Source organism: Citrobacter freundii complex sp. CFNIH4 (assembly GCF_002934505.1).
Lineage (GTDB): Bacteria > Pseudomonadota > Gammaproteobacteria > Enterobacterales > Enterobacteriaceae > Citrobacter > Citrobacter freundii.
This window is the reverse complement of the sequence record NZ_CP026231.1, coordinates 4,004,849-4,062,519: the sequence shown is the minus strand read 5'-3', so window position 1 is coordinate 4,062,519 and position 57,671 is coordinate 4,004,849. Positions and strand designations below refer to the sequence as shown.

Genomic DNA, 57,671 nt, shown 5'->3' with positions numbered 1-57,671 from the left:
TCTCGACATCGAACGTAAAGTGACGACCCTGTCCCGTAGCGGTGAACTGCCGGTTGATAACTTTGGCGTACCGCTGGCCGGTAGCCTGATTCCGTGGATCGACAAACAGCTCGATAACGGTCAGAGCCGTGAAGAGTGGAAGGGACAGGCGGAAACCAACAAAATTCTCAACACGTCTTCCGAGATCCCGGTTGATGGTCTGTGCGTGCGCGTCGGCGCGCTGCGCTGCCACAGCCAGGCGTTCACCATCAAACTGAAAAAAGATGTGTCTATTCCGACCGTGGAAGAACTGCTGGCGGCGCACAACCCGTGGGCGAAAGTAGTACCAAACGATCGTGAAATCACCATGCGTGAGTTAACCCCGGCGGCCGTTACCGGCACGTTGACCACGCCAGTAGGTCGTCTGCGTAAGCTGAATATGGGACCGGAGTTCCTGTCAGCCTTTACCGTAGGTGACCAGCTGCTTTGGGGTGCTGCGGAGCCATTGCGCCGCATGTTACGTCAACTGGCGTAATGGTTTGTTAATGATCAAAGGGTGCTGAGTCACCCTTTTTTTTGCGTAATACAGGAGTAAGCGCAGATGTTTCATTTTTTACCAGGAGTAAGATAAAGCATTGGCTATTCTTTAAGGGTGACTTAGTACCGGAGGTATTAAGTTGTTGCCTGAAGGTGGGACGACGCAGAGAGGATGCACAATTGTGCTGCGCCGTTCAGGTCAAAAAAAGTGTCGCTACCTGATGTCGAAAATCAGTTGGAAGGGGTGACACCATAAAACAGGATGACAACCATGTCCGTTCGTATCGATAGAGACGTGATTAATGCGCTAATTGCAGGCCATTTTGCGGATCCTTTTTCCGTACTCGGTATGCACCAAACTGACGCTGGACTTGAAGTCCGCGCCCTATTACCTGACGCCACCGAAGTGTGGGTGATCGAACCCAAAACCGGACGCAAAGTCGGCAAGCTGGATTGCCTCGACTCTCGTGGTTTTTTCTGTGCAGTACTTCCCCGCCGTAAAAATTTCTTTCGCTATCAGTTGGCCGTTGTCTGGCACGGACAGCAGAATCTGATTGATGATCCTTATCGTTTTGGCCCGCTGATCCAGGATATGGATGCCTGGCTGTTATCTGAAGGTACGCACCTGCGACCTTACGAAACGCTGGGTGCGCATGCGGATACAATGGATGGTGTAACCGGCACGCGCTTCTCTGTCTGGGCACCTAACGCTCAACGCGTGTCAGTGGTTGGGCAGTTCAACTACTGGGATGGCCGTCGCCACCCGATGCGCCTGCGCAAAGAAAGCGGTATCTGGGAGCTGTTTATCCCCGGCGCGCAGCATGGCCAGCTGTATAAATATGAGATGATCGATGCCAACGGTAAGCTGCGAATCAAAGCGGACCCTTACGCCTTCGAAGCGCAAATGCGCCCGGAAACCGCGTCGCTTATCTGTGGTCTGCCGGAAAAAGTGGTGCAAAGCGAGGAGCGTAAAAAAGCCAACCAGTTTGATGCGCCAATATCTATCTATGAAGTGCACCTGGGTTCATGGCGTCGTCATACCGATAACAACTTCTGGCTGAGCTACCGCGAGCTGGCGGATCAACTGGTGCCTTACGCCAAGTGGATGGGCTTTACCCACCTTGAACTGTTGCCGATTAACGAGCATCCGTTCGACGGTAGCTGGGGTTACCAACCTACCGGCATGTATGCGCCGACCCGTCGATTTGGTACGCGCGATGACTTCCGCTATTTTGTGAATGCCGCGCATCAGGCGGGGCTGAACGTCATTCTTGACTGGGTGCCGGGCCATTTCCCGTCGGACGATTTTGGTCTGGCAGAGTTTGATGGCACTAATCTGTATGAGCACAGCGACCCGCGAGAAGGGTATCACCAGGACTGGAACACGCTGATCTACAACTATGGCCGCCGTGAAGTCAGCAACTATCTGGTGGGCAACGCCCTGTACTGGATTGAGCGCTTTGGTATCGACGCGCTGCGCGTGGATGCCGTGGCATCGATGATTTATCGCGACTACAGCCGTAAAGAAGGGGAATGGGTCCCGAACGAATTTGGTGGTCGTGAAAACCTCGAAGCCATTGAGTTTTTACGCAATACCAACCGTATTCTTGGCGAACAGGTGCCTGGTGCGGTGAGCATGGCGGAAGAGTCCACTGATTTTGCTGGCGTTTCAAGACCGCAGGACATGGGCGGTTTAGGGTTCTGGTATAAGTGGAACCTCGGCTGGATGCACGACACGCTGGACTACATGAAACTGGATCCGGTTTATCGCCAACATCACCACGATAAGCTGACCTTCGGCATGCTGTACAACTACACCGAGAACTTTGTCCTGCCGTTGTCGCACGATGAAGTGGTGCACGGCAAGAAATCGATTCTCGACCGCATGCCGGGCGATGCGTGGCAGAAATTTGCCAACCTGCGCGCCTACTACGGCTGGATGTGGGCCTTCCCCGGTAAGAAACTGCTGTTTATGGGCAACGAGTTTGCGCAGGGACGTGAATGGAACCATGACGCCAGCCTCGACTGGCACCTGCTGGAAGGCGGTGATAACTGGCATCACGGCGTACAGCGTCTGGTGCGCGATCTGAACCTCACCTATCGTCATCACAAAGCGCTGCACGAGCTCGACTTTGACGCCTATGGCTTTGAGTGGCTGGTGGTGGATGACAAAGAACGTTCGGTGCTGGCTTTCGTGCGTCGTGACAAGGTCGGCAATGAAATCATCGTGGTCAGTAACTTTACGCCTGTGCCCCGCCACGGCTATCGCTTCGGTATCAATCAGCCGGGGAAATGGCGTGAGATCCTCAATACCGATTCGATGCATTACCACGGCAGCAATACTGGCAACGGCGGTGCGGTGCACAGTGATGAAATCGCCAGTCATGGTCGTCAGCATTCACTGAGCCTCACGTTGCCGCCGTTGGCAACGATCTGGCTGGTTCGGGAGGGGGAATGACGCAACTGGCAACCGGCAACGCCACCCCCCATGGTGCAACGTATGACGGCCATGGCGTTAATTTTACTCTCTTCTCAGCCCACGCTGAACGCGTTGAATTATGCGTATTTGACGAGGACGGTTGCGAACTCCGCTACGACCTGCCGGGGCGTAGCGGCGATGTCTGGCACGGCTATCTGGCCAACGCCCGGCCCGGTCTGCGCTATGGCTATCGCGTCCATGGCCCATGGCAACCGCAGCAGGGCCACCGGTTTAACCCAGCCAAGCTGCTGCTCGACCCTTGCGCCCGTCGGGTCGAGGGCGAGTTAAAAGATAACCCGCTGCTGCACGGCGGGCTAAATGAACCGGATCACCATGATAATGTCACCATCGCGCTGAAGGGGGTGGTGGTGTCCGACCATTATGACTGGGAGGATGATGCCCCGCCGCGCACGCCGTGGGGCAATACCGTGATTTACGAAGCGCATGTCAAAGGGTTGACGTATTTGCATCCTGACCTGCCGGAAGAGATTCGCGGAACCTACAAAGCGCTGGGTCATCCGGTAATGATCGACTATTTCAAGCGTCTCGGCATTACCGCGCTGGAGCTGCTGCCGGTGGCGCATTTTGCCAGCGAACCACGACTTCAGCGGCTGGGCCTGTCGAACTACTGGGGCTACAACCCGGTGGCCATGTTCGCGCTGCATCCGGCCTATGCCTGTTCGCCGGAGAGTGCGCTTGATGAGTTTCGCGACGCGGTAAAAGCGCTGCACAAAGCGGGGATTGAGGTCATTCTCGATATCGTTTTGAACCACAGCGCCGAGCTGGATCTCGAAGGGCCTGTCTTCTCGCTGCGCGGAATTGATAACCGTAGCTATTATTGGATCAGGGACGATGGTGATTACTACAACTGGACCGGTTGTGGGAACACCCTCAATTTAAGCCATCCCGGCGTTGTGGAATACTCATGTGAATGCCTGCGCTATTGGGTTGAAACCTGCCATGTAGATGGTTTTCGTTTTGATTTGGCTTCCGTCATGGGGCGTACACCTGCGTTTCGTCAGGATGCGCCGCTGTTTACCGCGATCCAAAACTGTCCGCTGCTCTCACGCGTGAAGCTGATTGCGGAACCGTGGGATATTGGTGAAGGCGGGTATCAGGTGGGGAATTTCCCCCCTCCGTTTGCCGAGTGGAATGACCATTTCCGCGATGCGACGCGACGCTTTTGGCTCCAGCGTAATCTCTCGTTGGGCGAGTTTGCCGGGCGTTTTGCCGCATCCAGCGATGTGTTTAAACGCCAGGGCCGCAAACCCAGCGCCACGGTCAATCTGGTGACCGCGCACGACGGTTTTACGCTACGCGACTGTGTGTGCTTCACAAATAAGCACAATGAAGCGAATGGTGAGGAAAATCGCGACGGCACTAGCAATAACTACAGCGACAATCATGGTAAAGAAGGATTAGGCGGCACGCTGGACCTGATTGAGCGGCGGCGCGACAGCATTCATGCGCTGTTAACTACGCTGTTGCTCTCCCAGGGGACGCCGATGTTGCTGGCGGGCGATGAGCATGGTCATAGCCAGCACGGCAACAATAACGCTTACTGTCAGGATAACGCCTTAACGTGGCTGGACTGGCAACAGGCAAACAGTGGGCTAACCACATTTACCGCCGCGCTGATTCATCTGCGCCGGCAAATCCCAGCATTAACAGGGGATTGTTGGTGGGAAGAGGGCGATGGCAATGTTCGTTGGCTGAATAAGTACGCACAACCCTTAAGTGCGGATGAGTGGCAAAACGGCCCGAGGCAGATGCAAATCCAGCTTTCAGACCGTTTTCTGATTGCAATAAACGCCACGCTTGAGGTGACAGATATCGTTTTACCTGAAGGGGAATGGCATGCCATTCCCCCATTTGCCGGAGAGGATAATCCGGTGCTTACGGCTGTCTGGCAGGGACCTGCGCACGGACTGTGTGTGTTCCAGAGAAGATAAAAAAGGAGTTAGTCATGGTGAGTTTAGAGAAGAACGATCGTGTAATGTTGGCGCGCCAGCTGCCATTAAAATCTGTTGCCCTGATCCTGGCCGGTGGCCGCGGTACCCGCTTAAAAGATTTGACCAACAAACGTGCCAAACCTGCTGTGCACTTTGGCGGTAAGTTCCGCATTATCGATTTTGCCTTATCCAACTGTATTAACTCCGGGATCCGCCGTATTGGCGTGATCACTCAGTACCAGTCCCACACGCTGGTGCAGCATATTCAGCGCGGCTGGTCGTTCTTTAGCGAAGAGATGAATGAGTTTGTCGATTTGCTGCCTGCCCAGCAGAGAATGCAGGGTGAAAACTGGTATCGCGGAACGGCGGATGCGGTGACCCAAAACCTGGACATCATTCGACGCTATAAAGCGGAATACGTGGTGATCCTCGCGGGCGATCATATTTATAAGCAGGACTACTCACGCATGCTGATCGACCACGTCGAGAAGGGCGCGCGTTGCACCGTGGCCTGTATGCCAGTGCCTATTGAAGAGGCCAGCGCGTTTGGCGTGATGGACGTGGACGACACCGATAAAATTATCGAGTTCGTTGAAAAACCCGCCAACCCGCCAGCCATGCCAGGCGACCCGACCAAATCTCTTGCCAGTATGGGGATCTACATTTTCAACGCCGATTATCTGTATGAACTGCTGGCGGAAGATGATCTCGATGAAAAATCCAGTCACGATTTTGGCAAAGACATTATCCCGAAAATCACCGAAGCTGGCATGGCGTATGCACATCCATTCCCGTTGTCCTGCGTGCAGTCTGACCCGGAATCCGAACCGTACTGGCGCGATGTGGGGACGCTGGAAGCCTACTGGAAGGCGAACCTTGATCTGGCTTCGGTGACGCCTGAACTGGATATGTACGACCAGGACTGGCCAATCCGAACGCACATGGAATCGCTGCCACCGGCGAAATTTGTGCAGGACCGTTCCGGTAGCCACGGAATGACGCTGAACTCGCTGGTTTCTGGCGGATGCATAATTTCAGGTTCGGTGGTGGTGCAGTCCGTTCTGTTCCCGCGAGTGCGGGTGAATTCATTCTGTAACATTGATTCGGCAGTGTTGTTACCTGAAGTGTGGGTGGGACGTTCGTGCCGCTTACGTCGTTGCATTATCGACCGCGCCTGCGTTATTCCTGAAGGCATGGTGATAGGTGAAAACGCGGAAGAAGATGCGCGTCGTTTCTACCGTTCAGAGGAAGGCATTGTGCTGGTCACGCGTGAAATGCTGCGCAAACTGCAGATCAAACAGGAGCGATAATGCAGGTTTTACACGTTTGTTCAGAGATGTTCCCCCTGTTAAAAACCGGGGGACTGGCGGATGTTATTGGGGCGTTACCTGCCGCGCAAATTGCGGACGGCGTGGATGCCCGCGTGTTGCTCCCGGCGTTTCCAGATATTCGTCGCGGCATTCCCGATGCACAGGTCGTGACGCGTCGCGATACCTTCGCTGGACGTATCACGCTGCTTTTCGGGCATTTCAACGGCGTGGGTATTTACCTGATTGACGCGCCGCATCTTTACGACCGTCCCGGTAGCCCGTATCACGACACCAACCTGTTCGCTTATACCGATAACGTCCTGCGTTTTGCGTTGCTTGGCTGGGCCGGATGTGAAATGGCCTGCGGCCTTGACCCATTCTGGCGCCCGGATGTGGTGCATGCGCACGACTGGCATGCCGGTCTGGCCCCGGCGTATCTGGCGGCGCGCGGCCATCCGGCGAAATCGGTGTTCACCGTACACAACCTGGCTTATCAAGGCATGTTTTATGCAAAGCATATGGATGACATCCAATTGCCATGGTCGTTCTTTAATGTGCACGGGCTGGAGTTTAACGGCCAGATTTCGTTCCTGAAGGCAGGGTTGTACTACGCAGACCACATTACGGCAGTGAGTCCAACTTACGCGCGGGAGATTACCGAGCCGCAGTTTGCCTATGGTATGGAAGGTCTGTTGCAGCAGCGTCATCGGGAAGGACGGCTTTCCGGCGTGCTGAACGGCGTGGATGAAAAAATCTGGAGCCCGGAAACCGACCTGCTGCTGGCGTCGCGCTATACGCGTGACACGCTGGAAGAAAAGGCGGAGAACAAACGTCAGCTGCAGATCGCGATGGGACTTAAGGTTAACGACAAAGTGCCGCTGTTTGCTGTCGTGAGCCGTCTGACCAGTCAGAAAGGGTTGGATCTGGTGCTGGAGGCTCTGCCGGGTCTGTTAGAGCAGGGGGGGCAACTGGCGTTACTTGGCGCGGGCGATCCAGTGTTGCAGGAAGGTTTCCTCGCCGCAGCGGCGGAACATCCGGGGCAAGTGGGCGTGCAGATTGGCTATCACGAAGCCTTCTCGCACCGCATCATGGGTGGGGCCGATGTGATATTGGTTCCCAGTCGTTTTGAGCCATGTGGCTTAACGCAGTTGTATGGACTGAAGTATGGCACGCTGCCGCTGGTGCGGCGCACCGGTGGGCTGGCTGATACGGTCTCTGACAGTTCGCTGGAAAACCTGGCGGACGGTATCGCCAGTGGGTTTGTATTTGAAGATAGTAATGCCTGGTCGCTGCTACGTGCGATCCGGCGTGCTTTCGTATTGTGGTCCCGGCCTTCGCTGTGGCGGTTTGTACAACGTCAGGCCATGACCATGGATTTTAGCTGGCAAGTCGCGGCGAAGTCATACCGTGAGCTTTACTATCGCTTGAAATAGATATCCAGGAATCACCTATATGAATGCTCCATTTACTTATGCATCGCCCACACTCAGCGTAGAGGCACTTAAGCATTCTATCGCCTACAAGCTGATGTTCACGATTGGTAAGGACCCGGTCATTGCCAATAAACATGAGTGGCTGAACGCCACGTTGTTCGCGGTGCGCGATCGTCTCGTGGAGCGCTGGCTGCGTTCTAACCGTGCGCAATTATCCCAGGAAACTCGTCAGGTCTATTACCTGTCAATGGAGTTTCTGATTGGCCGCACGCTTTCCAATGCACTGTTATCGTTGGGTATTTATGACGATGTCAAAAATGCGCTGGAAGGTATGGGGTTGGATCTGGAAGATCTGATCGATGAAGAAAACGACCCGGGTCTTGGCAACGGTGGCCTCGGGCGCCTGGCGGCCTGCTTCCTGGACTCGCTGGCAACGCTGGGACTGCCGGGACGCGGCTATGGTATTCGTTATGACTACGGCATGTTCAAGCAAAACATTGTTGATGGCCGACAGAAAGAGTCGCCGGACTACTGGCTGGAATACGGTAACCCATGGGAGTTCAAACGCCACAATACGCGCTACAAAGTGCGCTTTGGCGGGCGTATACAGCAGGAAGGCAAGAAAACGCGCTGGATAGAAACCGAAGAGATCCTCGCGGTTGCCTACGACCAGATTATCCCCGGTTACGACACCGATGCCACCAACACGCTGCGCCTGTGGAATGCCCAGGCCAGTAGCGAGATCAACCTCGGTAAATTTAACCAGGGCGACTACTTTGCGGCGGTGGAAGATAAAAACCACTCCGAGAACGTCTCCCGCGTGCTTTACCCGGATGACTCCACCTATTCAGGACGCGAGCTGCGCTTGCGCCAGGAGTATTTCCTGGTCTCCTCCACGGTGCAGGACATTCTGAATCGGCATTATCAACTGCACAAAACCTACGATAATCTGGCGGATAAAATCGCCATTCACCTCAACGACACCCACCCGGTGCTGTCGATCCCTGAGCTGATGCGTCTGTTGATTGATGAGCACAAGTTCAGTTGGGATGATGCGTTTGAAGTGTGCTGTCAGGTTTTCTCGTATACCAACCACACTTTGATGAGCGAAGCGCTGGAGACCTGGCCGGTGGATATGCTGGGCAAAATTCTGCCGCGCCATCTGCAAATCATTTTTGAGATTAACGACTACTTCCTGAAAACGCTGCAGGAGCAGTATCCGAACGATACCGGTCTGCTGGGGCGGACGTCGATTATCGATGAATCTAACGGCCGCCGGGTGCGTATGGCATGGCTGGCGGTCGTGGTGAGCCACAAGGTTAACGGTGTGTCTGAACTGCACTCCAACCTGATGGTGCAGTCGCTGTTTGCTGACTTTGCGAAGATTTTCCCGACTCGCTTCTGCAACGTGACCAATGGTGTGACGCCGCGTCGCTGGCTGGCGCTGGCTAACCCGCCGCTCTCTGAGGTGCTGGATGAGAATATTGGCCGCACCTGGCGTACCGATCTCAGCCAGTTGAGCGAGCTTGAACAGCACTGCGATTTCCCGTTGGTGAACCAGGCGGTACGCCGAGCGAAGCTGGAGAACAAAAAACGTCTGGCCACGCTCATTGCCCAGCAGCTTAACGTGGTAGTGAATCCGAAATCGCTGTTTGACGTACAGATCAAGCGTATTCACGAATACAAACGTCAGCTGATGAACGTGCTGCATGTGATCACCCGCTACAACCGCATTAAGGCCGATCCTGACGCCGAGTGGGTGCCGCGTGTGAATATCTTCGCCGGTAAAGCGGCTTCGGCCTATTACATGGCGAAGCACATCATTCATCTGATCAACGATGTCGCGAAAGTGATCAATAACGATCCGCAAATTGGCGACAAACTGAAAGTGGTGTTTATCCCCAATTACAGCGTCAGCCTGGCGCAGGTGATAATTCCTGCTGCCGACCTGTCTGAGCAGATCTCACTGGCCGGGACCGAAGCCTCCGGGACCAGTAATATGAAATTTGCGCTGAATGGCGCGTTGACCATTGGTACGCTGGATGGTGCCAACGTCGAGATGCTGGAACATGTGGGCGCAGAAAATATCTTTATCTTTGGTAATACGGCGGAAGAGGTTGAGGCTTTGCGTAGTCAGGGCTATAAGCCGCGTGAATATTACGAGAAAGACGAGGAACTGCACCAGGTGCTGACGCAGATCGGCAGTGGCGTATTCAGCCCAGAGGAGCCGGGACGCTATCGCGACCTGGTGGACTCATTGATCAACTTTGGCGACCACTATCAGGTGCTGGCGGATTATCGTAGTTACGTTGATTGTCAGGATAAGGTTGATGAACTGTATCGTCATCCGGAAGAGTGGACTACTAAGTCGATGATTAATATCGCCAACATGGGCTACTTCTCGTCGGACAGGACGATCAAAGAGTACGCCGAAAACATCTGGCATATTGATTCGGTGCGGTTGTAAAACACGAGGCCGGGGGCGCTGCGCTTGCCCGGCCTACGTTTATGCACCTTTGTAGGCCGGATAAGGCGTCGCCGCCATCCGGCATTTTTATCAGGACGCCAGCGACAGCTGGTGCTTCTCAATGTATTCAGCCAGCCACTTGGTCATGCGCGACTGCTGCTCAGCGTTCAGCCACATACCTTCTTTCGTGCGACGCCACAACGCATCTTCCGCACGACGAACCCATTCGTGATCGACCAGGTATTTCAGCTCGGCCTCATAAAACTCATGGCCAAAGTCTTCACCTAACTCGGCAAGCGAGGTGGCTTCGCCGATGACCCATTCGGTGTTGCTGCCGTAGGTGCGAGAATAATGGCGCGCCAGCGACTCGGTCAGGAACGGGTAGCGACGGCGCAGTTTGGCCGCGTAGTCTTCGCGATCGCCGCCAATGTCACCGCCTGGCAGAATGCACTCTTTGGTCCACGCCGGGCCGATGCCCTGATAGTACGATGCCAGTTTTTCCATCGCGTGCTCAGCCAGCTTACGATAGGTCGTCAGCTTACCGCCAAAGACCGACAGCAGCGGCGCTTTGCCGTTTTCGTCGTGGATATCCAGCGTGTAATCACGGGTGATTGCCTGCGGTGAGTCAGACTCGTCATCGCATAGCGGACGCACGCCCGAGTAAGTCCAGACGATATCATCACGGCCCAGCTGCTTCTTAAAGTGCGCGTTGTAAACCTTCAGCAGGTAATTGATCTCGCTTTCATCAATTTTCACCGCTTTCGGATCGCCTTTGTATTCAACGTCTGTCGTCCCGATGATCGAGAATTCGTCCATCCATGGGATAACAAACACAATGCGTTTATCTTCGTTTTGCAGAATATAAGCTTGCTTCTGGGTATGGACGCGCGGCACCACGATGTGGCTGCCTTTAATCAGACGAATACCGTACGGCGATGGCAGGTGCATACCGTCGTCGAAGAACTCTTTCACCCACGGACCGGTGGCGTTGACTAGGCCACGCGCCTGCCAGGTGTGTTTTTTGCCGGTATCGATATCTTCAGCTTCAACAATCCACAAACCGTTTTCACGGCGAGCAGAGGTGGCGCGAGTGCGGGTTAATACTTCTCCGCCTTTGCGTACGACCATTTGGGCGTTTGCCAAAACCAGTCGTGCATCGTCTACCCAGCAGTCAGAATATTCGAAACCGCGCACAATCTCAGGTTTCATTACAGAATCTGCGCCAAAACGCAAACCGGTAGAACTTGGCAAACTGGTGCGTTTGCCCAGATGATCGTACATAAACAAACCAATCCGGATCATCCACGCCGGACGCAGGTGCGGGCGGTGGGGCAGACGAAAGCGCATAGGGAAGGCGATGTGTGGTGCCATTTTCAACAGCACTTCACGTTCGGCCAGCGCTTCGCTCACCAGACGAAATTCGTAGTGTTCCAGGTAGCGCAGGCCACCGTGGATGAGTTTGGAGCTAGCGGAAGAGGTGGCGCAGGCTAAATCCTGCGCTTCCAGCATCAGCACGGATAAACCGCGTCCAGCGGCATCTGCCGCGATACCGGCACCGTTGATGCCTCCACCTATCACAATCAGATCTTTGGTTTCCATGCTGGCCTCTCGCACTTTCGTTATAGCTCATTAATGTTCGTTATCGAGCATAATAGCAAAGATTCGCGCCATTGGTAACATCGGATAAACAATTTACAGTGATACATATAACATTATGGCGTTTAACTGCCGTCGGGACGTACACTAAGCAGTAACATGTCCGAAAAGCGTCACCTGCCATAAAAAGAAGAGAGAGCAATGGATCAGTTTGAATGTATTAATGTCGAAGAAGCGCATCAGAAGCTGCATCAGGGGGCGGCGGTGTTAGTGGATATTCGCGACCCGCAAAGCTATGCAATGGGCCATGCCCCACAGGCATTTCATTTGACGAACGACACGCTGGGATCATTTATGCGCGAGCATGATTTCGACACCGCCGTGTTGGTGATGTGTTATCACGGCAACAGCAGTAAAGGCGCGGCGCAATATCTTCTGCAGCAGGGCTATGACGCGGTTTACAGCGTTGACGGCGGCTTCGATGCCTGGCATCGACATTTTCCGGCAGAAGTGGCATACGGTTTGTAAGGCTATACCCAAATTAATTCGAGTTGCATCGCGACGGCGACGCAGCGAATCTCCGGGAGCGTACGAACAGTACGTGACCGGAGTGAGCGAGGAAAGCCAACAAAGATGCAGCTCGAAGTAAGAAGGGTATATATACTGTCCTCTTTTGTGTGGATGAAGCGACAGCAACCATGTTGATGATTACCTCTTTTGCTAACCCCCGCGTGGCGCAGGCATTTGTTGATTATATGGCGACACAGGGCGTTATCCTGACGATTCAACAACATCAGCAAACGGATGTCTGGCTGGCGGATGAGTCCCAGGCTCAGCGCGTGCACGCTGAACTGGTGCGGTTTCTGGAGAATCCGGGCGATCCGCGCTACCTCGCAGCAAGCTGGCAGTCGGGTCAGACCGACAGCGGTCTGCGCTACCAACGTTATCCGTTCCTGGCCACATTGCGCGAACGCGCAGGTCCGGTAACCTGGTTGGTGATGGCCGCGTGTGTGTTGGTGTTTATCGCGATGAACGTGCTGGGCGACCAGGCTGTGATGCTCTGGCTGGCATGGCCGTTTGACCCTTCACTGAAATTTGAATTCTGGCGTTATTTCACCCACGCTTTTATGCACTTCTCGCTGATGCATATTCTGTTCAACCTGCTGTGGTGGTGGTATCTCGGCGGTGCGGTTGAAAAGCGTCTGGGCAGTGGAAAACTGATTGTTATTACCGTGATCAGCGCCCTGTTGAGCGGCTATGTTCAGCAGAAATTTAGCGGCCCGTGGTTTGGTGGATTGTCTGGCGTGGTGTATGCGCTGATGGGCTACGTGTGGTTGCGCGGCGAGCGCGATCCGCAGAGCGGTATTTTCCTGCAGCGTGGTTTGATTATCTTTGCCTTGATCTGGATTGTTGCCGGCTGGTTTGATCTATTCGGCATGTCGATGGCGAATGGTGCTCATATCGCCGGGTTGGCCGTGGGTTTGGCAATGGCGTTTGCCGATACTATAAATGTACGAAAACGAACTTGATTCAAGTTTTGTGGTGCCGGAAGGCGGTGTGCGTTTGGACCAATTTGTAGGCCGGATAAGCGTCAGCGCATCCGGCAAAATTTCAGGGAACAATAATGAAGCAAACACAACGACATGACGCGATCATCGAGCTGGTAAAAAAACAGGGATACGTCAGTACTGAAGAGCTGGTGGAGCATTTCTCCGTCAGCCCGCAGACGATTCGCCGCGATCTTAACGATCTGGCCGATCAGAACATGATTTTGCGCCATCACGGCGGCGCGGCGTTGCCATCCAGCTCCGTTAACACCCCGTGGCATGACCGTAAAGCAACGCAGACGGCGGAAAAAGAGCGCATTGCTCGCAAAGTTGCCACGCAGATCCCGAACGGTTCTACGCTGTTTATTGATATCGGAACCACGCCGGAAGCGGTGGCTCACGCGCTGCTCAATCACAGCAATTTACGCATTGTGACCAACAACCTCAATGTGGCGAATACGCTGATGGCGAAAGAGGATTTCCGCATAATCCTCGCCGGTGGCGAACTGCGTAGCCGCGACGGCGGTATTATGGGCGAAGCGACCCTCGACTTTATTTCTCAGTTCCGTCTGGACTTCGGCATCTTAGGCATCAGCGGTATCGACAGCGATGGTTCGCTGCTGGAATTTGATTATCACGAAGTTCGCACCAAACGCGCGATCATTGAGAATTCACGTCATGTGATGCTAGTGGTGGACCACTCGAAGTTTGGGCGTAACGCGATGGTGAATATGGGCAGCATCAGCATGGTGGATGCGGTGTATACCGACACGCTGCCGCCTGCTGGTGTGATGCAGGTGATTGCTGACCATCATATTCAGTTAGAGCTGTGCTAAGGTAATTCCAGGCCTGATAAGCGTCGCGTATCAGGCATTAACTAAACGCCGTATCCCATCATTTTCAGCAGCTTCTGCGCATGTTGCACCGCATCCTGGCGGTGTGCGACGCCGAGCTTTTGGTACAAATTGCGGATGTGCGTCTTGATGGTCGTTGCCGCGACGGCCAGCTCTGCGGCGATCTGCTCGTTGCTGTAGCCCGAATAAATTAGTCCCAGAACCTGCCATTCGCGCTGGGTCAGCGGGCTGGTGCGGATAAGCTCCGGTACTTCCGGGTGAGTCAGCAGACGCTCAACGAACCCTTCATCAAAGTGGGCGAATTTATGGCGATGATGCTGGTTAATTTCACGCAAAATGCGCTGGGCGCGGTGCTGATCGAGTTCCGGTAAGGTATTGAGCTGAATCAGCTGACGCAGTTGTTGCGCCATGGCCTCGCCTTCGATAACAAAGTGGCTGATAAACCCGGTGCGGTTCGCCAGCTGTAGGGCTTCGAGTAACACACGCTGGGCGTCATTTTTGCGCCCTGCCTGCCAGTAGAGCTGATTAAGCAGCAGCAGGTTACGGTTCAGATCGCTCATCAGGCGCAGATTGCGTGCATTTTCATTCAACTCTTCCAGCACAATTTCAGCCGGTTCAAACTCACCCAACAGGATTTGCGCGCGAGCGATGTTGCGCCACTGGCTTTGCAGGAAGTGGTTATTGGCGAATTCTGGTTTCGGCGTGTGGCGCAGCCAGTTGGCGGCAGAGTTTTTGTCGCTCACCATTTGCCAGTAAATCACCCGCACCTTATCGGCGTTGGAGATCCAGTCGCTGTGATAGTGACCGTTGCCCAGCAGGTTTTCCAGACGGTTGAGCAGGCTGCGAGCGTTATCAAGATCGCCCCGCGCAAGTGAACACTGAACCAGCAGCGCCAGACACTGTAGCTGCTGCTGCGGCTGGAAAGTGGAAAGCAGTTCAATACCGCTACGGGCAGAGGCTTCTGATTCATCCAGACGCGCCCATGCCCACAGTAGCTGCGCACGAATGCGCACCAGGAACTCGTGCATTGGCAGCTGTTCCAGGTGCTGCTCTTTGATCAACTGGAACGCTTTTTCCTGAGTCTCCCAGGCGGCCTGTAAAAAGCCTTGGGCAAACAAAATTTCGCTTTGCTGGATAAGGCTCCACAGTGCGTAATGCCAGACGTCATGATGACGTGCCATTTGCTCGGTTTGCTGCATTAACGCCAGAGAGCGTGTGAGATCGCCCTTACAGTGCAGGACTTCGCCGTGCACCGAGGTGGCGACGATACGACTATAGAACCAGGCGATGGGTAATTCATCCAGCGCCAGTTTTGCCAGGCGTTCGGCTTCGTCAGGGTTGCCATCGTTAATCGCTACCTGCGCCCGTAAAGCGTTGAATTCGGCGTGCAGCGTTGGCTCCATGTCGCCTTTTATTTCCTGCTCTGCGCGCGCCAGCAGGGTGTTAACCTCTCCGTAGCGGTGCTGGCTCTGCATCAGCCAGGCCTGTAGCAGAACCAGACGCGGATTTTCCAGCAGGCTTTCCCACGGCAGGGCTTTCAGCGACTCTTCCAGTAACGTCAGCTCGCTGTGGTTAAACAGTCCCCACGCATGATTAAGCAGGATATCGCGCAGCATATGGGCGTCACCGGCCGCCAGCGCGTGGTGGATAGCTTCGCTGGGGAAGCCTTGCGCCATCCAGCTTTCGGCGGCGGCGCGGTGTATTTCGGGCAGTTCGTTCGCCAACTCCCATTGGCAGCGCTGGCGTAAAAAGCTGCCAAACAGCGGGTGATAGCTGAACCACTCGCCAACGTCATCCATCCGCTGCAGGAATAACCCCTGGCGCTCAATTTCTTCCAGTCGCATCTGGCCATTTTCTTCCCCGGTAACGCGGACGATCAGCGCATCGTTCATGGAACGCAGAATGGCGCTTTTCAGCAGGAAGTGACGGGTGCCGAGGTCGACGCTGTCCAGCACTTCATCAACCAGATAATCGGACAAATGGCTGGCGTTGATCCCGGCGAGGCGTCGTGCCGACTGGTGAGCAGAGTTATTGTTCTGGCGGGCGGAAAGGGCGATCAGCTGTAACGCTGTGGCCCAGCCAGCAACGTCATCGCACATCCGGCTGCTTTCTGCCGCTTCAATGGGAGAGGACAAACGTCGGTCGAAAAATTGTTTGGCTTCCTGATGGTTAAAGGCCAGCTGTTGGCTGCCTATTTCCAGCAGTTGATCGCGTACCCGCAGGTTGGCAATACCCAACTGCGGCAGGTTGCGCGACAGTACGACCAGCGTGAGGTTTTCAGGCTGGTGACGCAGGAAGAAACGCATCGCTTCGTGAATAGCCGGATTGGAGATCAGATGATAATCATCCACCACCAGGTAGAGCGGACGGTGCCACTCGGCCAGTTCGATAAATAGCTGGGCAAACAGTGACGTCAGACTGGCGTACTGGCGCTTTTGCACCATCGCTTCGCTGGTGGTGCAATGTCCACCCGTTGCCTGTTGGATGGCGGCGATCAGATAGCTGGCAAAGCGCTCTTGTTGATTATCGCCTTCATCCAGAGAGTACCAGCCTAAGTCGTTCTTCCCCGCCGCCCATTGCGAAACCAGCGTTGTTTTTCCATAACCAGCAGGACTTGTTATCAGGGCAAGCCTGAAATTGTTCACGCCGGAAAGTTTAGCCAACAGGCGCTCACGAACCACCGTATGGTCGAGTCGAACCGGACGACTTAATTTAGACGGAATCAACATAAGTTAGTCACTTCACTGTGTGAAAATAGGGAAGAATGATTTTTTTGCGCTTCGTAATTAATAGATATAAGGTCGGCCAGATTGGTGTTTTATGCAAGCTAAGCGGACTTTTTGTGTGTCTGATTTTGCACTATGTCACAAATCTATACATCTATTGCAATAATTGTTTTAAAGAGTCGCAACAGGCGTGGCGACTGGATCCGTTGTAATTTTTAATGTGTCGAAAAATCCCTCTGTTTTTATATAGTTACTCAGGCGACTAATCAAAATCGACGAATTTTGTGGCCGACTTAAAATTTTTATGTGAATTATCTTACCCGGCATAGATATTTCAGGTTAGAAACTATTTCTCTATTTACATTTTGTTTCTCATCGTCACTCCATTATTTGAGATTGTGGATTAATCCTTTGTTATTAATGCGTCATCCAAAGGGCGTTATGCACGGTTTGCGCGAATTTACGGGTGATTACGCCCCCTTTAAGTGGCGGAGATCACACTTTTATGCTCATCCCCGCTCCTCCTCCCTCCCTAATCCGTGCCAGGATGAGGAATGTCAACAACGAGCCAGGCAAACTAGCGATAACGTTGTTTTATTACCTAAGGATCTGGAACCCCTATGTCACAGCCTACTTTCAACAAAGATCAATTTCAGGCTGCCCTGACGCGTCAGTGGCAGCGCTTCGGTTTACTGTCGGCTCAAGAAATGACGTCGCGCCAGTGGTGGCAGGCGGTGAGTGGGGCGTTGGCTGAGTTACTCAGCGCCCAGCCTGCGGCGAAACCGGCAAAAAATCAGCGTCACGTTAACTACATCTCGATGGAGTTTTTGATTGGCCGTCTGACCGGCAATAACTTACTCAACCTCGGCTGGTATCAGGAGGTGAGCGATGAGCTGAAAGCACATGACGTCAACCTGACCGACCTGCTGGAAGAAGAGACCGATCCGGCGTTGGGTAACGGTGGATTGGGACGCCTGGCAGCCTGCTTCCTCGATTCGATGGCGACTGTCGGCCAGTCGGCGACGGGCTATGGCCTCAACTACCAGTACGGCCTGTTCCGTCAGTCCTTTGCCGATGGGCAACAGATGGAAGCCCCGGATGACTGGCATCGTGGCAGCTACCCGTGGTTCCGTCACAACGAGGCGCTGGATGTGCAGGTTGGGATTGGCGGCAAGGTCAGCAAAGAAGGCCACTGGGAGCCAGGTTTTACCATCACCGGTCAGGCCTGGGATCTGCCAGTTCTCGGCTACCGTAACGGCGTAGCGCAACCGCTGCGTCTGTGGCAGGCCAGCCACGCGCATCCGTTTAACCTGACCAAATTTAACGACGGTGATTTCCTGCGCGCAGAGCAGCAGGGCATCGACGCCGAAAAACTGACGAAAGTGCTGTACCCGAACGATAACCACACCGCGGGTAAAAAGCTGCGCCTGATGCAGCAGTACTTCCAGTGTGCCTGTTCTGTAGCTGACATTCTGCGCCGCCATCATCTGGCAGGGCGTAAACTGCATGAGCTGGCTGATTTTGAAGTTATTCAGCTCAACGATACTCACCCGACCATTGCCATTCCTGAGCTGCTGCGCGTGCTGATTGATGAGCACCAGGTGAGCTGGGACGATGCGTGGGCCATTACCAGCAAAACCTTTGCTTACACCAACCACACCCTTATGCCAGAGGCGCTGGAGTGCTGGGACGAGAAGCTGGTGAAAGCGCTACTGCCGCGCCATATGCAAATCATCAAAGAGATTAACGAGCGCTTTAAGGCGTTGGTCGATAAAACCTGGCCGGGTGATGCTGAAGTCTGGGCGAAGCTGGCGGTGGTGCACAACAAACAGGTGCGCATGGCTAACATGTGCGTGGTCAGCGGCTTTGCGGTTAACGGTGTGGCGGCGCTGCACTCCGATCTGGTGGTGAAAGATCTGTTCCCTGAATATCACCAGCTCTGGCCGAACAAATTCCATAACGTCACCAATGGGATTACCCCACGTCGCTGGATTAAGCAGTGCAACCCGGCGCTTGCCGCACTGCTGGATAAAACGCTGAAAAAAGAGTGGGCCAACGACCTCGACCAGTTGATTAACCTGGAAAAATACGCCGACGACGCGAAGTTCCGTCAGCAGTATCGCGACATCAAGCTGGCGAACAAAGAGCGTCTGGTGAAGTTTATTAAAGCGCGTACCGGTATTGAAATAACGACTAACGCTATCTTTGATATTCAGATTAAACGTCTGCATGAGTACAAGCGTCAGCACCTCAACCTGCTGCATATTCTGGCGTTGTACAAAGAAATCCGTGACAACCCGCAGGCAGATCGCGTGCCGCGCGTATTCCTGTTTGGCGCAAAAGCGGCTCCGGGTTACTACCTGGCGAAAAATATCATCTTCGCCATCAACCAGGTTGCACAAACCATCAATAACGACCCGCAAGTGGGTGACAAGCTGAAGGTCGTCTTCCTGCCGGATTATTGTGTCTCGGCGGCGGAAATGCTGATCCCGGCGGCGGATATCTCTGAGCAAATTTCAACCGCAGGGAAAGAGGCTTCCGGCACCGGTAACATGAAGCTGGCGCTGAACGGTGCGTTAACCGTTGGTACGCTGGATGGCGCAAACGTCGAAATCGCCGAGAAGGTGGGTGACGAGAATATCTTTATCTTTGGTCATACCGTGGAAGAGGTGAAGGTGCTCAAAGCCAAAGGCTACGACCCAGTGAAATGGCGTAAAAAAGACAAAGTGCTGGATGCTGTCCTGAAAGAGCTGGAAAGCGGGAAATACAGCGACGGCGACAAGCATGCCTTTGACCAGATGCTGCACAGTATCGACAAGCAGGGCGGCGACCCGTATCTGGTGATGGCGGACTTCGCGGCCTACGTTGAAGCTCAGAAGCAGGTTGACGTGTTGTATCGTGACCAGGAAGCCTGGACCCGGGCGGCGATTCTGAATACCGCACGTTGCGGCATGTTCAGCTCGGATCGCTCCATCCGCGATTATCAGGCTCGTATCTGGCAGGCGAAACGTTAAGGAATCGCGATGGAAAGCAAACGTCTGGATAATGCCGCGCTGGCGGCGGGGATCAGCCCCAATTACATTAATGCCCACGGTAAACCGCAGTCTATTGGTGCCGAAACCAAACGGCGTTTGCTTGACGCCATGCATCGCACCACCGCTGCCACTCAGGTGGCGGTAACTCCGGTGCCGAATGTCATGGTCTACACCGCTGGCAAGAAAATGCCGCTGGCGGTTGAGGGAAGCGGAGAGTTTAACTGGCTGCTGACCACCGAAGAGGGCGTGCAGCACAAAGGGCATGCCGTCGGCGGTAAATCTTTCACTCTTCCGGCGAAGCTGCCGGAGGGGTATCACACGTTGACCCTGACCCAGGGCGAGCTGCGTACCCATTGTCGTATCATCGTGGCGCCAAAGCGCTGCTATGAACCGCAGGCGCTGTTAGCCGGGCAGAAGCTGTGGGGCGCATGCGTTCAGCTCTACACCCTGCGATCAGAAAAGAATTGGGGGATTGGCGACTTTGGCGATCTCCGCGCCATGCTGGTCGATGTGGCGCAACGCGGCGGCGCGTTTATCGGGCTTAATCCTATTCACGCGCTGTATCCGGCTAACCCGGAGAGCGCCAGCCCGTACAGCCCGTCTTCACGCCGCTGGTTGAACGTGATTTATATTGATGTGAACGCCGTAGACGATTTCCGCCTGAGTAAAGAGGCGCAGGCGTGGTGGCAGAAACCCGCGACTCAGCAAACTCTGCAACGTGCGCGCGATGCCGAGTGGGTTGATTATTCTGCCGTTACTGCACTGAAGATGACGGCGCTACGTATGGCGTGGAAAAGCTTCTCCGCACGTGATGATGAGCAGATGGCGGCATTTCGCCAGTTTGTGTCTCAGGAAGGGGACAGCCTCTACTGGCAGGCAGCCTTTGATGCGCTGCATGCGCATCAGGTGAAAGAGGACGCATTGCGCTGGGGATGGCCGGTGTGGCCGGAAGCTTTCCAGTCAGTGGACTCGCCAGAGGTAAAACGCTTCTGCGAAGAACATCGTGACGATGTGGATTTCTACCTGTGGTTACAGTGGCTGGCGTATACCCAGTTTGCTGACTGCTGGAAAACCAGCCAGAGTTTTGCGATGCCGATTGGACTGTATCGCGATCTGGCGGTTGGCGTGGCCGAAGGTGGGGCGGAAACCTGGTGCGACCGCGAGCTGTATTGCCTGAAAGCCTCGGTTGGTGCGCCGCCGGATATTCTCGGTCCGCTCGGACAAAACTGGGGGCTGCCGCCGATGGATCCGCACATCATTACGGCACGCGCCTACGAACCGTTTATCGAACTGCTGCGCGCCAATATGCAGAACTGCGGTGCGCTGCGTATCGACCATGTTATGTCGATGCTGCGTCTGTGGTGGATCCCCTACGGTGAAACTGCCGATCACGGCGCTTACGTGCACTATCCGGTCGATGACCTGCTTTCAATTCTGGCGCTGGAGAGTAAACGTCATCACTGCATGGTAATTGGTGAGGATCTGGGTACTGTGCCGGTGGAGATCGTCAGCAAGCTGCGCGACAGCGGCGTGTACTCCTACAAAGTGCTTTATTTCGAGAATGACCATGAGAAAAACTTCCGTACGCCGAAAGCGTACCCGGAACAATCAATGGCAGTCGCGGCGACGCATGACCTTCCTACGCTTAAAGGTTATTGGGATAGCGGCGATTTGACGCTGGGTAAAGCACTGGGCCTGTATCCGGATGAAGTCGTGCTGCGCGGGTTGTATCAGGACCGAGAACTGGCGAAACAGGGGCTGCTGGACGCGCTGCACAAATACGGCTGCCTGCCAAAACGTGCCGGTCACAAGGCATCCCTGATGTCGATGACGCCGATTCTTAATCGCGGCATGCAACGCTACATCGCTGACAGCAACAGTGCGCTGCTGGGCCTACAACCGGAAGACTGGCTGGATATGGCTGAACCGGTCAACATTCCGGGGACCAGCGACCAGTACAAAAACTGGCGGCGTAAGCTCACCGCCACGCTGGAGCAGATGTTCGCCGATGAGAGAGTGAATAAGCTGATTAAGGATTTGGATAAGCGGCGAAAAGCGGCGGCGAAGAAGAAGTAGTGTTATTTTGCCGGATGGCGACGCAGAGTGCGTCTTATCCGGCCTACGATGACAGCGGTAGGCCGGGTAAGCGAAGCGCCACCCGGCACCGTTTTATCAGACCACCATACCCAGCAGCAGACACCCTACCAGACCGCAGACAGAGATAATGGTTTCCAGCATTGACCATGACTTGATGGTTTCACCGATGGTCAGGTTGAAGTACTCCTTGAACAGCCAGAAGCCTGGATCGTTCACGTGGGAGAAGATGACGGAACCGGAACCAACCGCAATAACCATCAGCTCAGGGCTTACGCCGGTTGTTGCAATCAGCGGCGCCACTATCCCACCAGCGGTGATCGCTGCAACGGTTGCGGAACCCAATGCGATACGCAGTACTGCAGCGATAGACCATGCCATCAGCAGCGGAGACACGTTAGAGCCGTGCATCATTGAGGCGATGTATTTGTCCACGCCGCTATCAACCAGAACCTGTTTGAAGGCTCCGCCACCACCGATGATCAACAGCATCATCGCGATGATTTTGATTGAAGACACCAGCGTGTCGTTAATCTGATCCATCGAACGTCCGCGGTTCAGACCAAACGTGAACATCGCAATCAGCACTGCAATCAGCGTTGCCATGACCGGGTCACCGAGGAATTCTGCAACTGTCAGGAAAGCATGACCTTTCGGCAGAATCATCTCCGCCACGGCGCGCATTGCCATCAGAATAACCGGGACCAGAGAGGTCCAGACGCTGACGCCAAAGCCTGGCATCTCTTCTTCAGTGAAGGTTTTTGCGCTGTACAGACCTTCCGGGATTGGCTTATCAATGCCTTTCAGGAAACGTGCGTATACCGGACCGGCGAGAATAACGGTCGGGATTGCCAGAATCGTACCAAACAGCAGGGTTTTACCCATATCTGCGTGGAAAATGGTGGCAATAGCGGTTGGACCCGGGTGCGGTGGCAGGAAGCCGTGCGTTACGGACAGTGCCGCAGCCATTGGCACGCCAACGTACAGCAGCGGGATATTGGCAGCAGCGGCAATGGTGAACACCAGCGGCAGCATCAGTACGAAACCAACTTCGTAGAACAGGGCAAAACCAACGGTGAAGCCGGTTAATACCACCGCCCATTGAATATGTTTTTTGCCGAATTTAGCAATCAGGGTGGTTGCGATGCGCTGTGCGCCGCCGCAGTCCGCCAGCATTTTGCCCAGCATGGCGCCAAAACCCATAATCAGGGCGAGGCTGCCAAGGGTTCCGCCGACGCCGGCTTTAATTGAACCGATGACTTTATCCAGTGGCATCCCTTGCATCAATCCGACAGCAAGCGCCACCAGGACGAGAGCGATGAAACCGTTCATTTTGAAACGGATCATCAGGAGGAGTAACAAGATTACACCGATAGCAACGATGACTAATGGCATGATTTACCTGGCCTTAACTTTGTTATGGGTAACGTCAGTGTTTAGATGACAAATTCCGATTGTCCCGACCGGGAACAGAGTATTCTCAGCACCAATGCTGGTTGCCTGCAAAACTAATCAGTTTAGCTGGCTATTATGTGTGTGTTAGGTGCTGATACGAATGATACGGGTAACATGTGGCGCTTGAAAATCACCTGGGCAGGCAAAATTTAAATTATGAGAGGCTGGTCAAATTATGCAGGGGATTATTACAGGGTACGTGCAGAGAAATGTAAGGGCGTAGGCCGGATAAAGCGTTTACGCTGCCATCCAGCATCGATGCCCGGTGGCGACGCGGATGCGTCTTACCGGGCCTACAAGTCTGGTCGTTAGTAGTAAGAGTGCTCGCCGCGCTGGTGTTCGGTTAAATCGCGAACGCCTTTCAGTTCAGGGAATTCAGCCAGCAGCTGTTTCTCAATACCTTCTTTCAGCGTCACATCGACCATTGAACAGCCGTTACAGCCGCCGCCAAACTGCAGAATGGCGTAGCCTTCATCGGTGATTTCCATCAGAGATACGCGACCACCGTGACCAGCCAACTGTGGGTTGATCTGCGATTGCAGCATGTACTCCACGCGTTCCATCAGCGGCGCATCATCGGCAACTTTACGCATTTTGGCGTTTGGTGCTTTCAGGGTCAGCTGGGAGCCTAACTGGTCGGTAACGAAATCGATTTCTGCATCTTCCAGATACGGTGCGCTCAGTTCATCAACATATGCGGTCAGCAGGTCAAATTTAATGGCGGTGTCGGTTGCTTCCACGGCGTCCGGCGGACAATAAGAAACGCCGCATTCAGCGTTAGGCGTGCCGGGATTAATCACAAATACGCGGATTTGTGTCCCTTCTTCCTGATTTGCCAGCAGTTTGGCAAAGTGCGCTTGTGCAGCATCGGAAATATGGATCATAGTAATGGCCTAATAGTTGACTATTTTACTTGGTTATAATACGCCCATCATCGAGGCTCTACAAGGTTCGACACAGGCACCATACCTGGACAGTCGCCGCGCCGTTGCGTAAAAGCAGCTGCGCGATTTCCGCGACGGTACTTCCGGTAGTGACGACATCATCCACAATAACCATATGGAGTCCCTGCACCGGCAATTCAAGGCGAAAGGCATTTTTCAGGTTACGTTTACGTAATCGGGCGCTGAGATGGTGCTGTGTGGCGGTTGCCCGAACCCGCGAGACGGTCTGGCTGTCCCAGTCGCAACCCAGCCAGCGTGCAAGCGGACGGCACAGTAAATCGCTCTGATTAAACCCTCTGCGCCAGTGTCGACGTTGCCAGAGCGGGACGCTGACCAGCCTGTCCGGCAGAGGAAGGGCGCTGACGCGCCGGGCCTGTAGTACCTCCAGCAACAGCAAACGCGAAAGAGCGGAGGCTGTTTCGCTGCGTCGCGAAAACTTGAGCTGGTGGATAAGCCCGCTCAACGGCGGAACATAGTCGCTGACGGTGACCAGCCGCTGCCATGGCGGCGGTTTTTGCAGGCAGCGCCCACAGGGAATGACGGTATGAGCGGCAGGGAGTCCACATTGGGGGCATAGGCTGGCATGTTGGCGCGTTGCCCGCGTACAGACTGAGCAGATCCCCCAATGCCCTAACGTCAGGGGCATTCGGCATAGCCAGCACAATCCCGGTACTGTTAGCATAGATGCATCCTTTCAGGCTAAAAGAGAACAATAACTGATGAATGACATCTGGTGGCAGACCCAGGGTTCGGGAAATTGCCATCTTGTGCTGCTGCACGGATGGGGACTGAATGCGCAAGTGTGGCATTGCATAAGCGAGGAACTGAGTTCGCATTTTACGCTGCATCTTGTCGACTTACCGGGATTTGGTCGTAGCCAGGGTTTCGGTGCAATGTCGCTGGAAGAGATGGCTGAGCGGGTATTGAAACAGGCACCGGAGAAAGCTATCTGGCTCGGCTGGAGTCTGGGCGGGCTGGTCGCGAGTCAGGTAGCCCTAACGCATCCTGAGCGTGTTCAGGCGCTGGTGACCGTCGCGTCTTCCCCTTGCTTTAGCGCGCGGGATGAGTGGCCGGGTATCAAGCCAGAGGTGCTGGCAGGCTTCCAGCAGCAGCTGAGCGAAGATTTCCAGCGTACAGTGGAGCGTTTTCTGGCATTGCAAACGATGGGTACGGAAACCGCGCGTCAGGATGCGCGAGCGTTGAAGAAAACGGTGCTGGCTTTACCCATGCCGGACGTCGAAGTGCTTAATGGCGGGCTGGAGATCCTGAAAACGGTCGATCTGCGAGAACCGCTGTGCACGGTGGAAATGCCTTTCCTGCGGCTATACGGCTATCTTGATGGCCTGGTGCCGCGCAAAGTCGTCCCGATGCTGGATGCCCTGTGGCCGCAGAGTGAGTCGTTGGTGTTTGCTAAGGCGGCGCATGCGCCGTTTATCTCGCATCCGGCGGAGTTCTGCTCAGCGCTGGTGGCGTTAAAACACCAGCTATAGCCCCTGTTGATTTGCCCGGTAGCGTCGCGCTTGCCGGGCATGAAATTAATGGGGTTGTGCTGGCAGGTCTTCAGCGCTAAGCCCGGTAATTCTGAGTATTGTTAATCTGTCGATACCATCCGCTAGCATGGTCGTCGCGATGCGCAAAGCTTCCTCTCGTTTGCCCGTTTGTAACCCCTCTTGTAATCCTTTCCGATGGCCTTCCTGAAGGCCATTAAGATGCCCTTCCTGTCGTAATCTTTCGGCGATAGTCATCAACTTGTCCTTATGTTGGGGTAAACGTTCGGCGATTTCATGAATAAACTCGCCAAAATGCACGGTGTCTCCGGCTTGCATCAGGTAATTAAACAAGGCTTTCAACTGGCTGTCATTAGCGTGTCCTTTAACAAGCAGGATGGCCAGTTTTTCTACCAGCCCCATCAAATCGCGTTTACGGATATGTTTTTGGATGAGTTCCAACAGCGCCATCCGGCGATGCTGCATAATCTCGTCATCGGGCACAACGGTGATATCGATCAGTGGAAACGCGGTGCTATAAAGCTGTCTGGCGGACTCCGGGTCATCAAACTCGTCCAGCCAACAAAGTGAATAGGGGTAGGGGCTTGTTGCACCATGATAAAAAAGTAGGGGGATTACCAGAGGCAGTTTCTTATGTCCCGCATCCAGATGACGCTGCATTACCGCAATGGCATAGCGCATTAGCCGAAATGCCATGTGAGCATCGGCGCTGCTTTGATGTTCAATAATGGTGTAAATGTAACCATCACCTTCGCGGGTAGCTGGCTGGAGGATAGATCTTTTTTGCTGAAATAATGAAATCTATGTGGAATCCATTACGCAAAAAAGCCGGATATCTGCATAAACGAATTATCCGGCCTGGACGTTTGCATCATTTGTAGGCCGGATAAGCGTAGCGCCATCCGGCAAATAGCATCTGATTAGCGTAAAGCCCACCATTCGCGCAGGCAGGCTTTACCTTCCGGGCAACTTTTGCAGCTTCCGGAAAGACACCCGTCGGCATCTTCCTGAATCCGCACCGCTTTGCCCATCTTTTCTAACTGATTCAGCATGGCGTCAATCATGGGCTGCGGGGTATGCAGCGTGTGGCTAATTTGTGTTGCCTCCATACGCCCCCGCAAAGCCAATAAATCACGAACCTGAATAAGTGATGCCATTGTCGATAACCTTAGTGGCAATCGCCAGTCGTGCTGGAACAGCAGGAACTCGCCGTTCTGTTGGTTGCCAGCAGTGCGAGGTCCACGCGGCTGCGAGCTCGACGCAGCAGGCCCAGCAACACGATGTTAAACAGGATGACCGCTAAAATGCACACCAGGCTGTAGGTCGGGTGCTCTTTGTAGCTGACCGTCTGATAAAACAGCGTCGACAGAGAGTAGGCGATATTCAGGCCCCACAGAATCGAGAAACTCATCCAGCCACGGCTGGATTCACGTGCGATAGCGCCCATCACTGAAATGCACGGCACATACAGCAGAACAAAGATCAGGTAGCTGTACGCGGCGGCGGCGCTGCCAAATTTCTCGCCCATCACGCCCATTGCGCCCGTCGCCATTTCGCCGTCGCCCTTGCTGGCTTCGATAGGGTTAGCCAGTACGCTCAGGCTAAAGGTGTCTTTCAGGCTTTGCCAGGTTTCATCCACTGCGCCGATCAGCTCGTCACCGAGGTGGAAATCTGCCGGGTTGAACTCTTCTTCCTGAATGTTTTCCGCGGTATAGAGCGTGTTCAGCGTACCCACCACCACTTCTTTCGCCATCGCGCCGGTGAACAAACCTACGGTTGCCTGCCAGTTATCTTCGTGAACGCCAATCGGTTTAAACACAGGAGTAATAACACGGCTAACGGAGGCCAGAGCAGAGTCGTTGATGTTATCGACGATTTTCCCGCTCAGCGAGAAACTGTTAAACGCGCTGAGGAAAATGCTGACGATGATGATGACTTTACCTGCACGCAGAACGAAGCCTTTCAGGCGTTGCCAGGTCTGAATAATCAGACTCTTGATGTGCGGCACGTGATATACCGGCAGCTCCATCACGAACGGCGTTGCTTCACCACGCATGATGGTGTGTTTGAGCATCAGGCCCGTCAACACAGCCATCACGATACCCAGTACGTACAGCGAGAAGACCGCCAGTGCGCCGTTCTGACCAAAGAACGCCGCGGCAAAGACGGCGAAAATCGCCAGACGTGCGCCGCAGGACATAAACGGCGCCATCATGATGGTCATCAGACGCTCACGCGGGGCGTCCAGCGTACGTGCGCCCATCACGGACGGTACGTTACAGCCAAAGCCGACGATCAGCGGGACGAACGATTTGCCCGGCAGTCCCAGCGCCTGCATCAGACGGTCCATCACAAACGCGGCGCGCGCCATGTAGCCGGAGTCTTCAAGGAAGGAGAGGAACAGATACATCATGCCGATTTGCGGTACCAGCGGCAGCACGGTGTTAATCCCGCCGCCAAGGCCCTGGGCCAGGAAGATAGTGAGCCAGTCCGGGAAGTGCAGCGTGTAGCCAATCCACTGAATACCATGGATAAAGAGTGCTACGGAGCCGACGTCAAACAATGGTTGCAGCGCGCCGCCGATGTTAATGGCGAGCAGGAACATCAGGTACATCACGAACAGGAAAATCGGCAGCCCGAGGAAGCGGTTGAGAACGATTTTATCTACCGCGGTGGTGAAACGGCTCGGTTCTGCCGTCAGAGTATTGCTGACGGTATCGCAGATAGCGGCAATGCACTGATAGCGCGCATCGGCGATGTGCAGCGCCGGATCGTCCATAGTCTCGCTCAGGCGTGCGATGGAAGCATCGAGATTTTGCGCGGCATCACCCGCATAGGCGCGGCTGTAGATATCGCCTTCCAGCATCTGCAGGCCCAGCCAGCGGCGCTGTTTGAGCGGCATATCTTTGGCCATCGCGTCGGCGAGGGAATCCGCTTCCTGCAGCAACGGCTGGGCATAATGGACCAGCTCGACAGTGTCGTTTTCTTTGTAGCGATCGATCGCCAGCTTCAGCGCTTCAATGCCGCGGGCGCGGGTGGAAACCAGCGGAACCACCGGGCAGCCAAGACGTGCTGAGAGGGCGTCGATATCAATACGGATTTGCTGCTTTTCAGCGATATCCAGCATATTCAACGCGACGATGCAGGGGATGCCCAACTCAAGCAGTTGCAACGTCAGGTAGAGGTTGCGTTCAAGGTTTGAAGCATCGACCACGTTGATCAACAGATCCGCGTCGCCGCTTAAAATATAGTGGCAGGCAATCTGCTCATCGAGAGAGGTCTGGGATGAGATTGTCGTCAGAGAATAGGTGCCGGGTAAATCCACCAGCGTGACCTGATGGTCCGTTGTGGCGAAATGACCTTCTTTACGCTCAACGGTAACGCCAGCCCAGTTGCCTACACGCTGGCGCGCGCCGGTGAGCTGGTTGAATAAAGTTGTCTTGCCGGAATTAGGATTACCAATTAAACCAATGGTTAGTTTTTTCATTTTTATAGACTCACTGTATTAACAGGAAACCGCTTCCACTTCTAATAACGCCAAATCCTTTTTACGCAATACCAGACTTACGCGACGCGTTTCGATATGGATAGGATCGCCGAGCGGGGCGACGCGTACCACGTTGAAGGAGGAGCCGGGCAGCATGCCAAGTGACAACAGTTTCTGACGATAAGCCGGGCTGATTTCACGGGCAAAGCCGGTAATTTTCCACGCACTGTCAGGAGTGAATTGCATAGGGACCTACTTATATCTCGCTAACTGGATGATTACCTCATGGGGCGACAGGGCGGCATGAGACCAGATGATTAGCCAACGTAAGGAAAGAGTAAATAATCAACAAAACAATGATAATGAGAATGGTTTCTATCATCAATAGAATAAATGTGACGGAATGTACAATTGGATAATAATTTGAGCCAATTTTGATATTCCTCAATATTTATTCTGGTAGGGAAAGAATGGTTCGCAGAGGTAATTATTGAGAATCTTAATGTTTAATTAAGGTTTCATCTGTTAATAAAGTGATAAATATATTGTGGTGAAAAGCGGGGGATATATTAAATATGCCGGATAAGGTATTGATTCCGTCATCCGGCACACGGTTTAAACTTAGCGCTTTTTACCCATTGCCGCCGCCAGCGCATCCATCATCGCGCTGTTGCCCGCAGGCTGGGCGTCACGGCCACGCGGTTTCGCCGCTTTTGGCGCTGGGCGATTGCCCTGAGTGCGATCGTTATTCCCGCCGCCGCGACGCGCATTGGTTTCACCCGGCTGCTCGTCCAGACGCATGGTCAGCGCGATACGCTTACGTTGCAGGTCCACTTCCAGCACTTTCACCTTCACAATGTCGCCCGCTTTCACCACGGTGTGTGGATCGTCGACGAACTTATTCGACAGTGAAGAGATATGCACCAGACCATCCTGATGAACGCCGATATCAACAAACGCGCCGAAATTGGTGACGTTGGTGACCGCCCCTTCCAGGATCATTCCCGGCAGCAGATCGTTCATGGTTTCGACACCATCGGCAAACTGCGCGGTTTTAAATTCAGGACGCGGATCGCGGCCCGGCTTCTCCAGCTCTTTGATGATGTCGGTGACGGTCGGCACCCCGAAGCGTTCGTCAGTAAAATCGGCGGCTTTCAGATTGCGCAGTTCGTTGCTGTTGCCCATCAGGTCACGCAGCGATTGCTCGGTAGCGGCCAGAATGCGTTCCACAATCGGATAGGCTTCCGGGTGAACGGTGGAGGCATCCAGTGGGTTATCGCCATGGTTGATGCGCAGGAAGCCTGCGCACTGTTCAAAAGCTTTTGGCCCCAGACGGCTGACTTTCAGCAGTTGCTGACGGTTCTGGAACTGACCGTTCTCATCGCGCCAGGCGACGATGTTTTGCGCCATCATGCGTGTCAGGCCGGCCACGCGGGTCAACAGCGGAACGGAAGCGGTATTGAGATCGACGCCGACGGCGTTCACACAGTCTTCCACCACCGCGTCCAGCTTACGCGCCAGTTGTGTCTGGCTAACGTCGTGTTGATACTGGCCCACACCGATGGATTTCGGATCGATTTTCACCAGCTCAGCCAGCGGATCCTGCAGACGACGGGCGATAGACACTGCGCCACGCAATGAAACGTCGAGATCCGGGAACTCCTGCGCCGCCAGCTCGGAAGCCGAGTAAACCGATGCCCCGGCTTCGCTGACGATCACTTTCTGCGCGGTGACTTTCGGGAACTGTTTCTGCACGTCGAGGAAGAAGCGCTCGGTTTCGCGCGACGCTGTACCGTTACCAATCGCCACCAGTTCAACGTTGTATTTTTCACACAGCGCCGCAACGGCAACGGCGGCTTTGGCGGCCTGACCGGTGTGTGGATAAATGGTGTCGGTCGCGACCAGCTTACCGGTACCGTCAACAACCGCCACCTTCACGCCGGTACGCAGGCCGGGATCGAGGCCCATGGTGGCGCGCAGGCCGGCCGGAGCCGCCATCAGCAGGTCATGCAGGTTACGGGCAAAGACGTTGATTGCTTCATCTTCCGCGCGTTCGCGCACGGTGCCCATCAGTTCGGTTTCGAGGTGCATCAGCACCTTAATTCGCCATGTCCAGCTGACCACGCCTTTGCGCCAGCTGTCGGCAGGTGCGTTATTCAGGCGCAGTCCCAGGTGGTTCTGGATAATCTGTTCGCCGTGACTCTCTTTTGGCGGCTCATCGAATTGCGGATCGGCATTCAGCGAAAGCTGCAGCACGCCCTCGTTACGGCCACGGAACATGGCCAGCGCACGGTGGGATGGCACGGTAGAGATCGGTTCGTGGTGATCGAAGTAGTCGCGGAATTTCGCGCCTTCCTCTTCTTTACCGCTTACCACGGTGGAAACCAAATGCGCGTTCTTCCACAGGTAGTCACGCACTTTCGCCAGCAGCGCGGCATCTTCAGCGAAGCGTTCCATCAGGATGTAACGTGCGCCGTCGAGGGCCGCTTTGGTATCCGCCACGCCGTTGTCGGCGTTGAGATATTTAGCGGCTTCTGTTTCCGGGTCGTGAGACGGCTCGTTCCACAGCAGGTCTGCCAGCGGCTCAAGGCCTGCTTCAATGGCGATCTGTCCACGGGTACGGCGTTTAGGTTTGTACGGCAGATAGAGATCTTCGAGTTCGGTCTTACTTAACGTGCCGTTGATCGCTTTCGCCAGGTCGTCGGTCAGTTTGCCTTGCTCGCCGATAGATTTCAGGATTGCCTGACGGCGGTCTTCCAGTTCACGCAGATATCCCAGACGGGTTTCCAGATTACGCAGTTGCGTATCGTCCAGACCGCCGGTGATTTCCTTACGATATCGTGCGATAAACGGCACGGTGTTCCCTTCGTCAAGCAGGCGAACGGCAGCTTCTACCTGTTCAGCACGAGCCTGAATTTCACCTGCGATAATGCGGCAGAAAGAATCATTCATCATGGATAGCTTCGTCTATAGGATAAAAAATCAGGGGATAGTTATACGGATTGACTGACAAAAATGCCAGCCATCTGCCGGGGCTTCGGATTGTTCCGGTCTCACTTAACGTATTCAATCTCGTTCACGTACCAGCTGGCTTCGCCACCAGGGGTGTTTACTACTGCGAGATCGCCGACTTCTTTTTTCAGCAGCGCTCGCGCCATTGGTGAGTCGATAGAGATGTAATCTTTACGACCGAAGATCTCATCGTAGCCAACAATACGGAATTTGCGGATGTCGCCATCGTCATTTTCAATCTCAACCCATGCGCCAAAGAAGACTTTGCCCTCCTGCTGCGGGGAGTAATCGACGATTTTCAGATTCTCCATGCACTTGGTCAAATATCGGACGCGGCGGTCGATCTCACGCAGGCGCTTTTTATTATACTGGTAGTCGGCATTTTCGCTGCGGTCACCCAGACTCGCGGCCCAGGTTACTTTTTTGGTGACTTCCGGGCGCTCTTCACGCCAGAGATAATTCAGCTCTTGTTTGAGTTTTTCATACCCTTCACGGGTTATCAGGGGCGTTTTCATCTTATTGTTTTACCTTCGACTCTGTGATGATGCGCACAATTAGTATTACGTGAGCATATCAACAGAATAAATAATGTATTGCGAGAAACATTGTATACTTAAGCTGCTGTTTAATATGCTTTGTAACAATTTAGCCTGGAATTCATACCAGAATTCGCTGGTGACTCACGTTAGCTTTCTTAAGAATATACACTTAATTGTTGCGAACCTTTGGGAGTAATAACAATGCAAGAGAACTATAAGATTCTGGTGGTCGATGACGACATGCGCTTACGTGCGCTTCTGGAGCGTTATCTGACCGAGCAGGGCTTCCAGGTTCGAAGCGTCGCAAACGCTGAGCAGATGGATCGTCTGCTGACCCGTGAGTCTTTCCACCTGATGGTGCTGGATTTAATGCTGCCGGGAGAAGATGGCCTGTCTATTTGCCGTCGCCTGCGCAGCCAAAGCAACCCGATGCCGATCATTATGGTTACGGCGAAGGGCGAAGAAGTGGACCGTATCGTTGGACTGGAAATCGGCGCTGACGATTACATCCCGAAACCGTTTAACCCGCGTGAGCTGCTGGCACGTATTCGCGCAGTCCTGCGCCGTCAGGCGAATGAACTGCCGGGCGCGCCTTCTCAGGAAGAAGCGGTCATTGCGTTTGGTAAGTTCAAACTGAACCTCGGTACGCGTGAAATGTTCCGTGAAGATGAGCCTATGCCGCTCACCAGCGGTGAGTTTGCGGTGCTGAAAGCACTGGTTAGCCATCCGCGTGAGCCGCTGTCCCGCGACAAGTTGATGAACCTCGCCCGTGGTCGTGAATATTCTGCGATGGAACGTTCTATCGACGTCCAGATTTCCCGTCTGCGTCGCATGGTGGAAGAAGATCCGGCGCATCCACGCTACATTCAGACCGTATGGGGTCTGGGCTACGTCTTTGTTCCGGACGGTTCTAAAGCATGAGGCGAATGCGCTTCTCGCCACGAAGTTCGTTTGCCCGCACGTTATTGCTCATCGTCACCTTGCTGTTTGCCAGCCTGGTGACGACTTACCTGGTAGTGCTGAACTTCGCGATTCTGCCGAGCCTCCAGCAGTTTAATAAGGTCCTGGCCTACGAAGTTCGTATGCTGATGACCGATAAACTACAGCTGGAGGACGGTACGCAACTGGTGGTGCCGCCCGCATTCCGTCGGGAAATTTATCGTGAGCTGGGTATTTCCCTCTATTCCAACGAGGCCGCTGAAGAAGCCGGACTGCGTTGGGCGCAACACTATGAATTCTTAAGTCATCAGATGGCGCAGCAGTTGGGTGGCCCAACGGAAGTCCGCGTTGAGGTAAACAAAAGCTCGCCGGTTGTGTGGCTGAAAACCTGGCTGTCGCCCAACATCTGGGTACGTGTGCCGCTTACGGAAATTCATCAAGGCGATTTCTCACCGCTGTTCCGCTATACGCTGGCGATTATGCTGCTGGCTATCGGTGGCGCGTGGCTGTTTATCCGTATCCAGAACCGACCGTTGGTGGATCTTGAACATGCGGCGCTGCAGGTGGGGAAAGGTATCATTCCACCGCCGTTGCGGGAGTATGGCGCTTCAGAGGTGCGCTCCGTAACCCGAGCCTTTAACCATATGGCCGCAGGTGTGAAGCAGTTGGCCGATGACCGTACGCTGTTAATGGCGGGCGTGAGCCACGATTTACGTACTCCGCTGACGCGTATTCGTCTGGCAACGGAAATGATGGGCGAAGAGGACGGTTATCTTGCGGAGTCCATCAATAAGGACATCGAAGAGTGTAACGCCATCATCGAGCAGTTCATCGATTACCTGCGTACCGGTCAGGAGATGCCGATGGAGATGGCGGATCTGAACTCGGTGCTGGGTGAAGTGGTTGCGGCAGAAAGCGGATACGAACGTGAAATCGAAACTGCGCTGCAGCCTGGCGCCATTCAGGTGAAAATGCACCCGCTGTCGATCAAGCGTGCGGTTGCCAATATGGTGGTTAACGCCGCCCGTTACGGCAACGGCTGGATTAAGGTCAGTAGCGGTACGGAGACGCATCGCGCCTGGTTCCAGGTAGAAGATGATGGTCCGGGCATCAAGCCGGAGCAGCGTAAGCACCTGTTCCAGCCATTTGTCCGCGGCGACAGCGCGCGCAGTACCAGCGGCACGGGGCTGGGTCTGGCGATTGTGCAACGTATTATCGATAACCATAACGGCATGCTGGAGATTGGTACCAGTGAACGTGGTGGGTTGTCGATTCGTGCATGGCTTCCGGTTCCTTTCACTCGCGCGCAGGGTATCACGAAAGACGTATAAGAAAGGGAGGCGAAATGCCTCCCTTTTTGTTGCTGTAGGCCGGATATGTGGCAACCGCCATCCGGCATTTTTCGTTACAGCTTCGGTCCGGCGCTAACCAGCGCTTCACCCGCAGGGGTGTCGGTGTATTTCTCGAAGTTCTCGATAAACAGTTTCGCCAGTGCATTGGCTTTTTCCTGCCACTGCTCTGGAGACGCGTAGGTATTACGCGGATCGAGAATGCGCGTATCCACGCCCGGCAACTCGGTCGGGATAGCCAGGTCAAACATCGGCAGACGGAACGTTTCTGCGTCATCCAGCGAACCGTTCAGGATGGCGTCAATAATCGCACGGGTATCTTTGATAGAGATACGTTTGCCAGTACCGTTCCAGCCGGTGTTAACCAGATACGCCTGCGCACCTGCCGCCTGCATACGTTTCACCAGCACTTCTGCATACTGCGTTGGGTGCAGAGACAGGAATGCTGCGCCGAAGCAGGCAGAGAAGGTTGGGGTCGGTTCGGTAACGCCGCGTTCGGTACCGGCCAGTTTGGCGGTGAAGCCAGACAGGAAATGGTACTGAGTTTGGTCTGCTGTCAGGCGAGAAACCGGCGGCAGCACGCCAAATGCGTCGGCAGTCAGGAAGATCACTTTGGTAGCATGACCCGCTTTTGACACTGGCTTAACGATATTATCGATGTGATAAATCGGGTAGGAAACGCGGGTGTTTTCAGTTTTGGAACCGTCGTCGAAGTCGATGGAACCATCTTCGCGCACGGTGACGTTTTCCAGCAGCGCGTCACGACGAATTGCGTTGTAGATTTCTGGCTCGGCATCTTTAGACAGTTTGATGGTCTTCGCGTAGCAACCGCCTTCGAAGTTAAATACGCCGTCGTCATCCCAGCCGTGTTCGTCATCGCCAATCAGGCGACGTTTCGGATCGGTGGACAGCGTTGTTTTACCGGTACCGGACAGGCCAAAGAAGACTGCCACATCACCTTTTTCCCCGACGTTTGCTGAGCAGTGCATGGAGGCAATGCCTTTCAGCGGCAGCAGGTAGTTCATCACGGAGAACATACCTTTCTTCATTTCGCCGCCGTACCAGGTGCCGCCAATCAGCTGGATACGCTCAGTCAGGTTGAAAGCCACGAAGTTTTCAGAGTTCAGACCCTGCTCTTTCCATTGTGGGTTGGTGCACTTAGCGCCGTTCATCACGATGAAATCCGGTTTAAAATCAACCAGCTCTTCGTCGCTTGGGCGGATGAACATGTTTTTGACGAAATGCGCCTGCCAGGCAACTTCGGTAATGAAGCGCACGGAAAGACGGGTATCGGCGTTAGCGCCGCAGAATGCATCAATGATAAACAGGCGCTTGCCGGAAAGTTGCTGGGTAACTAATCCTTTCAGATGCTGCCAGGTTTCCGGGGAGAGCGGTTTGTTGTCGTTCTTACCTTTACCTTTGTCTGACCACCAGAGCGTGTCACGCGTGGTGTCGTCACGGACAATGTACTTATCCTTTGGCGAACGTCCGGTAAAGATACCGGTATCAACGGCAACGGCGCCCAGATTCGTTAACACGCCACGTTCATAACCTTCCAGGTTTGGATCAAGTTCTTCCTGGAAAAGCGTGTCGTAGTCTGGATTGTAAACGATATCCTGAACGTCATTGATACCATAAGCCTTGAGATCTTGCGGGGTTAAACTGTTGTTCACACGCATTTCACTGCTCCTTAGCCAATATGTATTACCTGGAATAGTAAGGTTTTTTAGGGATTGCTAACCGCGACAAGGCTCATAGATTTACGCATCCGGGAAAATCACGGGTTACCGAATACGCTGCGACTCCTGTCACAAAGAGGCGGATATTATGGCAGGAAACCCTTTTTTGTTGTGGAAAATGTTCTTAAAACGTTAATGAAGAGTGTTTTTGGCTGGAATCTTGTGAGTGTAATCGCATTCACGTAAGAAAATAACGTAACTCATACATATACAATATCGATTCACTTCCCGTCGCGTTAGTCTGAAATCAGCCTACCAATGCTCAAAATTGTGAAGTTGATGCGATAATTAGCTTTTCCCTTCATTCTGGAAACTGACATGGATAGTGCTGAAATTTCACGTACAACGCGTTTGGGCATGATATTTATCGGCCTGTTGCAGGGGGCATTATGCTACCTGCTGATGACATATCTGGTGCCCCATAACGACGACTGGCTGTTCTATGGCATGCCTGCGACGATTGCGATCACCTCGGCACTTTTGCTTACTGTCGTTTCTTTCAAACAACGCGCGCTGTGGTATTGGATGGCGCTGATCTTTGTTGTGGTGCTGGCGATGAGCGTCTGGCTAAAGTGGCAAGTCGAGGACAGTGATAAGTGGCGGCAACATGAAGTTTTTATGTTCTACGGTTGGCGCTTACTGCTGATGGCGATGCTTGCCTTGCCCTGGATTCAGTACTCGCTTCATGTCTCTCGTGAGCAGGCGCGTTACCCGCATTTTTATCGGCAATTGTGGCTTAATGCGTTGACGTTGCTGATTGTCTTTGTCGCCAACGGTCTGTTCTGGCTGGTGCTCCTGCTATGGAGCGAGATGTTTAAGCTGGTCGGTATTCCCTTCTTCAGCACGCTCTTCTTTGATACCGACTGGTTTGGCTATGTGGCCTTTGGTCTGATTACCGCACTGGCAGTGGTACTGGCTCGTACACAGTCGCGTCTGGTCACGGCGGTACAAAAATTACTGACGTTTATTGCCACCGGTCTGTTACCTCTGGTCGCGCTGTTGGCGCTGATGTTCATACTGACCTTGCCCTTCACTGGACTGGAGGCTATTTCGCAACGCGTGTCTGCGGCCGGGTTGATGTCAACGCTGACGCTGCTCCTGTTGCTGTTGATGGCTATCGTGCGTGAGCCACAAAAAGAAGCTCTACCTTATCCTGGCGCGTTACGCTATCTCATCAAATGTGCTCTGGCTGTCACGCCCATCTATACGCTGATTGCCGGTTGGGCGCTGTGGGTGCGAATACAGCAGTACGGTTGGACGCCTGAGCGTTTGTATGGCGTGCTGGTGGTCGTGGTACTGCTGGTATGGTCGTTTGGCTATTTGGCCAGCATTTTACGCCGCGGGCGCAATCCGCTTGAGCTTCAGGGGCCGGTCATTCTTGGCGTTTCGTTGCTGGCGTTGGGGCTGTTGGTTCTGCTGTCGTCGCCGGTTATTGATGCCTGGCGTATCAGCGTTAACAGCCATATGGGGCTGTATCACAGCGGGAAAATCAAACCGGATCAGGTCAGCCTGTATATGTTGGATCACAGCGGAAAACCGGGGCGCGCAGCGTTGGAAGCATTACAAAAAGATGTGGCGTTTAATCAAGACAGTAAGCGCAGACGCGACTTGAATTCTCTGCTGCAAGGGAGCCGGGATGCGGTTAAAGAGCTAACCGCAACACAGTTAGTATCGAAGGTTGTGATTGCTCCGGGGAGCGAGAAGCCAGACGATGCGTTCTGGACGTTTGTCAAAGCACAGGGGTATCGCATCACCTCTTGTGCTGAGCAGAATGCGTGCGTATTGGTGAGTCAGGACCTCAATGCGGATGGTCATCCTGAGCAGGTGCTATATGCTTTTGGCGATGGGGAGAGTCTGGTCTTCGGCATGCAGAAAAACAAATGGGATTTGTTAGCTGTTGCCAGGCTACCTGAAGGATTCAATAAGGATAAATTGCTGCAGGCGGTGGCGAATCAGCAACTGGGTTCAGCCCCCAGAATCTGGCGGGATATCACTATTGATGGCAAAAGACTACCGATGACTTATTACACCGAGTGAGTGTGTTGCCGACCGCGTTTTTGCCGGATAGCAGCGCGAACGGCTTATCCGGCCTACGACAGTTTTTCCGTAGGCCTGATAAGCGCCGCGCCTTCAGGCAAGACGGTGATTAATGCACCTGTGGATCGGCAGGGGAGGCGTTGCTGCGGATCTCTGCAATATCCATGGCGTTAAACAGATAGTGGCTACCGCAGTAATCGCAGTGCATATCGATCTCGCCTTCTTCCGCCAGAATGCTGTCAACTTCTTCGTCCGGCAACGTTTTCAGTGCGCCTGCGCAGCGTTCGCGTGAACAGGTGCATTTGAACTCAACGTCCTGCGGATCGTAGAGAGTAACCTCTTCTTCGTGGTATAAGCGCCACAGCACTTCGTTGGCCGGCAGCGTCAGCAGCTCTTCGGCCTTGATGGTTTCGGTCAGGGCGGTCAGGTGATCGAAATCATCTGCCTGTGCGTTTTGCGCCGGCATCACTTGCAGCAGCATTCCGCCAGCAGCGGGTTTGCCATCAACGTCGCCAGTGCGGATGAACAGGCGTGTCGGCAGCTGTTCGGAACGCATGAAGTAGTCTTCCAGACAGGCTGCCAGCGTGTCACCTTCCAGACCGACCACGCCCTGATAACGCTCGCCTTCTTCCGGAGTAATGGTGATCACCAGGTAGCCGTTGCCCACCAGGGTTTTCAAATCGGCATCTTCAGGAATATCACCCTGCATGCGGGCCACGCCGCGCATCTGCTGATTGTTGTTGCCGTTGATGACGGCCAGGCTCAGCGGACCATCACCCTGCAACTGCACAGTGATATCACCGGCAAACTTCAGCGTAGCGGTGAGCAGGCTGGTGGCAACCAGCAGCTCAGCCAGTACGTTTTTGACCGGCTGCGGATAAGTATGATTTTCGAGGATCTGTTGCAGGGTTTCCGAAACGGTCACCAGCTCGCCGCGCACGGCAAAGTTTTCAAACAGATAACGATGTAATTGGTCATGTTGCGGCATAATCATCTCTCTTGCAGGTGACAGTCACTCGCTGTCGCCATGTTTAAATCGTAACAGGTCGCGGCGCTCTTTCTTGTCCGGTCGCCTGTCCGGGTGCGGCATGGTTAACGCGTTAAGTTTACGCGCCAGCGCCATTTTTTCGCGTTTTTCCACGCTTTCCGCGGTTTCTTCATACAGCGTAACGGCTTCCGTTGCCGGGCGACGCTGCTCGGTAATGGCCTTGATAATGACCGTTCGCTCGTCATTTCCCTGGCGAAGGGTGAGGGTGGCGTTCAGCTCGACAATCTTGCTCGGCTTACTGCGCTGGCCGTTGTAGTGCACCTTACCGCCTTCAACCATTTCGCGGGCTAGCGCACGCGTTTTGTAAAAGCGTGCAGCCCACAGCCATTTATCCAGCCTGACTTCAGCAGAGGGCTTTTCTTTCATGGCGTCTCCTTCACATCAGTGAGGGGATCAGTCGGCGGTAGTCATTCAGTGACGGATGGCGTGCGTACTGCTTTTCGGCGATGCCGGAGTCGGGATTGGTCACGCCGAGGCAGTAACGAATACCGTACAGAGCAGCGGCGTCGAGAATGGGTTCGCTGTCGTCAATAAACAGCGTCTTCTCTGCACTCATTCCCGTTTCTTCAGCCACAGCGTGCCATAATCGCTGATCCTCTTTGGGATAACCAAATGTGTGGGTGGAAAGTAATAAATCAAGGTGTGAGGCCAGACCGGTATGCTCCAGCTTCACCGCCAGATTATGCGGATGCGCGTTGGTGAGCAAAATACGGCGCTTGCCGCTGGCTTTTAAGGCATCAAGAAACGGTACGGTATCTTCACGCAAAACGGCGCGTGGTCCCTGTTCCGTTGTCATGGCGCAAATATCCAGATCCAGGCACTCGCTCCAGTAATCCAGGCAGTACCAGTTTAGCGTATGCTGCACGGCATGATACTGCTGACGAATATAGTCCTGGGCTTCCTGGGGAGAGATACCCTGCTTCGCGCCATAGGTTTCCGGCACCAGTTTTTGCCAGAAATAGTTATCGAATGCCAGGTCGAGCAGCGTGCCGTCCATATCTAACAACACGGTGTCGACATCCTGCCAGGCAATATTGATATGCATGGAAACTCCCCACAAGAAAACATGATGCGCGACAGAGTAGCATATCCTGTCGTGCGAGCGTGTTATCGAATCAGGCTTTCCGGGTCGTCAATCAGCGTTGGATTCAGGCAACTTTCGTAGTAGCTCTGAATTTCCGCGATGCGGGTGCGGTGACGCTGGTAGCGTCTGAATGCCTGCACGCTGTTGTAGACAGCGCATCCGAGCATGGAGAACATCAGCAGCGTCGTGCCAAGGTAGCGCCATAACCCTGAACGATCCGGGATACGGTGCAGGCCAATGTGCTGGGTGCCATTGGCGTCAGTCGAAATATTGGTGACGATCCCCTCTGCGCGAAATGGTGTCTGCATCAGCATCTGCGCCAGGCGCTGGAAGGCGTTCCACTGTTCCTGGGGAGGATAGTCATATAGCGAGGTCGTCGGCCACGGCTGATCGACCAGATCGCTGCCTTCATCGCTGATAATCAGGAAACCGCCGGGAGCAGGGCTATTCAGCGCCTGGGCTGCTCGCGCAGTCTCGCGTGAAATAAATGGTGCCGTAGAGGTATTCACCAGATTATCTAACGACTCAGCGCTTACCGGACGCAGCAGCACGTTCACCCCATCCAGTTTGCCTGCGTTCGCTCGCTTTACCAGCGTGGCCCAGTCTTTGCTGTTACCGAGGTTAACCAGCGCATTCTTTAAGCGTACACATTCATCTTTGGCTGCACACAGATCGGCCGTTTTCAGGACAATCTCACCAAAATCGTCCAGTAACACCATGCCGGACTTTTGGATTGCCGAGCGTAGCGATGCGCTGACGCGAGAGTCATCGTCAGGTTTGGGATGCAGCTGGCGGTTCACGGCCTGCGTGAGCGCAGTGGCCTTATTCACCAAATCGGATTCGGGCAGTGGTAATGCGCGTGCGTCATTCCAGATAATTTGCGAGCAATCGAAAGGCATAAACGGCGTGGTGGGCTGCGCATTCCAGCTCCCTTGGGTATGAATATTACACATACCCGTACCGCTCAGGTGCAGCGTGTCACCCACGCGAACGCCCGCGTTTTCGAGCTGTTTAACGCTGGTGGCTTCGATAGTTTGCGCGCCCTTCATCCAGGAAAGCGTGACCTTTATCGGCATATCCAGCGGGATCCAAAACAGCAGCATCAGCAGTACCAGCAACGAGCCGCCCGCGATGACGGCGTTGCGCAGCCAATGTTGCAACGGGAAATTTTTGACTTCATCGTGCAGAGATAAAAAACGCCCCTGGCGGACAACGTGGCGATCGAGATAAATATCGATATCCGTTTGCTGGCCAAGGTCTTGGGCGATGTAAGGTTGCCAGTGAGGTGGGTAGATCAGATCAATAATACCCAGCGAGATATTATTAATTTGCTCCTGGTCGTTTTCGCCAAACAACCCCCAGCGACGCGGCGTACCGCGCAGACAATGAATTTCCCGCAGGGCGGTTTTGGACGGCGGGGCGAATAATCCCCACAGACCCGCAGCTAACAGCAACACCGCGCCACCGACTGCCCACGGAACAAACGTATTCGGGATAACCAAACAGAAAAAGAACAGCAGGAATGATGCGGTTATCAGCAACGCCTCGCGCAATCCCGAAGGGCGGCTGAGCGCATATTCTTCATGGGTTTCTTGGCGAATATTCAGCAGTTCAATCTGCTCACTTTCTTCACCACGAATGGATGCCTGGGTAGAAGCGGTGTGCTGCAACGCATAGCCACGCGCTTCCTGCATATATTCCTGCAGCGTATGGCCGTTCAACGAGATAACCAGCGGTATTGTATTGGTATGGATTATCTCAACGCTGTTTTCGTCATTGATGTATTGTTCCCAGAAAGGGGGAAGGTGCACCTCAACGGAATCAAGATAGTAGCGCCATTTGTTAGGATCGTCGGTGGTGATGCCGTAACGTGTAATCGAACGAGTAAGCACGATGACGCTATTACTTTGGGCATTCAACGTTAATGAGACTGGCGCAGAACTGGCTCCAGTTGGACCAGGTACTTGCTGAATTTGACTAAGGCTTTCGAGATAGTTTTCGACGGCATTGCGTTCTTCAGGCGCGAGTTTACGTTTCGAGGCGTCTGAGAAGACGCTGCTCAAGGGTAAATTTTTCTGCCTGGATTTTGATTTGAGTAGCCATCCTGCAAGCAATGAGCAGGCCAGCAAAGCAGCTAAAAAAATCAGAATGGTGCTCATGCTTTCCCCATCTTACTTAGTCTGTCAGGCGTGGTCAGTCGCACCCTGTTCAATATTCGTGATTCTGTGGTTGGCTATCGGCAAGTGTGGAGTCGAACTTGAGCATCTTTAAGTACAGCCCAGTAAAAGCGAATCATAGCAAAATCACTAAAAATGGAATATCAGCAAATTCCTGGAGTTATTTCAACCTATTGACTTTTAATTTGAAATAGGGATTAACTTTTAGTACGTTACATAAATGTAAATAAACGGCAATTCACATTGCCGAAACCGTGCGGTATATCGCACAATAACCCCAGATTTCACAGCAAAGATCCTCACAATGAGCAAATCATTACAGAAACCCACGATTTTGAAAGTGGAAACCGTCGCCCAATCCCGGCTGTTTAAAGTCGAAAGCGTGGACCTTGAGTTCAGCAATGGCGTACGCCGCGTTTATGAACGTATGCGTCCATCCACGCGTGAAGCGGTAATGATTGTGCCGATTGTTGACGACCACATGATCCTCATCCGCGAGTACGCAGTCGGGACCGAATCTTACGAACTGGGTTTTTCTAAGGGATTAATCGATCCTGGCGAAAGCATTTTTGAGGCGGCGAATCGGGAGCTGAAAGAAGAGGTGGGGTTTGGCGCAAAAGATCTGACGTTTTTAAAGAAACTCAGCATGGCACCATCTTATTTCTCCAGCAAGATGAACATCGTGGTGGCAGAAGATTTATATCCTGAATCGCTGGAGGGTGATGAACCTGAGCCATTGCCGCAGGTGCGCTGGCCGCTGGCGCATTTGATGGACCTGCTGGAAGATCCTGATTTTCACGAAGCGCGTAATGTCAGTGCGTTGTTCCTCGTACGCGAATGGCTGAAAGGGCAGGGGCGATTGTAGTTTATATTGCCGGATGGCGGCTGACGCCTTATCCGGCCTACAGAGTTCAGCACTTTCAAATAATTGCGCCGAAAATGTAGGCCGGATAAGACGCCCCTGGCGTCGCCATCCGGCAAAAGATTAGAATAGTTCGTGCGTCTCACCATTATCGATAATGGTCGTCCCCACTTCATGCACCGCCTGTTGCGTCGGCTGAGTGCCTTCAATGAAGTACTCTGCGCGGCTATTGCCACCGCTTGCCAGTTGTCCTGTGCTGCGATCGATATTGACCGTCACGATACCCGGTGGCGGCGTCAACGGCTGTTCAGGCACGCCTTCCAGCACGGACTTCATATAGGCATCCCATGCTGGCTGCGCACTCTTCGCACCGCCTTCGTAGCCGGAGATTTGGTCTTTGATCGCGCCGGAAGCTGTCGTATGACCAAGGTTGCGGCGATGATCATCAAAGCCGATCCATACTGACGTCACCACGCCTGGTCCGTAACCGGAGAACCACGCATCTTTAGAGCTGTTGGTGGTTCCGGTTTTCCCGCCGATATCATGACGCTGTAAATCGCGACCTGCGCGCCAACCGGTTCCCATCCAGCCTGGTTCACCAAATATATTGGTGTTCAGCGCGCTTTTAATCAGGAAGGCCAGCGGTGTGTTGATCACGTGCGGAGCGTATTCCTGTGTGCCGCTTTGCGCGACCAGTGCCTGGTTAGCCTGTTCAAGCTGTGGCATAGGCACGGCGGCATTCTGCTGTTCCTGCGAGACCGCGACATCTTCTACGTTACTGTTTTCCAGCACGTTAGATTTCTGGGTATCGCCGTAAATCACTGGAATATCGCATTCCGGGCAGGCAATTTTTGGCTTCGCTTCGAAGATAACGCCGCCCATATCGCTTTCGATCTTACTGATGAAATATGGATCGACCAGGAAGCCGCCGTTAGACATCACTGCGTAACCGCGCGCCACCTGCAACGGTGTGAACGAAGCCGAACCCAGCGCCAGTGACTCGGTATGCACAATGTTCTGTGCCGGGAAACCGAAACGTTGCAGATACTCTGCCGCGTAATCCACGCCCATGGCGCGCATGGCGCGTACCATCACCACGTTTTTCGACTGACCCAGCCCCTGACGTAAGCGGATAGGACCGGCGTACTGCGGCGGGGAGTTCTTCGGCTGCCAGTCGGAACCAGCACCGGCATCCCAGCGGGAGATTGGCACGTCGTTGAGCATGCTCGCCAGCGTCAGACCTTTATCCATCGCGGCGGTATACAGGAATGGCTTGATGTTAGAACCCACCTGGCGTAACGCCTGCGTTGCACGGTTAAACTTGCTCTGGTTGAAGTCAAAACCACCAACCAGTGCCAGCACCGCGCCGTTTTGCGGATTGATGGAGACCAGTGCGGAGTTGACGTCTGGCACTTGCGCCAGCCACCAGGCATCGCCCACCTGGCGTACCCAGATTTGCTGGCCGGCCTGTACCACGTCGGTCACTTTGCGCGGCGTTGGGCCTTGTTGAGTATCCGAGCGGTAAGGACGCGCCCAGCGCATGCCATCCATGCGTAATGACACTGACGTACCATCTGCCAGCGCGGCAATGGCTTCCTGCGGATTGGCACTGGTAACAACCGCCGGTAACAGCGGTCCATAAGTCGGCAGCGCTTTCAGCGTATCGGTGATGTTTTTGCTGTCCCAACTGCTTTCGCCCACTTTCCACAGCACGTTCGACGGGCCGCGGTAGCCGTGGCGCATGTCGTAATCCATCACGTTGTTACGTACTGCCTGCTGAGCTGCCTGCTGTACTTTGCGTGTAATGGTGGTGGTGATGCGATACCCGTCTTCATAGGCTTTCTCGCCATAACGGTTATACATCTCCTGGCGCACCATTTCAGACAGATATGGTGCAGAGAAAGCGATTTCCGGCGCGTGGTAGTTGGCGTCAATGGCCTCACCTCGCGCCTGATCGTACTGGGCCTGCGTGATGTAGTTTTCGCTCAACATACGCGACAGTACAACGTTACGTCGCGCGGTTGCCCGGTCCATCGAATAGAGAGGGTTGAAGGTTGACGGCGCTTTTGGCAGACCGGCAATCACCGCAATTTCACTTAAGCTGAGTTGATCCACCGTTTTACCGAAATAGACCTGCGCGGCAGCACCCACGCCATAGGCGCGATACCCCAGGTAAATCTTGTTCAGATACAGCTCGAGGATCTCATCTTTACTCAGCAGTTGTTCAATGCGGATCGCCAGGAACACTTCTTTGATCTTACGCATCAGCGTACGTTCCGGGCTCAGGAAGAAGTTTCTCGCCAACTGCTGGGTAATGGTACTCGCCCCTTGCGACGCGTGACCAGAGAACAATGCTACGCTGGCTGCACGGAAGATCCCCACCGGGTCTACCCCGTGGTGCTCATAAAAGCGGCTGTCTTCTGTGGCGATAAAGGCTTTAACCATTACCGGCGGCATCTGATCCAGCGTGACCGGGATTCGACGTTTCTCGCCATACTGCGCGATTAGCTCGCCGTCAGCGCTGTAAACCTGCATCGGGATCTGTAAACGCACATCTTTGAGCGTCGCGACGTCAGGTAATTGCGGCTCGATATAGCGATAAAGGCCATAAATCGAGCCTGCTCCCAGCAGGATGCAACATACTGCAAGGATTAATAAATACTTTACGAACTTCACTGGAGATTTCCCATTTAGTGGCATTTGGGCAGTTTATAAACAAACGCGCGGTAGTATAAAGGCAAGCCAGACGCATTGATATACCCGTTAAAGCGACGGGTGATAAGGAGATCATCAGCAATGGCTTTTAATATCTGGAAAATTGGTCTGCATATTCAGCAACATGAAGTGCTGGCTGTCGCTATCGTTCGCGAAGCATCAGGTTGGTATCTGCAACGCTGGTGGCGTATACCGCTGACGCCTCAGGTTATCGTCGATGGTCATATTCGCGAGCCTGAACAACTGGTCGCCGCGCTACTGTCGTGGAGCCGGGAGCTCCCTCGCCGACACCATATTCATCTCTCTTTTCCGGCCAATAGGACGTTACAAAAAAAGTTTCCTCGTCCGACAATGACGTTACGCGAGCCAGAGCAAACCGCATGGTTGTCCGGTTCGATGGCGCGTGAACTGGATATGGCGCCGGATGCACTGCATTTTGATTATAGCGAAGACACGTTGAGCCCGGCGTTTAACGTCACTGCTGCGCAAAGCAAAGAGATTTCAGCGCTTCTGACGCTTATCCAAACCCTTAAGGTGCAGGTTACGGCGATTACCCCGGACGCCAGCGCGTTACAGCGATTTATTCCCTTCCTGCCGGATCATCACCAGTGTCTGGTATGGCGTGATGATGCCCAGTGGTTATGGGCGACCCGTTCAGCATGGGGACGTAAATCAACGGGCGATATTAGCTGTATCGAGGAGCTTGCCACGACATTATCTCTGCCCACGACAGCCATTGCGAAATGCTCCCCCGGCGGCTTCGATCCTTTAAGCGCCGTGTTTGTACGCCAGCCGCCCATTCCAACGCAAAGCCATCACTTCGCCATTGCGCTGGGACTCGCTATGGGGGGCGTGTACTGATGATTGCGACCATTAATCTTCTGCCCTGGCGTCAGGCTCGGCGTTACGCTTGCCTGCGCTTCTGGGGCATCTTATTTAGCGCTTCACTCTTGCTTAGTATTGGCGTGTTGTTGCGCTATTACAGCGCTTTGAGTGTAGAAAATCGGGCTGAATTGTTGCTGGCAGACGCCGAAAAGACGCGGGCCGAGGCCCTCATGGCGCTGAAGCCGCGTATGCAACTGCGCCAGCAACGATGGCAGCAGGTTCAGGCACGGAACAAACAGCGTGAGCAGACCCGAAGCTGGCAGCGGGCTTTGCAAGGGCTGGCGGAATTACTGCCGGAGCAGGCGTGGTTAACAAAAATGACCTGGCAGGAGGACACGCTGGAACTGACGGGAAACACACTGAACTTTGCCGCATTGAAGGCATTGGAAGCGCAATTACGCCAGTTGCCGTTATTTATGTTGAACAGCCCTGGAGAAACGCAGCAGGATGCGCAGGGACGCTGGCAATTCCACTTTCGACTGACACGGAGCGGTGCGCATGATAACGCTCTGTGATGTCTGGTTAGCGCAGTCGCCACGCTTTCGACTCATATGCTGGTGCGGCTGGATGTTGGGGTTACTCATACTGGTGACGCTATGTCTTTACCCCTTAGCGCGGGAGCGGACTATGCAACGCGAGTCGCTGGTCCAGCAACGTGCGGCTATTCAGATGCAATGGCGAGATGTATATCTGCTGGCGGCATCACCAGCAGAGTCTGAAGAGAAACTGACCCTGTTCTCCCCGCTGCTGTTTCAGAATTCACTTACCCGTCTTATCCACTGGCAACCCTCAGCTCAGGGGGGAGAGATGGCGCTGATATCGGCCTGGGATGCTATCCCGCTGACGTTTGTCCAGTTGGCGGCTCAGGGGATGAACGTCAGCCGATTTTCGCTTACCGCAGAAGGCACGGAGCTGCTGCTAACGCTAAAGCTGGAGCGCCTGAATGATGGTTGAGCGCTGGCTGTTGATATGCGTAAGCGTACTGATGCTTACCGGTATGCGTAATCCCTTCCTGCCGCCGGAGGACCGTTGTCAAATTGCTGAGCTGTCGACATGGCGTTTTCAGGGCATGGTGAGTCAGGGCACACGACCCATCGGCATCGTTCAGGATAGCCAGAAAAAATGGCTGCGGGTTAAGCGAAATGACGTCCTGAAAAACGGTTGGACGATTATGCAGATAACGGCCCAGAACATAACTCTCGACACAGAAAAAAACTGCGAACCGCCGCGGTGGCAGTGGCAGCGACAAGGAGCGGTAAATGAAGCGATGGATAGCGTTGATACTAATGGCACTGGCGGTTGGGATAACAAGCGCGCTGGCGACGAAACCGCAAAACGTGACGCTGGTAGTCGATGATGTGCCGGTTACGCAGGTATTGCAGGCGCTGGCTGAACAGGAACAAAAAAACCTGGTGGTTTCGCCGGATGTCAGCGGTGTGCTGTCGCTGCATTTGACGGATGTCCCCTGGAAGCAGGCATTGCAGACGGTGGTGAAAAGCGCCGGTCTGGTATTACGCCAGGAGGGCAATATTCTGCATGTGCATTCTGTTCAATGGCAGAGTGAAAATGCGGCTCGTCAGGAAAACGAGCAGGCGCGGATTCAGGCTAGTCTTCCGCTGGAACATCGCAGCATCATTTTGCACTATGCTGATGCCACCGAGCTGGTAAAAGCCGGAGAAAAGCTGCTCAGTGCCAAAGGAAGCATGACGGTGGATAAACGAACCAACCGCTTACTGCTGCGTGACAATCGTGTTGTTCTCAACACCCTGGAAACGTGGGTGGCGCAAATGGATTTGCCGGTTGCCCAGGTTGAACTGGCGGCGCATATCGTCACCATTAATGAAAAAAGTTTGCGTGAGCTGGGGGTGAAGTGGTCACTGGCTGACGCACAACAACCGGGGGCGGTTGGGAATGTCACAACGCTTGCCAGCGATCTCTCTGTAGCCACCGCCACATCCCGTGTGGGATTTAACATTGGCCGTATTAACGGTCGTTTACTGGAACTAGAGTTGTCTGCGCTGGAGCAAAAACAGCAACTGGATATCATTGCCAGTCCACGATTACTGGCATCTCACCTGCAACCTGCCAGTATTAAGCAGGGCAGTGAGATCCCTTATCAGGTCTCCAGCGGTGAAAGCGGTGCGACATCCGTCGAGTTCAAGGAAGCGGTACTGGGGATGGAGGTGACGCCAACGGTGTTGCAGAAAGGGAGAATCAGGCTGAAACTGCATATCAGCCAGAATGTTCCGGGACAGGTTCTACAGCAGGCAGATGGCGAAGTGTTGGCTATCGACAAGCAAGAGATTGAAACGCAGGTCGAGGTAAGAAGCGGCGAGACAATTGCGCTTGGCGGGATTTTTTCACATAAGAATAAATCCGCAGCCGACAGCGTGCCGCTATTAGGCGACATTCCCTGGCTTGGCTCTCTTTTTCGCCATGATGGTAAAGAAGATGAACGGCGCGAATTAGTGGTCTTTATAACGCCCAGACTGGTTTCAACGGAATAACTTATGCATGAAAAGCCATTGTTTTTGCACTGAACACGTTTCAGGGATTTGACGTGAGGGTGTATTTAGCATACAAGGAGTACCGATTTGAGCGTCGGTACTTTTCTTTACTTATGCGGCAGTGAATACGCTTTGCCTTTCCGGTGGTGTGCCATAGGCTTATTGGGTGTCATTTGGCTGCGCGATACGTCGCCAGGTCTGATGTTTGCAGGGTAGCATGCCTGCCACGACCAGAAATGCGTTAGGTTTGGTGATTTATTCAGTTGCCAAACCCGCTTGAGTATTGAGATAATTTTCAGTCTGACTCTCGCAATATCTTATGAGGTTTCAGTTCATGTCCTGCTGCGCTGGGTGTCTGCGAAGCGGGTTTACCATTAACGAATAGTCTTAGTAGTACCGAAAAAATGGCAGAGAAACGCAATATCTTTCTGGTTGGGCCTATGGGTGCCGGAAAAAGCACTATTGGGCGCCAGTTAGCTCAACAACTCAATATGGAATTTTACGATTCTGATCAAGAGATTGAGAAACGAACCGGAGCTGATGTGGGCTGGGTCTTCGATGTAGAAGGTGAAGACGGCTTCCGTGATCGCGAAGAAAAAGTCATCAACGAGTTGACGGAAAAACAGGGTATTGTGCTGGCAACTGGCGGTGGCTCTGTAAAATCACGTGAAACACGTAACCGTCTTTCCGCGCGTGGCGTCGTGGTCTATCTTGAAACGACAATTGAAAAACAACTTGCGCGTACTCAACGTGACAAGAAACGCCCGTTGCTGCAGGTAGAATCACCGCCTCGTGAAGTTCTGGAAGCGTTGGCTGACGAACGCAATCCTCTGTACGAAGAGATTGCTGACGTGACCATTCGCACCGACGATCAGAGCGCAAAAGTCGTAGCAAACCAGATTATTCATATGTTGGAAAGCAACTAATTCTGGCTGAATACACACTCGTCTGCGGGTACAAGTAACTAAGGTGGATGTCGCGTAATGGAGAGGATCACAGTCACTCTCGGGGAACGTAGTTACCCTATCACCATCGCGGCTGGTTTGTTCAATGAGCCAGCTTCATTCTTACCGCTGAAATCGGGCGATCAGGTTATGTTGGTGACCAACGAAACCCTGGCCCCCCTTTATCTCGATAAGGTTCGCGGCGTACTTGAACAGGCGGGTGTTAACGTTGATAGCGTTATCCTTCCCGATGGCGAGCAGCATAAAAGCCTGACGGTTCTGGATACGGTTTTCACCGCGTTACTGCAAAAACCGCACGGTCGTGATACCACGTTAGTTGCCCTTGGCGGCGGCGTGATTGGCGATCTAACCGGTTTTGCGGCAGCCAGCTATCAACGTGGTGTTCGTTTTATTCAAGTCCCGACAACCCTGTTGTCGCAGGTCGACTCCTCCGTTGGCGGCAAAACCGCCGTAAACCATCCCCTCGGTAAAAACATGATTGGCGCGTTTTACCAACCGGCCTCCGTGGTGGTGGATCTCGATTGTCTGAAAACGCTTCCTGCGCGTGAGCTGGCATCGGGGCTGGCGGAAGTGATCAAATACGGCATCATTCTTGACGGTGAATTTTTCAGCTGGCTGGAAGACAATCTGGATGCGTTGTTGCGTCTGGACGGTCCGGCGATGGCGTACTGTATTCGTCGTTGTTGTGAGCTGAAAGCAGAAGTTGTCGCAGCAGACGAGCGCGAAATGGGCTTACGTGCTTTACTGAATCTGGGGCACACGTTTGGCCATGCGATCGAAGCTGAAATGGGTTATGGCAATTGGTTACATGGTGAAGCAGTTGCAGCAGGTATGGTAATGGCTGCCCGTACGTCTGAACGTTTGGGTCAGTTCACCTCCGCTGATACGCAGCGCATCATTACGCTGTTACAGCGAGCAGGCTTACCGGTGAATGGGCCGCGTGAAATGTCCACTGAGGCTTATCTGCCGCACATGCTGCGAGATAAAAAAGTGTTAGCGGGAGAGATTCGTTTGGTGCTTCCGCGAGCGATAGGGAAGAGTGAAGTGCGCGGCGGAGTGTCGCACGAGGTGGTTCTTAACGCTATTGCTGATTGCCAGCAGGCGTAACAACAAGAAAGGTCAGGCTTACGTTGCGAAACGTAGGTCTTTTAGCTTCAGGTTATGTGCAAAGTCGTAAGCATTAACCTTTGAGTGGGGTGTTAAATGGATGAATTCAAACCAGAAGACGAGCTGAAACCCGATCCCAGCGATCGTCGTACTGGTCGTTCTCGTCAATCGTCTGAACGCGATAATGAGCCGCAAATCAATTTTGATGATGTTGATCTGGATGCTGACGATCGCCGTCCTGCGCGCGCACGCAAAGAGCGTGATGAAGAGCAGAACATTGAAGAAGAGTATGAATCTGATGACGATACCGTGGATGAAGAGCGTGTAGAACGTCGTCCGCGCAAGCGTAAGAAAGTCGCCAGCAAGCCTGCCTCTCGCCAGTATATGATGATGGGCGTGGGTGTTCTGGTACTGCTGCTGCTGATTATCGGCATTGGTTCTGCGCTGAAAGCCCCCTCATCTTCTTCCAATGAGCAGGCAGCATCTGGTGAGAAGAGCATCGATCTCTCTGGCAGCAATGCAACGGATCAGGCGAGTGCAACGACACCTGCAACGGGCGCAGAGCAGACTGCTGGCAATACCCAGCAGGATGTTTCCCTGCCACCGATTTCCTCTACCCCGACTCAAGGTCAGGCACCTGCGGCAACTGAAGGGCAGCAGCGTGTTGAAGTGCAGGGCGATTTGAACAACGCTCTGACACAACCGCAAGGCCAGGAGCAAGTTAACAACGCTGTGGTTAACTCTACGCTGCCGACCGAACCTGCGACCGTTGCGCCGATGCGTAATGGTAATGCTGCGCGCCAGACTGCGAAAACGGAAACGACTGAACGTCCTGCGGCTACGCATCAGGAACGTAAACAGGCCGTAATTGAGCCGAAGAGCAAACCGCAAACTACGGTGAAAGCGACGCCGACAGAGCCGAAACCTGTTGCCCAGGCAAAACCAACCGCAACTGCGCCGACTACCACAACCAAAGCGCCTGTGGTAACCGCTACGCCGAAAGTGACCGCTGAGCCGAAAGCAACCACGACGGCGCCAGCACAGACCGCAACGCCTGCGCCAACGGCGACAGCAACAACGACAACACCTGTTGCTGGCGGAGCGAAAAGTGCAGGTAACGTTGGAGCGTTAAAATCTGCGCCGTCCAGCCATTACACGCTGCAGCTCAGCAGTTCTTCTAACTACGACAACCTGAACGGTTGGGCGAAGAAAGAAAACCTGAAGAACTATGTGGTGTACCAGACGACGCGTAACGGTCAACCGTGGTATGTTCTGGTGACAGGCGTGTATGCGTCTAAAGAAGATGCGAAACGTGCAGTGTCTACGTTACCCGCTGATATTCAGGCGAAAAACCCGTGGGCAAAACCGCTGCACCAGGTTCAGGCCGATTTGAAGTAAGATAGGATATGTTCTGCAATGGTTTGCTGTTTCGCCCAATTGCGGGACAAAGACTAAAGCGCAGGATGCTGTCGGAGCTTTCTCCACAGCCGGAGAAGGTGTAATTAGTTAGTCAGCATGAAAAAAAATCGCGCTTTTTTGAAATGGGCAGGGGGGAAATACCCCCTGCTTGATGATATCAAACGGCATTTACCTCAGGGTGAGTGCCTGATTGAACCTTTCGTGGGTGCCGGGTCGGTGTTTCTCAACACCGACTTTTCTCGTTATATTCTTGCCGATATCAACAGCGACCTTATCAGTCTCTATAACATCGTGAAGACGCGTACCGATGAGTATGTGCAGGCTTCTCGTGAGCTGTTTATGCCTGAAACCAATCAGGCTGAGGTGTACTATCGGTTCAGAGAAGAATTTAATGCCAGCCAGGATCCGTTCCGCAGAGCAGTGCTGTTCTTGTATCTGAACCGCTTTGGTTACAACGGATTATGCCGTTATAACCTGCGCGGCGAGTTTAACGTCCCGTTTGGGCGTTATAAAAAACCTTACTTCCCGGAAGCCGAGTTGTACCATTTTGCTGAGAAAGCGCAGAATGCGGAGTTCCATTGCCTCTCCTATGAAGAGTGCATGGACCGTGCGGATAGCAACTCTGTGGTCTATTGCGACCCGCCTTATGCACCACTTTCGGCGACGGCAAATTTCACTGCGTATCACACCAACAGCTTTAGCCCGAAAGAGCAGGCGCATTTGGCCGAGATGGCAGAAAAGCTGGTCAGTAAGCAGATCCCAGTGTTAATTTCGAACCACGATACGCCCGATACCCGTGAATGGTATCGAGCGGCGAAACATTTTCAGGTCAAAGTGCGGCGCAGCATAAGCAGCAATGGCGGCACGCGTAAAAAGGTGAACGAACTGCTGGCACTGTATAAACCAGGAGTCGTAACGCCTGCGAAGAAATAAATCTCAAGGAGAAGCGGATGAAACAGTATTTGATCGCCCCCTCAATTCTGTCGGCTGATTTTGCCCGCCTGGGTGAGGACACCGCGAGAGCGCTGACTGCCGGTGCCGACGTTGTGCACTTCGACGTCATGGACAATCACTACGTACCGAACTTGACCATCGGACCGATGGTACTGAAATCGCTGCGTAAATATGGCATCACTGCCCCGATTGATGTTCACCTGATGGTGAAACCGGTCGATCGTATTGTCCCGGACTTCGCCGCCGCCGGTGCCAGCATCATTACTTTTCACCCGGAAGCCTCCGAGCATGTCGATCGCACTTTACAGCTGATCAAAGAGCATGGCTGTAAAGCGGGCCTGGTGTTCAACCCGGCAACGCCGCTGAGCTATCTGGACTACGTCATGGATAAGCTTGATGTGATCCTGCTGATGTCCGTTAACCCAGGCTTTGGCGGGCAGTCCTTCATCCCACAAACGCTGGATAAACTGCGCGAAGTGCGTCGTCGCATTGATGAATCTGGCTACGATATCCGCCTCGAAGTGGACGGCGGTGTCAAAGTGAACAACATTGGCGAAATTGCCGCGGCAGGCGCAGATATGTTTGTCGCAGGCTCCGCTATTTTCGACCAACCAGACTACAAAAAAGTCATTGATGAAATGCGCAATGAACTGGCGAAGGTAAGTCATGGATAAGTTTCAGGATATTCGGGGCGCTGCATTTGACCTCGACGGCACGCTGGTCGACAGCGCGCCGGGATTAGCCGCAGCGGTGGATATGGCGCTGTATGCGCTGGAATTGCCGGTTGCCGGAGAAGAACGCGTTATCACCTGGATTGGTAACGGTGCAGATGTACTGATGGAGCGCGCGCTGGCGTGGTCTCGTCAGGAGCGCGCGACATTACGTAAAACGATGGGTAAACCGCCCGTTGATGATGATATTCCCGCTGAGGAACAGGTACGTATTTTGCGTAAGCTGTTCGACAGATACTACGGTGATGTCGCAGAAGAGGGGACATTCCTGTTCCCTGATGTTGCCGACACGCTGGGCGCGCTGCATGCGAAAGGATTGCCGCTGGGTCTGGTAACCAACAAACCGACCCCGTTTGTCGCGCCATTACTCGAAGCATTAGATATCGCCAAATACTTTAGCGTGGTCATCGGTGGTGACGACGTGCAGAATAAAAAACCGCATCCGGATCCGCTGCTGCTGGTGGCAAGCAAGCTTGGCATCAAGCCTGAGCAAATGCTCTTCGTAGGGGATTCACGCAATGATATTCAGGCGGCAAAAGCTGCTGGCTGTCCGTCCGTTGGCCTGACCTATGGCTACAACTACGGTGAGTCGATCGCGCTGAGCCAGCCCGACGTTATTTACGACCGTATTAATGAACTACTGCCCGCTCTCGGGCTTCCGCATAGCGAAAATCAGGAATCAAAAAATGACTAAGCCCATCGTTTTTAGTGGCGCACAGCCCTCAGGTGAATTGACCATTGGCAACTATATGGGTGCGCTGCGTCAGTGGGTGAGCATGCAGGATGACTACCATTGCATCTACTGCATCGTTGACCAACATGCCATCACCGTTCGTCAGGATGCGCAGCAGCTGCGTAAAGCAACGCTCGATACGCTGGCGCTGTACCTGGCATGCGGTATCGATCCTGAAAAAAGTACAATTTTCGTGCAGTCTCACGTACCGGAACATGCACAGTTAGGTTGGGCACTGAACTGCTACACCTACTTCGGCGAGCTGAGCCGTATGACCCAGTTCAAAGATAAATCCGCACGCTATGCGGAGAACATCAACGCCGGCCTGTTTGATTATCCGGTACTGATGGCGGCAGACATTCTGCTGTATCAGACCAACCAGGTACCGGTTGGCGAAGATCAGAAACAGCATCTGGAACTGAGCCGCGATATCGCCCAGCGCTTCAACGCCCTGTATGGCGAGATCTTCAAAGTGCCTGAGCCGTTCATTCCTAAATCCGGTGCGCGCGTGATGTCGCTGCTGGAGCCGACGAAGAAAATGTCCAAGTCGGATGACAACCGCAACAACGTGATCGGTCTGCTGGAAGATCCGAAATCTGTGGTTAAGAAAATCAAACGCGCGATGACCGACTCTGAAGAGCCGCCTGTTGTACGCTACGACGTGCAGAACAAAGCGGGCGTTTCCAACCTGCTGGATATCCTCTCTGCGGTCACCGGCCAGAGCATTCCGGAGCTGGAACAGCACTTCGAAGGCAAAATGTATGGTCATCTGAAAGGTGAAGTCGCAGAGGCCGTTTCCGGTATGCTGACCGAGCTTCAGGAGCGTTATCACCGTTTCCGTAACGATGAAGCTTTCCTGCAGAAAGTGATGAAAGACGGTGCGGAAAAAGCCAGCGCACGTGCTTCTGTTACGCTGAAAGCCGTTTACGAAGCGATTGGTTTTGTCGCCAAGCCGTAATGCGCTCTGTGTTGTTGAAGAAACCGGGTTACGCCCGGTTTTTTTTCGCCTGTTGGTTTGTGAACCTCAAAAAATGTGAAGCGTCTCGCCGTTTGCATATTTCCTCATTGCGTTATATCTTCACTTTAATGAAGATATAAATATTCAATTTACTGAAAATATAAAATGCGTCGGACATTTATCAAGAAAGAGGGGGTTGTGCTGACAACCCTGGCCCGTTACCTGCTCGGTGAGAAGTGCGGTAACCGATTGAAAACTATTGATGAACTGGCAGCCGAGTGTCACTCATCGGTAGGGTTAACCCAGGCTGCGTTGAAAACGCTGGAGTCCTCTGGGGCAATCCGTATTGAGCGTCGTGGGCGTAACGGTAGCTATCTGGTGGATATGGATAACCGTACGCTGCTAAAGCATGTGGATATTAATAACGTGGTCTGTGCGATGCCGCTGCCCTACACCCGTTTATATGAAGGACTGGCGAGTGGGCTGAAAGCGCAGTTCGATGGGATCC

General features: G+C 53.7%; 45 protein-coding genes and 1 pseudogene (2 of these 46 running past the window's edge). 29 read left to right on the top strand and 17 right to left on the bottom strand.

What is annotated here, in order from left to right:
* From asd to glgP, 6 genes are all read left to right on the top strand, one after another.
* Positions 1–514, top strand: partial view of an aspartate-semialdehyde dehydrogenase gene (gene asd / locus C2U41_RS20855; protein ID WP_103848252.1) — the end only. Its footprint begins 593 nt before the window's first position; 514 of the gene's 1,107 nt are visible here — the last part of the coding sequence; the start codon falls outside the window, past its left edge; its stop codon occupies positions 512–514.
* Between the two features lie 273 nt (positions 515–787).
* Positions 788–2,974 carry a 1,4-alpha-glucan branching enzyme gene (glgB, locus tag C2U41_RS20850; RefSeq protein ID WP_071697063.1) on the top strand — a complete coding sequence of 729 codons (2,187 nt, stop codon included), beginning with the start codon at positions 788–790 and terminating at the stop codon, positions 2,972–2,974.
* Positions 2,971–4,947: a glycogen debranching protein GlgX gene (glgX, locus tag C2U41_RS20845; protein WP_103848253.1), complete on the top strand. Its 1,977-nt coding sequence runs from the start codon at positions 2,971–2,973 to the stop codon at positions 4,945–4,947. Before glgB ends, glgX begins: the two co-directional genes overlap by 4 nt.
* 14 nt (positions 4,948–4,961) lie before the next feature.
* Positions 4,962–6,257: a glucose-1-phosphate adenylyltransferase gene (gene glgC / locus C2U41_RS20840; RefSeq protein ID WP_003023489.1), complete on the top strand. Its 1,296-nt coding sequence runs from the start codon at positions 4,962–4,964 to the stop codon at positions 6,255–6,257.
* Complete coding sequence (gene glgA / locus C2U41_RS20835) at positions 6,257–7,690, top strand: glycogen synthase GlgA (RefSeq protein ID WP_003023490.1); 1,434 nt, start codon at positions 6,257–6,259, stop codon at positions 7,688–7,690. Before glgC ends, glgA begins: the two co-directional genes overlap by 1 nt.
* Before the next feature lie 19 nt (positions 7,691–7,709).
* Entirely contained in the window at positions 7,710–10,157 is a 2,448-nt protein-coding gene (gene glgP, locus C2U41_RS20830; RefSeq protein ID WP_003023492.1) for a glycogen phosphorylase, read from the top strand.
* Positions 10,158–10,247: 90 nt separating this feature from the next.
* On the opposite strand, the gene glpD is transcribed toward glgP, so the two are convergent.
* Entirely contained in the window at positions 10,248–11,756 is a 1,509-nt protein-coding gene (gene glpD, locus C2U41_RS20825) for a glycerol-3-phosphate dehydrogenase (RefSeq protein WP_103848254.1), read from the bottom strand.
* Between the two features lie 198 nt (positions 11,757–11,954).
* On the opposite strand from glpD, the gene glpE reads away from it, so the two are divergent.
* From glpE to C2U41_RS20810, 3 genes are all read left to right on the top strand, one after another.
* Positions 11,955–12,281: a thiosulfate sulfurtransferase GlpE gene (gene glpE / locus C2U41_RS20820; RefSeq protein ID WP_103848255.1), complete on the top strand. Its 327-nt coding sequence runs from the start codon at positions 11,955–11,957 to the stop codon at positions 12,279–12,281.
* Between the two features lie 170 nt (positions 12,282–12,451).
* Positions 12,452–13,282 carry a rhomboid family intramembrane serine protease GlpG gene (glpG, locus tag C2U41_RS20815; RefSeq protein ID WP_003023496.1) on the top strand — a complete coding sequence of 277 codons (831 nt, stop codon included), beginning with the start codon at positions 12,452–12,454 and terminating at the stop codon, positions 13,280–13,282.
* A 95-nt stretch (positions 13,283–13,377) separates the two neighbouring features.
* Entirely contained in the window at positions 13,378–14,136 is a 759-nt protein-coding gene (locus C2U41_RS20810; RefSeq protein ID WP_003023499.1) for a DeoR/GlpR family transcriptional regulator, read from the top strand.
* 41 nt (positions 14,137–14,177) lie between these two features.
* On the opposite strand, the gene malT is transcribed toward C2U41_RS20810, so the two are convergent.
* Positions 14,178–16,883, bottom strand: a complete 2,706-nt coding sequence (malT, locus tag C2U41_RS20805; protein ID WP_003848003.1) for an HTH-type transcriptional regulator MalT — start codon at positions 16,881–16,883, stop codon at positions 14,178–14,180.
* A 617-nt stretch (positions 16,884–17,500) separates the two neighbouring features.
* On the opposite strand from malT, the gene malP reads away from it, so the two are divergent.
* Both malP and malQ read left to right on the top strand, forming a co-directional pair.
* On the top strand, positions 17,501–19,894 hold the full coding sequence (gene malP, locus C2U41_RS20800) for a maltodextrin phosphorylase (protein WP_103848256.1): 2,394 nt from the start codon (positions 17,501–17,503) through the stop codon (positions 19,892–19,894).
* Positions 19,895–19,903: 9 nt separating this feature from the next.
* Positions 19,904–21,991, top strand: a complete 2,088-nt coding sequence (gene malQ, locus C2U41_RS20795) for a 4-alpha-glucanotransferase (RefSeq protein WP_103848257.1) — start codon at positions 19,904–19,906, stop codon at positions 21,989–21,991.
* Between the two features lie 96 nt (positions 21,992–22,087).
* Here the strand turns inward: malQ and gntT are convergent, their stop codons facing one another.
* The 3 genes from gntT to gntX all read right to left on the bottom strand — a co-directional run bounded on the left by gntT (position 22,088) and on the right by gntX (position 25,090).
* Entirely contained in the window at positions 22,088–23,404 is a 1,317-nt protein-coding gene (gntT, locus tag C2U41_RS20790) for a gluconate transporter (RefSeq protein ID WP_003023507.1), read from the bottom strand.
* 368 nt (positions 23,405–23,772) lie between these two features.
* Positions 23,773–24,348, bottom strand: coding sequence for a Fe-S biogenesis protein NfuA (gene nfuA, locus C2U41_RS20785; protein ID WP_003023509.1), 576 nt, complete (start codon positions 24,346–24,348; stop codon positions 23,773–23,775).
* 58 nt (positions 24,349–24,406) lie between these two features.
* Positions 24,407–25,090, bottom strand: a complete 684-nt coding sequence (gene gntX, locus C2U41_RS20780; RefSeq protein ID WP_003023511.1) for a DNA utilization protein GntX — start codon at positions 25,088–25,090, stop codon at positions 24,407–24,409.
* A gap of 37 nt (positions 25,091–25,127) precedes the next feature.
* Here gntX and bioH point away from each other — a divergent pair, with 37 nt between their 5' ends.
* A complete protein-coding gene (bioH, locus tag C2U41_RS20775) occupies positions 25,128–25,898 on the top strand; it encodes a pimeloyl-ACP methyl ester esterase BioH (protein WP_016151103.1) in 771 nt (256 codons plus the stop codon).
* A 45-nt stretch (positions 25,899–25,943) separates the two neighbouring features.
* On the opposite strand, the pseudogene C2U41_RS20770 reads toward bioH, so the two are convergent.
* From C2U41_RS20770 to greB, 6 genes and pseudogenes are all read right to left on the bottom strand, one after another.
* Positions 25,944–26,675 (bottom strand): annotated as a pseudogene (locus C2U41_RS20770) (Rpn family recombination-promoting nuclease/putative transposase); the annotation flags it as partial.
* Between the two features lie 161 nt (positions 26,676–26,836).
* Positions 26,837–27,073, bottom strand: coding sequence for a [Fe-S]-dependent transcriptional repressor FeoC (gene feoC / locus C2U41_RS20765; RefSeq protein WP_003023516.1), 237 nt, complete (start codon positions 27,071–27,073; stop codon positions 26,837–26,839).
* 11 nt (positions 27,074–27,084) lie between these two features.
* A complete protein-coding gene (feoB, locus tag C2U41_RS20760; protein ID WP_032937253.1) occupies positions 27,085–29,403 on the bottom strand; it encodes a Fe(2+) transporter permease subunit FeoB in 2,319 nt (772 codons plus the stop codon).
* A gap of 18 nt (positions 29,404–29,421) precedes the next feature.
* The gene (feoA, locus tag C2U41_RS20755) at positions 29,422–29,649 is read right to left on the bottom strand and encodes a ferrous iron transporter A (protein ID WP_003023519.1); all 228 of its coding nucleotides are present in this window, start codon (positions 29,647–29,649) and stop codon (positions 29,422–29,424) included.
* 375 nt (positions 29,650–30,024) lie between these two features.
* Positions 30,025–32,358 (bottom strand): Tex family protein, encoded by a 2,334-nt coding sequence (locus C2U41_RS20750; RefSeq protein ID WP_016151100.1) that lies wholly within the window; start codon positions 32,356–32,358, stop codon positions 30,025–30,027.
* A gap of 98 nt (positions 32,359–32,456) precedes the next feature.
* Entirely contained in the window at positions 32,457–32,930 is a 474-nt protein-coding gene (greB, locus tag C2U41_RS20745) for a transcription elongation factor GreB (RefSeq protein ID WP_003023524.1), read from the bottom strand.
* A 225-nt stretch (positions 32,931–33,155) separates the two neighbouring features.
* Between greB and ompR the strand changes: the two genes are divergently transcribed.
* Positions 33,156–33,875 carry an osmolarity response regulator transcription factor OmpR gene (gene ompR / locus C2U41_RS20740; RefSeq protein WP_001157751.1) on the top strand — a complete coding sequence of 240 codons (720 nt, stop codon included), beginning with the start codon at positions 33,156–33,158 and terminating at the stop codon, positions 33,873–33,875.
* Positions 33,872–35,224 (top strand): two-component system sensor histidine kinase EnvZ, encoded by a 1,353-nt coding sequence (gene envZ / locus C2U41_RS20735; RefSeq protein WP_003837891.1) that lies wholly within the window; start codon positions 33,872–33,874, stop codon positions 35,222–35,224. The genes ompR and envZ overlap by 4 nt, the downstream gene beginning before the upstream one ends.
* A gap of 74 nt (positions 35,225–35,298) precedes the next feature.
* On the opposite strand, the gene pckA is transcribed toward envZ, so the two are convergent.
* Entirely contained in the window at positions 35,299–36,921 is a 1,623-nt protein-coding gene (pckA, locus tag C2U41_RS20730; RefSeq protein WP_003023529.1) for a phosphoenolpyruvate carboxykinase (ATP), read from the bottom strand.
* Between the two features lie 378 nt (positions 36,922–37,299).
* Between pckA and C2U41_RS20725 the strand changes: the two genes are divergently transcribed.
* On the top strand, positions 37,300–39,018 hold the full coding sequence (locus C2U41_RS20725) for a DUF4153 domain-containing protein (protein ID WP_048217080.1): 1,719 nt from the start codon (positions 37,300–37,302) through the stop codon (positions 39,016–39,018).
* 109 nt (positions 39,019–39,127) lie between these two features.
* Here C2U41_RS20725 and hslO read toward each other — a convergent pair whose 3' ends face one another.
* From hslO to igaA, 4 genes are all read right to left on the bottom strand, one after another.
* Positions 39,128–40,006, bottom strand: a complete 879-nt coding sequence (gene hslO / locus C2U41_RS20720; protein ID WP_003023531.1) for an Hsp33 family molecular chaperone HslO — start codon at positions 40,004–40,006, stop codon at positions 39,128–39,130.
* A gap of 24 nt (positions 40,007–40,030) precedes the next feature.
* Entirely contained in the window at positions 40,031–40,432 is a 402-nt protein-coding gene (gene hslR / locus C2U41_RS20715; RefSeq protein ID WP_003837900.1) for a ribosome-associated heat shock protein Hsp15, read from the bottom strand.
* Positions 40,433–40,442: 10 nt separating this feature from the next.
* A complete protein-coding gene (yrfG, locus tag C2U41_RS20710) occupies positions 40,443–41,111 on the bottom strand; it encodes a GMP/IMP nucleotidase (RefSeq protein ID WP_003023533.1) in 669 nt (222 codons plus the stop codon).
* Positions 41,112–41,173: 62 nt separating this feature from the next.
* Positions 41,174–43,309, bottom strand: coding sequence for an intracellular growth attenuator protein IgaA (gene igaA / locus C2U41_RS20705; RefSeq protein WP_103848259.1), 2,136 nt, complete (start codon positions 43,307–43,309; stop codon positions 41,174–41,176).
* Between the two features lie 322 nt (positions 43,310–43,631).
* Here igaA and nudE point away from each other — a divergent pair, with 322 nt between their 5' ends.
* Positions 43,632–44,192, top strand: coding sequence for an ADP compounds hydrolase NudE (gene nudE / locus C2U41_RS20700; RefSeq protein ID WP_003023537.1), 561 nt, complete (start codon positions 43,632–43,634; stop codon positions 44,190–44,192).
* 120 nt (positions 44,193–44,312) lie between these two features.
* Here the strand turns inward: nudE and mrcA are convergent, their stop codons facing one another.
* Positions 44,313–46,865 (bottom strand): peptidoglycan glycosyltransferase/peptidoglycan DD-transpeptidase MrcA, encoded by a 2,553-nt coding sequence (mrcA, locus tag C2U41_RS20695; protein WP_048217082.1) that lies wholly within the window; start codon positions 46,863–46,865, stop codon positions 44,313–44,315.
* A 120-nt stretch (positions 46,866–46,985) separates the two neighbouring features.
* Here mrcA and C2U41_RS20690 point away from each other — a divergent pair, with 120 nt between their 5' ends.
* From C2U41_RS20690 to yhfZ, 13 genes are all read left to right on the top strand, one after another.
* Positions 46,986–47,765 carry a hypothetical protein gene (locus tag C2U41_RS20690; protein ID WP_032937255.1) on the top strand — a complete coding sequence of 260 codons (780 nt, stop codon included), beginning with the start codon at positions 46,986–46,988 and terminating at the stop codon, positions 47,763–47,765.
* The gene (locus C2U41_RS20685; RefSeq protein WP_032937257.1) at positions 47,765–48,304 is read left to right on the top strand and encodes a PilN domain-containing protein; all 540 of its coding nucleotides are present in this window, start codon (positions 47,765–47,767) and stop codon (positions 48,302–48,304) included. The genes C2U41_RS20690 and C2U41_RS20685 overlap by 1 nt, the downstream gene beginning before the upstream one ends.
* Positions 48,288–48,743, top strand: a complete 456-nt coding sequence (locus C2U41_RS20680) for a HofO family protein (protein ID WP_032937258.1) — start codon at positions 48,288–48,290, stop codon at positions 48,741–48,743. Before C2U41_RS20685 ends, C2U41_RS20680 begins: the two co-directional genes overlap by 17 nt.
* A complete protein-coding gene (locus C2U41_RS20675) occupies positions 48,733–49,146 on the top strand; it encodes a HofP DNA utilization family protein (RefSeq protein WP_032937259.1) in 414 nt (137 codons plus the stop codon). Before C2U41_RS20680 ends, C2U41_RS20675 begins: the two co-directional genes overlap by 11 nt.
* Positions 49,049–50,296, top strand: coding sequence for a DNA uptake porin HofQ (hofQ, locus tag C2U41_RS20670; protein WP_032937260.1), 1,248 nt, complete (start codon positions 49,049–49,051; stop codon positions 50,294–50,296). The genes C2U41_RS20675 and hofQ overlap by 98 nt, the downstream gene beginning before the upstream one ends.
* Positions 50,297–50,700: 404 nt before the next feature.
* Positions 50,701–51,222, top strand: coding sequence for a shikimate kinase AroK (aroK, locus tag C2U41_RS20665; protein WP_003023552.1), 522 nt, complete (start codon positions 50,701–50,703; stop codon positions 51,220–51,222).
* A gap of 57 nt (positions 51,223–51,279) precedes the next feature.
* Positions 51,280–52,368 (top strand): 3-dehydroquinate synthase, encoded by a 1,089-nt coding sequence (aroB, locus tag C2U41_RS20660; RefSeq protein ID WP_003837915.1) that lies wholly within the window; start codon positions 51,280–51,282, stop codon positions 52,366–52,368.
* A gap of 96 nt (positions 52,369–52,464) precedes the next feature.
* The gene (damX, locus tag C2U41_RS20655; RefSeq protein ID WP_046671289.1) at positions 52,465–53,766 is read left to right on the top strand and encodes a cell division protein DamX; all 1,302 of its coding nucleotides are present in this window, start codon (positions 52,465–52,467) and stop codon (positions 53,764–53,766) included.
* Positions 53,767–53,883: 117 nt separating this feature from the next.
* Positions 53,884–54,720: an adenine-specific DNA-methyltransferase gene (gene dam / locus C2U41_RS20650; protein ID WP_003023558.1), complete on the top strand. Its 837-nt coding sequence runs from the start codon at positions 53,884–53,886 to the stop codon at positions 54,718–54,720.
* 17 nt (positions 54,721–54,737) lie between these two features.
* Positions 54,738–55,415 (top strand): ribulose-phosphate 3-epimerase, encoded by a 678-nt coding sequence (gene rpe, locus C2U41_RS20645; protein WP_003023561.1) that lies wholly within the window; start codon positions 54,738–54,740, stop codon positions 55,413–55,415.
* A complete protein-coding gene (gene gph / locus C2U41_RS20640) occupies positions 55,408–56,166 on the top strand; it encodes a phosphoglycolate phosphatase (protein WP_003837920.1) in 759 nt (252 codons plus the stop codon). Before rpe ends, gph begins: the two co-directional genes overlap by 8 nt.
* Complete coding sequence (gene trpS / locus C2U41_RS20635) at positions 56,159–57,163, top strand: tryptophan--tRNA ligase (protein ID WP_003023564.1); 1,005 nt, start codon at positions 56,159–56,161, stop codon at positions 57,161–57,163. Before gph ends, trpS begins: the two co-directional genes overlap by 8 nt.
* A 165-nt stretch (positions 57,164–57,328) precedes the next feature.
* Positions 57,329–57,671: the 5' end (the start) of a GntR family transcriptional regulator YhfZ gene (yhfZ, locus tag C2U41_RS20630; RefSeq protein ID WP_003847977.1), read on the top strand. The gene runs 563 nt beyond the window's last position; the window shows 343 of its 906 coding nt (coding positions 1–343); it begins with the start codon at positions 57,329–57,331; the stop codon falls past the right edge of the window.

What these genes read in the sequence shown, in the direction of transcription:
- glgB (WP_071697063.1), top strand. Translation starts at nt 788, where the DNA reads ATGTCCGTTCGTATCGATAGAGACGTGATTAATGCGCTAATTGCAGGC.
- glgX (WP_103848253.1), top strand. Translation starts at nt 2,971, where the DNA reads ATGACGCAACTGGCAACCGGCAACGCCACCCCCCATGGTGCAACGTAT.
- glgC (WP_003023489.1), top strand. Translation starts at nt 4,962, where the DNA reads ATGGTGAGTTTAGAGAAGAACGATCGTGTAATGTTGGCGCGCCAGCTG.
- glgA (WP_003023490.1), top strand. Translation starts at nt 6,257, where the DNA reads ATGCAGGTTTTACACGTTTGTTCAGAGATGTTCCCCCTGTTAAAAACC.
- glgP (WP_003023492.1), top strand. Translation starts at nt 7,710, where the DNA reads ATGAATGCTCCATTTACTTATGCATCGCCCACACTCAGCGTAGAGGCA.
- glpD (WP_103848254.1), bottom strand. Translation starts at nt 11,756, where the DNA reads ATGGAAACCAAAGATCTGATTGTGATAGGTGGAGGCATCAACGGTGCC.
- glpE (WP_103848255.1), top strand. Translation starts at nt 11,955, where the DNA reads ATGGATCAGTTTGAATGTATTAATGTCGAAGAAGCGCATCAGAAGCTG.
- glpG (WP_003023496.1), top strand. Translation starts at nt 12,452, where the DNA reads ATGTTGATGATTACCTCTTTTGCTAACCCCCGCGTGGCGCAGGCATTT.
- C2U41_RS20810 (WP_003023499.1), top strand. Translation starts at nt 13,378, where the DNA reads ATGAAGCAAACACAACGACATGACGCGATCATCGAGCTGGTAAAAAAA.
- malT (WP_003848003.1), bottom strand. Translation starts at nt 16,883, where the DNA reads ATGTTGATTCCGTCTAAATTAAGTCGTCCGGTTCGACTCGACCATACG.
- malP (WP_103848256.1), top strand. Translation starts at nt 17,501, where the DNA reads ATGTCACAGCCTACTTTCAACAAAGATCAATTTCAGGCTGCCCTGACG.
- malQ (WP_103848257.1), top strand. Translation starts at nt 19,904, where the DNA reads ATGGAAAGCAAACGTCTGGATAATGCCGCGCTGGCGGCGGGGATCAGC.
- gntT (WP_003023507.1), bottom strand. Translation starts at nt 23,404, where the DNA reads ATGCCATTAGTCATCGTTGCTATCGGTGTAATCTTGTTACTCCTCCTG.
- nfuA (WP_003023509.1), bottom strand. Translation starts at nt 24,348, where the DNA reads ATGATCCATATTTCCGATGCTGCACAAGCGCACTTTGCCAAACTGCTG.
- gntX (WP_003023511.1), bottom strand. Translation starts at nt 25,090, where the DNA reads ATGCTAACAGTACCGGGATTGTGCTGGCTATGCCGAATGCCCCTGACG.
- bioH (WP_016151103.1), top strand. Translation starts at nt 25,128, where the DNA reads ATGAATGACATCTGGTGGCAGACCCAGGGTTCGGGAAATTGCCATCTT.
- feoC (WP_003023516.1), bottom strand. Translation starts at nt 27,073, where the DNA reads ATGGCATCACTTATTCAGGTTCGTGATTTATTGGCTTTGCGGGGGCGT.
- feoB (WP_032937253.1), bottom strand. Translation starts at nt 29,403, where the DNA reads ATGAAAAAACTAACCATTGGTTTAATTGGTAATCCTAATTCCGGCAAG.
- feoA (WP_003023519.1), bottom strand. Translation starts at nt 29,649, where the DNA reads ATGCAATTCACTCCTGACAGTGCGTGGAAAATTACCGGCTTTGCCCGT.
- C2U41_RS20750 (WP_016151100.1), bottom strand. Translation starts at nt 32,358, where the DNA reads ATGATGAATGATTCTTTCTGCCGCATTATCGCAGGTGAAATTCAGGCT.
- greB (WP_003023524.1), bottom strand. Translation starts at nt 32,930, where the DNA reads ATGAAAACGCCCCTGATAACCCGTGAAGGGTATGAAAAACTCAAACAA.
- ompR (WP_001157751.1), top strand. Translation starts at nt 33,156, where the DNA reads ATGCAAGAGAACTATAAGATTCTGGTGGTCGATGACGACATGCGCTTA.
- envZ (WP_003837891.1), top strand. Translation starts at nt 33,872, where the DNA reads ATGAGGCGAATGCGCTTCTCGCCACGAAGTTCGTTTGCCCGCACGTTA.
- pckA (WP_003023529.1), bottom strand. Translation starts at nt 36,921, where the DNA reads ATGCGTGTGAACAACAGTTTAACCCCGCAAGATCTCAAGGCTTATGGT.
- C2U41_RS20725 (WP_048217080.1), top strand. Translation starts at nt 37,300, where the DNA reads ATGGATAGTGCTGAAATTTCACGTACAACGCGTTTGGGCATGATATTT.
- hslO (WP_003023531.1), bottom strand. Translation starts at nt 40,006, where the DNA reads ATGCCGCAACATGACCAATTACATCGTTATCTGTTTGAAAACTTTGCC.
- hslR (WP_003837900.1), bottom strand. Translation starts at nt 40,432, where the DNA reads ATGAAAGAAAAGCCCTCTGCTGAAGTCAGGCTGGATAAATGGCTGTGG.
- yrfG (WP_003023533.1), bottom strand. Translation starts at nt 41,111, where the DNA reads ATGCATATCAATATTGCCTGGCAGGATGTCGACACCGTGTTGTTAGAT.
- igaA (WP_103848259.1), bottom strand. Translation starts at nt 43,309, where the DNA reads ATGAGCACCATTCTGATTTTTTTAGCTGCTTTGCTGGCCTGCTCATTG.
- nudE (WP_003023537.1), top strand. Translation starts at nt 43,632, where the DNA reads ATGAGCAAATCATTACAGAAACCCACGATTTTGAAAGTGGAAACCGTC.
- C2U41_RS20690 (WP_032937255.1), top strand. Translation starts at nt 46,986, where the DNA reads ATGGCTTTTAATATCTGGAAAATTGGTCTGCATATTCAGCAACATGAA.
- C2U41_RS20685 (WP_032937257.1), top strand. Translation starts at nt 47,765, where the DNA reads ATGATTGCGACCATTAATCTTCTGCCCTGGCGTCAGGCTCGGCGTTAC.
- C2U41_RS20680 (WP_032937258.1), top strand. Translation starts at nt 48,288, where the DNA reads ATGATAACGCTCTGTGATGTCTGGTTAGCGCAGTCGCCACGCTTTCGA.
- C2U41_RS20675 (WP_032937259.1), top strand. Translation starts at nt 48,733, where the DNA reads ATGATGGTTGAGCGCTGGCTGTTGATATGCGTAAGCGTACTGATGCTT.
- hofQ (WP_032937260.1), top strand. Translation starts at nt 49,049, where the DNA reads ATGAAGCGATGGATAGCGTTGATACTAATGGCACTGGCGGTTGGGATA.
- aroK (WP_003023552.1), top strand. Translation starts at nt 50,701, where the DNA reads ATGGCAGAGAAACGCAATATCTTTCTGGTTGGGCCTATGGGTGCCGGA.
- aroB (WP_003837915.1), top strand. Translation starts at nt 51,280, where the DNA reads ATGGAGAGGATCACAGTCACTCTCGGGGAACGTAGTTACCCTATCACC.
- damX (WP_046671289.1), top strand. Translation starts at nt 52,465, where the DNA reads ATGGATGAATTCAAACCAGAAGACGAGCTGAAACCCGATCCCAGCGAT.
- dam (WP_003023558.1), top strand. Translation starts at nt 53,884, where the DNA reads ATGAAAAAAAATCGCGCTTTTTTGAAATGGGCAGGGGGGAAATACCCC.
- rpe (WP_003023561.1), top strand. Translation starts at nt 54,738, where the DNA reads ATGAAACAGTATTTGATCGCCCCCTCAATTCTGTCGGCTGATTTTGCC.
- gph (WP_003837920.1), top strand. Translation starts at nt 55,408, where the DNA reads ATGGATAAGTTTCAGGATATTCGGGGCGCTGCATTTGACCTCGACGGC.
- trpS (WP_003023564.1), top strand. Translation starts at nt 56,159, where the DNA reads ATGACTAAGCCCATCGTTTTTAGTGGCGCACAGCCCTCAGGTGAATTG.